We start from the raw sequence: 57,671 nt of genomic DNA on the forward strand, positions 1-57,671 counted from the left end.
TATTAACTCTTCTAAATCAAGAACAAACCTTCAAGAAAAGTAAAAACAAAAAACGACTCAAAGCATTGTTGAATACTAAATACAGAGAAAAAATCTTAGGGTTTTAAATGAAATTGCCCTGATAGTATTGTATGTCCATATTAATAAGTAAATATTTCTCTTAAAGTAAATTGAGTCAAATTTTTCGGGACATGAAAATTTCTGCAAATCTCCATTCCGTTCCACGTTACAAAAGCTCTATAAGTTCCTTTTTTTAAGTCAAAGTTTATCAATTCGTCATATTGATAATATTTCTGAAATATCGTATCTCCATTTAATTCATATAAGTTAACTTTAATCGGTTCTCCATTATTATTTTTTAAGCCATTTTGATAGAAGTCAATTACATCATAATTCTTCTCTCCATCCCCGAAGAAATCTATAGGTGTTAAATTGTCCAATAATATATTTAAGCCATGTTCAGGGTCATATCCAAAATCAAATTCTATAAGAAAATAATTGGACTGATAATTGTTGATTTCAGGAATTTCTATCCCCCGAATACCAAGAACACGTGACAACTCAGATTCGTTAGTTGCGACTTCTTCATCTTCAATGTCCGTTGCAACTTTATAAACAGGTAAAATTACTTTTTGGTAGTAGTCAAAAATTGAACTAATTATTTTAGGCTGATTTTCATTGATGAAGTCGAGAGTTTTAACTTGTTTAGATTCAGGAATAATATTATTTTTATTGGATTCCATTCGAATTTGAATCTCATCAATTTTAGACCAAGAGGAATAATCCAGTTTTAGAAAATGTGAAAATTCTAGTGAATTTACTGGCTTAAAACACCAATAATTTTCCCATACCTCATATTTAATATATTCATTCATTTTTATTAATTATACCTCTTTATGTTGCTAATGTTTAACATATGTGTCTTAGCAGAGCAAAATGTTACTTTACTTTTTGATTTTTCCGCACAGTGATTGATAACTTTCCTTTTCTGAAAGTATTGCGCCTTAACAAAATACCGCAATCATTTGATTCATCACTTTGCTGTTATGATCACTCAGATATTGTTGCAAATGGTTTTATTGAACTTTTGTTCTAACATTTAGTATATGATGCATTGTTATTTTAAATTAGGCTATGTAATCAAAATACTTTAATGAATCTTATACATCCTAATGGCGTCAGAAACGTATTTTTGAGGTCTAAAATTATCATCAAAAGCGTTATCTAACCTAGTCAATTTGGATTCCAAACCCGATATTTTGTTCCCAATGTTATCATCAGTTTTATACTTAGTTATTAAACCCTTGTATCGTTGAATATTACTATCTATGCTTGTGGTTGTTTGACCAAATCTAATTTTTAATGATTGGACAGTATTCATTTCCAAAAATATTTCGTCCTTCCAAATGTCTGCTTTTGTTTTTCGCCTCTTAGCAACTTTTTCTCCAGCAACATTTTTTATTTGATTTAGATAGTTTAATGATTGGATAGCATTGGTTTCGTTAATATAATAAGAAGTAAAATCTGATTTACTGATACCTAGAAAATTTAGAGTTTTATTTAAAGTCGTATCTTGAAGCTCTTTTAATTCTGTTAATTGTTTCTCAATCTCGTCCCATTCATTTTCTATTAAGTTTTTATCTGTTGAAAATTGACTTAATGTCATAATTAGCCTGAACATTTTTTCACTTTCTTCTCTTATTTTTTTCTTTTTCTTTCCACCTAAACTTTGTATGAACATACTAACGCTCGAAAAAAGGATATCAGATACAGTTCCTGTTATCCCAAATTCTTTAGAAAAATCACCTGCTTTGTCTAAAATATTTGTTGCAATATTCAAAAATGCATCTTGCTTCTTTGTATCATTTAAGTAAACTTTGAATTTCGAATACCACACGGAGAACCCACTATACTTAGTTGGATTTGCAGTTGAATTAAGCTCTGCATAAAAATCTTGACTGGCCGCAAATAATTCAAGTGGTTTAATTTCTTTTTCCATTGAAACTAGGTTTATCACTGCGGTTTGAAAATTGAACTTATAAATTTCTAGTTCTTTCTTTTTTTCAGCTTCTTCTTTTAGCTCGAGAAATTCTACCCTTTTTCTTAACTTTTTAATAGTTTGTTTTTGACTATTTTGCGGTACTTGTAGTAATGAATCAATTTCTACAATACTTCTGTTTAAATCAGATATTTGCTTCTCTAACTCTGAAGTCTTTTTCTCATTTTCAGTGGTTATTTCGTATAAAACTTTGTCTCGTATTGATTTTTCATCAGTTTGAGCAAAGGAATTTTGTAATAAAAAAAAACTAAGTGACAATACGAGAAGTGATTGGTAATGTGTGTTCATATCAATTTATTTTTAAGTTTATAATCGTAGCTAAGCTTATTGTTTAAACCATTGTTTTATTGTCCTTGGAATACTCTTTATGATTTTAAAATTTGGGGCTTATGATTATTTCAAAAATAGAAGCTAAAGAAGTTGTAAAAAATACCCACTAGTAAGTATTTTGAACAAGTCAATCTTGAAACACCTGTGCATATTCCAGAATATCTTTGAAAGAAGTAATCTGAAGCTTACGTTTAATATTTCTCCAATGTGTACGAACAGTGTATAAAGAAATATGTAATTTAAGTGATATTTCTTTGTGCTTTACTCCAGACGCATATAAAAATAAAATTTGTCGCTCTCTACAAGTAAGAGAAGAAAAAAACTTCTTTTTTTTGGTACTAAATGATTTTTCTCCTAATAACCCTTTAAAAGATCTAATTGTATTAGTTATGGTACCAGTTGGACTTTTAATATTAATAATGCAATTACCTCTTTCATCTACTTTGTCTAATTGAACCTTTGTATCATTTGATATTGACGGAATTATTGTGGATTGTTCAATATTTTCTTTATTTAACCATGTCCGAGCTTCCTTTTCAGTTGCAAAATGTTTAGGAATAATTACAGATTTAGTTTTATCGAATGTCTCTATAATATTAAGATGGACTAAAAGGTCAATACAAACTACAAAAGCTAATTTTTGATTACCATATTGTTTACATGGAATATTAACTCTATTTTCAATCCAGACTTTTGTATCATCATCAATGTGTAAACCAAAATTTTGGTGAAGCCATAGGGATTTAGTTGGTTGGTATTTTTTATAATATGCAACATAAGTCAATAATTCGCTTTTGAAAGAATCTATGGTCTTAGGAGTTGTGTTCCAAGATTGTACAAACAAATCATTGATTCTTTCAAACGCCACTCTTAAAAATATCCCATCATAAATTATTTGTGATTTCATAATCTTAATACATGGAGTTTAATACAAAGCATCCTTTGGTTTAACATTTTTGTAAACTATTTTTTGGTTGATTTAGAAGGTTTCAAGCTTGGTGTGTTTCCTGGAGTATTTTTATTATCTCTCTGCCTTCTATCTGGTTTTCCTGTTGATTTAGCTTTCCTTTTAGGTCCTGGTTTTAGTGCCATATTTATAATTTTTTAAATTAATATTTTTTTCATTATAAGATTGATTGGCTTTTTCAATAAACAAAAAGCCCCATACCCGAAGAAATCTTCAGGTATGGGGTAATTATTTGATTTTACGTTACTTCTAAATTAATAAAAAAAACTAAAAGGCTGTTTTTTCCCTCAATTTATTACGTGTTTTTAATACATATTTAACAAATAAAGCTTTGTAGATAAGACACTTATGCATGTGTATCCAAATAGCATATCAGTTTGTATAAGTGTTAATTGGTAAAATTATAAATGAACCACTTTATTGAACTGGGCAGCTTTTATTCCTCAATTTCTAACCAAAAGTTCAATAAAACCACCAGTTATTTAAACCGTTTTATTAGTAATGTTGTATTTAACGTCAGTAATTCCAGACCTATTCTTTGTAGTAGGCATATTTTAAACCTGTGTAATCCATACTTTCTATATCCACCATATTATCTTGACAAATGAATGTATCATTATCTATAGACCTAAAATAATCAATATAAAACTCTTTACTTCTTTGATTAGCTAATGGTTGCAAATCTTCATGAAATACTCTGTAGAATATATTCATATGTTCCATAGGTAGCTTGTTTTAGTTTATTTTTTCCTTTAGGTATTTATTTGGTCATAGGAGTTACGTTTTTGAGTGATTAGGTTATAAGTTTAATCTTTTTGTTCTACCTGCTACATTTTAAATGACAATTTTATTTTGAGAATGAGCTTGCAACCCCTTCATAATTAAAAAAGCTATAAAAGATTCATCTCTTAAATAGATTCCTAAGCGATTATTGGTCATATGGATTAAACTATCATATAGATTCCAAAGAACTTTATTCTTTTTCGATATGTTCTGAATATTGTCAAAATTCATCCATAGAGGTATCTCTATCGCCTCAGATTCATAAGATTCTATTAGACCTTTGGCAGTATGTTTAGAAAAATTGCTCCAGCCAACTAATTCTTCATGATTCTCTGCCCATAATACTTGACACAAACTATCAATTTTATCTTTTTGGTTCTGGTAAGATGTATTGAAAAATTGAAGTACTTTTTTTACCTCTTTGGGATCAATCGCATCATTTATTTTTTTTACCGAATGCGATAACCAGTTATTACAAACAGTTTCGAAAAAAGCTACCGTTTCGTTAATATTACCATGGGTTAATTCTTTAATAGCAATAATATGTAACTGTATAGCAGTTGCCATGGCAGTGCTATATCCCCAATTTTCTTGATGTTGTTTTAAGGTAGAAAGAACAATATCACTCGATTTTTTAAAATGCTTTTCTGCTAGTGTGATTGTTTTGACCCCACCATATCTTGATGTTTCAGGGAAATATTGATTAAATTCTAATCTATAGTTACTATTTTGGATTGCTATAAAATACGCTTCCGTTTTTTTACGTATATATTGTTCTATCGTTTTTGTAGGGGTTGAGTCAGAAACTTTTACCCTAAAACGAATATGAGAGCCTCCTTCCCAATACCTTATAAAAAAATAAGAAATGATCCATTTCTTTCTGGTTAACTCTTTTTGCATGGGATCTATTAACTCAACAAGTAGGGTGTCAAGATTTGTATCCAAAAAGATATAGCTTGAGACCCAGTTATTTTGCTGCTGCTCCATAATTTATTGGTTAACGTTTAGTATATATTCTTGTACCTTCCCTCCCATATCTTTTACAGAAGGAGTATTGGGGGACATTTCTGTAATTTCAATAATATCACTTCCTTTTTCAATCATATTGATAAAAAGTAATAACAGTGATGGAGTTTTAAAATTGATATATTGTGGCTTATAATTATCATCCTGAGAGTTATCAGGGTTTTTACCTTTGATTTTTATAAATACTTCCTGAGGAATACCATGCTCAGTACACCAATAATTTAGTTCCTGATAGATAAGATGTCGTTCATTCCTATTTTCAGAAAACATATTGGTAAATACCTCTTTTTTGACCAACCATTTTTTTCGTTGTACGATCACATGATCACCAAATACAAGTCTAGGGACTACTACGATATCCTGATTGTCTAGCATATCAGTATATAATTTCATAATAAGGTATAGTAAAGTACTATATCCTGTGATATCTGTGGTATCAAAAACATCAAGAAATTGCATAAACTTTGACCTACGGCTCATCCCCTCCATAGAGGTGTTTAATAATTTAACAGGTTGCTCATTTTTATCTACTACTATTAGATCATTTTCCTGCACTTTTACAGTTAAATCAGCAATCGATAATAGCTGATAGTTTTGCGCTAACGAAGTATCTTCTGTAATACTTATTACCTGATTTGCCAAAGGAGGGTAGTTATTTGTATTATGTATAGAAGCATCCTTAATTTCAGCCACTTGATGATTTGGGTATTGATGCTGGATATATATTTTACTGTTTTCTGAAACCTTTACATCTGCCAGGTTAAGAAATCTGGATATGGCAGCACCATTTCCTCTGGATAAGTCATTAATTACAATTTGGTCACTATCCTTGTTAAGGATCTGAAAGTAGGCGCCAAATGCCATTTCTTTTTCTTCTATAGGGGTTGAAAAATAAGATGCTAAATCTATACTATTATGTGCACCAAAAAGTACAATGTCCTTTTTTAGTTTAGAAAAAGCGGTATTAAATGTATTGGTTTGATCTTTGTGAAAGGTAAATTTTTCTTGTTGTGGTAAATATACCTCTTCATAAAAAGAGAGTAATGGCATAGTCTTTTTATGTTGTTCTTGTAGTATAGCAATCAGAAAAGATCGAAAGGACTCTTTTTGCGGAATACAATTAAGCGCTTTATATACTTGTGTTATGTTTTTGGCAATTATAGCTTGTTTTTTTACAGGAATGGTTTCTGAAAGCTGCTGATAGGTGTCTTCATAAAAAAGATCTTGAGGTTTCATTTTTTCGAATAACTCACAAGAAAATTGATGATCAATAAATAAGGAATGTATTTTATGATAGCATTGTTCTATGGCATCTTTTTTCTGATCGATCACAAAAGTTTCTTCAATACAAGTGATTGTTTTTAGAATAGTATCGAGTAGGAGCAATATATCTGTATATAACTGGTCTTGTGTATTCTTTATTTGTTGTTCTAAATAGTTCGATAGTTTTGGTATCCATACGCTATCAGTATGGTGTATAGGAAATTGTACTACCAAAAATCCTTCAACAATCAATTTTTCGACAAAAGGGATGACTTGTTGCTCAGTAGATTCGGTGGCTTCTATAAGAAGATTAACAACATCCCGATACGTCTTTGATTGGTCAGACAAAGAGTTTTGCAAATATTCTAATACAGGTAGTTTTCCTAGTGTTTTAAAGGATTCGTTATTATCCTGATTGGTAAAGTATCGATAGGTTGTTGTACTATTCTCAATAAGGTTCTCATTACATTTTACCTCTAATTGATGACGAAAAGAAGGGTATTGTAGCAATTCTTTTTTTAGGTAATAGAAAAACAGATTATTGACTTGTAGTTTAGAGCATACAATTCCTTCTACGTCTTTACTTACTGCTTTTCCATTAGACCAAAAGATGGTATTAAAAGAACTAAAAGGAGTTGTTTTGGTAGTACTGCGCGTAAGGTATCTTACTATGGATAAGACCAACCTTTTATTTTTTTTATTGAGGGTGGTAAAGTCAAGGTTGCTTTTTTCGAGTTGTTGTGCTACCAGGTGAGAAGAAAACAATAACCCATTTCTAAAAAAGAATTGATCTGTTCCGTCTTTCAATTCTTTTATTGTGGCGTAGAATGCCGTATCAAAAATTACTTTAAACTTTTGTGAAGCGACTTTGTAATTCTTTTGTTTAGAGATAAGTGCCTGTAATGATTCTAAGAGTTCGTTGTCTGTGACCAACTTAGAATAGTTTGTAATATCCCTATCATTATAAAGGTCTCTTTTTAGAGCAATTAGCTCTTTTTTTACCGTAACATCCTCACAACAGGCAATTTTCTCAAACAATAAAGAGATTAGGTTTTCTTTATCAAGATCAATTTCTTTTTTATTGTTTATCAGTCGATTACTGTGTTGTTCACATTCTTTGTCTTCTAACAATTGAAGCAAAGAAATCTCTGCCCCACCACTTCTACCGAAGAGGTAAGGAAATATTGTTGTTTCCATATATGTTGATTATGTTATTTTAGAATAGCTCTTTACAAGACTTTAGAGTTTCTTCCATTTTTGTGTTTATTTGATTAATCGCTTTGTATTATATTTTTACAATTTTACCTCTTAATAGAATACCATCTTTTTTATTAGTAATGACTTTTACCGGTCTTACATTCCGCAGACAATTTATATCCATGCTCACAAATTCCTTCTACATTACTACTGCCATTTGATGCTTTAAGAGTTCCTGCATAATATCCCGCAACAATTCCTATAAGTGCTATCATACAATATACTACCCAACGGTTAAGACCTCCTTTTACTTTGGTAGGTTTTTGCTCATTTATTTGTGATTGATCTATAGGTAATTTCATTTTTTTTATTTAATGAGGTGTGTGGTATGTTTTATCCATTCTATAGCTACATCTTTAGAGTCATCTTCTTCAGTATCCACATCAGGAATAACAGGGCCTTTTATTCTATTTTTATTAGGATCATACCAATATGCTGTACTAAATCCAAACATAGCGCCACTCGCAAAATTAAAAACCTCTATATCTGTGGTTAATCCATTAGTTTTAGTTCCAAAAACTCGAGTATTTTGTTGTCTTATTAAATGAATTGTTATTGACTCCGCCTGACTGGCTGTATTTTGGTTTACTAGTATAGCTATCGGTTTATTTTTATTAGACAAAGTATCTTTTGAGTTTATTAAAGGATTGACAAGTTTTGTGTTACCATACTGATAGGTGTTATTTTTTAGCTTATGCTGTATAAATTCTTTTTTGTTGTTCATAGAAAAACCGAGTATCGAGTCTTTATATAAGGGGGCAAGTCCTATAGAGAATCCTCCTAACTTTCCTCCAAAGTTATCACGTAGATCAATAATCCAACCCGATACCTCTTTCTGTCTATCTAGATCATAAAGCGCTTTTCTAATGCTTAGTACATATTCATCGTTAAGATTTTTATCGCCTCCAAATCCTTCAATTTTTAAATATGCGATGTTTTGATCGAATATATAATGGCATACCTCGGGGATATCAGTAGTATCTAGTTTTGAGAAAACCTGCTTATTCTTTGGGTATGCAAAAAAACTATGCCTATCCTCTAGTTGGTCTAAGGTATATGTTATAGCCCGATATTTGTCATCTATAGAATTAAAAACTCTAATAGAGTCCTTAGTTTTATTGTAAATAGATAACCAATCCACTTCTTGTATTGATTTTGTTTTTATAGTGTTAAAAACGCTATCAAAATCTGTTTCATGAGTATTCTTGTCTTTTTTGATACAGGAATAGTTCAAAGAAATAAAAAGTAATAATGCTATTTTCATAAAACTTACCTTCAAAATCAATCAAATTCTAGTTCTAGTATTTCTATCTCTTGTTTGGTTTCTATTAATCTTAAACCATAGGTGTCATCCAGGTACTTCTTTAAATTTTTTATACCGGTTTTAGGAATGGTTAGATCGTATCGAATAGCATCTTCAATATCTGTAACTATAGTTTTTTCGATATTTCCATCTTTATTTAGACTTTTTATGATACCAGTAATAGTAACATTTTGATATATAAAATGGGTATCAGTAATGTTGATGCTAGAATCATGAGAACTGTCTGTAGTGCTGTATTTTGAAAGTTTATAACCCTTATCTATAGTACTAAGTTTTAATACATCTATCTTCTGGTTCTCTTTTATTATTTTAAAATTATATGCCTTCTGTAGTTCATCTAATACATGTTTTTTAGTATTTCCTTTCCCTTTATTAGAAATAGTATAATAATATATATCTAAGGGTATTTTTGCCTTAAGTTCTGGCATCCCAAAAGAACTGAATGAATTGTCGAATTTGATATACTTTTCTTCTTTATCTAATAGTAGTGCTAAGCACTGTTTAAAACTACGGTTCTTTATAACAATAGAATCTGTAGACAAGGCTGTTTTTGTAGCATATATTTCTTTGGCAGTTGTTTTTTGCACCTGTAAGCTATATGCATCGTTTTTGATGTCCAGCGTTGTAAAAGCTTTAGATATTCCTAATGCGATTGGCACTAACAGTATTGCATTATTTAGTGCATGCAATAGGATGCCCCATATAAATCCAGATCTAAGTCTTATATACCCAATCAAAATACCTCCAATAAACTGAGGCAGAATTAATATAGGTACTACTAAAATTACAGTTAAGGATAGTTGATAATTTGTTAAATGTACCAGTGCAAAAAGAAGGGCAGTGCTATAAAAAACAAGTTTGAATTTTTGGTTCCAAATACGTGCAATACTTGCTGTTATTCTACGATTGTAAACCCCAAATACAATGAGACTGATAAGCATAAAACCCACAGCAGTGATACTATTTGTAGGAGAATTAAAATCAATAAAAAAGCACCCTATACAAATAATATATACGGGTATTAGAATATTGAATATCCATTGCCTATATTTTAATGGAAACCTAAAAACTAGTTCTTCTATAATTGGGACAATTATAATAGCCAAAAATAAAGTTACCCAAATCGGAAACTGAGTAAGCATTTTTACGATTTCATGATTTTCGAAAACTTCTTCTAATCCCATAGAAGATAACACACCAAAAAAAGGCGTGATGATATTTAAGAGGATAAAGTCAATACCGAGAACAATACCCAGTCGTTTTAAATTTACTTTAAAAGGATCTTGTTCCTTATATTGAATAGGTTTTTTAGCAAAACCTAGTATTTCTTTAGTTTCTTTTTTTACAAATTGTACAATATTCATATTCTTTAAGATCTCTCGAATAATCCGAGTTTAATTAGGTATGATTGTTTTATCAAAATAGTTCAAATGACAAAAAAATGCTTAGGACAAAAACAACAAAAACAAAATTATTATTATGGTTTTTTATTTTTTAAAAAGTAAAAAACCTCTGTAATAATAAGAGTTATTAATGAAACAATAAATATCTCCTTTTTATAAAGAAAGTCTATTTTTAAAATTACACTTATTGCTATTATTATAATTACACTATAAAAGCTATAGCTAAATACTTTTTTCATAAGAAGAGCTTTTTGCAAGACTAATATTCATTTAATATAGTGACTAGAATAAAACTTTATTCTAGTCACTAAGCTATTTAATTTAAATTTTCATTCCGCCACTATTGTGAACAAAATCAGATATACCGTCTATACCGGTATTGCCTGGTGCTTGGTCTCTAGGATCTGCATTTCTAGCTGCCTCATCTAAATATCCACTAATTGCTGCGGTAACGGCTAACCATTTTGCAGCAACTCTAAGGCAAGCTAGCGATGTGCCTCCCTTAACATCTGTCAATTCATTTTCACTTACTTGTGTAGCATAACTATCTACTTGTAGTTCATTTAATGATAATTTCATTTTTTAAAAATATTAATAAATTGTATTCCTACTCTGTTTTTAAGGGTTTTTCGGATTCCCCCCGGATCAAGCTTGATTTTATGTTTGGCTAGTAGCTGTTAGACTGTTGGCAATTAGCTGTTAGTCTTTGGCTTTTAGCGATATTTGTTTCTTTGTATGTTATCTTTATCTATTTATCTATGATTACCCTTTGGTATCACTTCGACAGGCTCAGTGTGACATCTAGGGTTTGATATGTTTTTTTACTTTATTTTATCCTTTATTGAATACATACATTATTTTTTCGAACACTCTTCCTAATAGGCTTCTGTCTTCGGTAATGATTTCTGCTATGCCGCTCATATTCTCTTTTAAGGTGATGGTTTTGTGATAACTAGACTGCATATTATCAGCAAGCCTAACCTTGGCATTATAAAATTCCTCGCCAGCTACCAGGGCAATTTCTTGTAGGCTACCAGATACCAGTCCGTATTCCCGATAGGGATAATCATTTAATTTTAGGATAACCTGTTGACCTGTTACTACTTTTCCTGCACCTCTAAAAGGTATTTTTAGATCTGCATAATAGGTCATATCGTTAGGAGTGATCACTACGATATTTCCTTGATAAAATTTGCCAACAGTTAGGTTTTGCAAATGGTTCACTTTACCATCAATAGGAGAACTAATCATATAGGCGTTTTTCCAGGAATAGATGGCTGATCGCAGTGCATGTAATGCTTTTCTGATCCCCAGTTGATATGTTAACAAATCCTCTTCTTCTGAATGATCATACTTGGCAATGGCATTTTCTAATTGGGTAATCTCGAGATCGATTCGTTGCAATGCTACATTGTTTTGTTGTAACTGTTTGCTGTTGGTATGATGGGAGCGTTGACTTTCATTATATTGCATTTTGCTCAATACCCCTTTCTTAAACAATGTGGCATCTGTTGCTAATCGAGCATCTATCAGTTGCTGCTCCTGCTGGTCAACTTGTATTAAAGTGCTATACTTTCTTCTGAGTTGTTGTTGTCGGGCAAGTTCCTTTTGCAGATAGTCAATTTGATTGCCATACATATCTAATTTTTCGATTTTATAATACGCTAATAACTCATTAGAAAAACGAATCCAACTATTTTCTATCTCAGTGCCTAATTGTAGTTCTTTTTCCGAAAAACGTTCAAAAAAAGTAAGAATGCTATCTCTTTTAAATGAAAAATCAGTGATCGATTTTTCTAGTTGTAAAATATGTGTATAGTTTCCGTTAGTATTCAATACTAATATAGGTTGTCCCTTTGCTACATGGCTCCCATTAGCAACATTGATGTGTTGTATTTGTACACTGGTTTTTAATGGTAACGTGATACTGGGGTGATTGGTAGTTAAGCGTGCCTCACTGCGAATTACATCTGGGTATTTTATAAAATATCCTAAAGTAAGTAACACCAATAGTATGATAAAAACCGATAAGATTCCCCAACGCATCCACCATGCAGGTTTCATATTGTGTATGTCCCCAAAATGTTCTTCTCGCAAGTTTATATTTTGTAGCTCCATAATTTTTAGTCCTGTAGTTCTAGTTGATTACTTACTAATCCAAAATAGGTTCCTCCTTTGGTGACCAATTCTTCATGAGTGCCTTGTTCTACAATGGTCCCTTTGTCTAGTACAATGATCTGATCGGCATTGCGTACGGTACTTAGACGATGGGCGATCACCACCGACGTTTTTCCTTGTATAAATTGATTTAGGCCACTACTAATTTCATTTTCATTTTTGGTGTCTAATGAGTTGGTGGCTTCATCAAAAAAGAGAAACTCCGGATTTTTATATAATGCCCTGGCAATCAATATGCGTTGTTTTTGCCCCCCGCTAATTCCATTGCCTCCTTGGCCGATCATCGTATATAGTTTTTGCGAGGTTTGCTCTATAAACTCTCCAAGATTGGTGAGTTCAATGACCTCTTGCAGTCGATCTGTATCAATGTCTTCTGTATCTAATACGATGTTTTGAAGGATGGTATCATTAAATATTTTTCCTTCCTGTAGTACTGCCCCACAGGTATCCCGCCAGCGATGAATGTTAATACTCTTAAAATCTGTAGTGCCTACTGCAATTTGTCCTTCATAATTAGGGTATAATCGTAATAATACTTTCATCAATGTGGTTTTGCCACTACCGCTTTGCCCTACAATAGCGGTCATTTTTCCTTCTGGTATGGTTAGATTTATATTTTTTAATACCTCTGGGCTACTGGGATGGTATGTAAAAGAAACATTTTTGAGCGTGATACTTTTATTTGTGGGTATTGACATTTCTATACCTTCATATACCGGCTCTTCATCTTCCTCATAAACCACTTCACTGACCCGTTCCAGACTAATTTTGCCGTCTTGATAAGATTGTATAAAGCTGATCATTTTACCCACAGGTCCATTCATCTGACCTATGATATATTGTGCAGAAAGCATCATTCCCAGAGTCATTTCACCATCGATAACAGCTTTGGCGGCAAAAAAGGTAATGAACACATTTTTTAGCCGGTCGATAATGGTGGTACCAATATTCTGTGTTTGAGTTAGATTGAGCATCTTGATATTAAGGTCATAAATTTCCAGGCGGCTTTTTTCCCAATCCCATTGCTTTTTCTGTTCCAGATTATTGATCTTAATTTCTGTACTGTTTTCTGCAATTTGTATGACCTCATTTTGATTATGAATATTGCTATCGAAGTATTTAAAATCCAGTTTTCTTCGTTTTTTAAGAAAGAGTAGAATCCATAACACATATAAAATGGTTCCTCCCAGAAAAAACAGGAAAAGGGAGGTGCTATAATACCCAAGTATTATTGCATAGACTATAAAGCTTAATCCTGCTATAATAATCCCCAGAAAAGAGTTAAGGATAAACTGCTGTATACGACTATGGTCACTAATCCTATTTAGGATATCACTGGTCATTTTACGCTCATAAAAGGTAACCGGTAACCGCAGGGTTTTTTGTATAAAATCGGATACCATACTAATATTAACACGATCTGCTATATAGAGCATCATTCGGTTTTGTATATATCCCGAGAATACAGAGCTGAGTGTAAGTATGATCGTTGCAACCAATAAGATGTGAATAAAATCAAAATCCCCAGTTTCAATCCCTTTGTCTACAATAGACTGAGTGATAAAAGGAAAAATTAAACTGATGACAATACCCATAACCATCCCAAAAAACACCTGTGTTAAAAAGTTTTTGTGAGGTTTTAAATAAGAAAAGTAATTCGTAAAAGCATTGGGAGTTTCGACTTCTTCTCTGACATAGAACTTGGGACTGGGCTCTATCACCAGTGCAATTCCTTTTTCGTTATTCTTTTTCCAGTTGTACTCAAACTCTTCTCTGTTATAGGTCACCAATCCCATTTGTGGATCAGAGATAAATACTTTCTTTGCAGTCATCTTATAGAGTACTACAAAGTGGGAGTGATTCCAATGAATAATACAAGGTAACGGGATTTTTTTAAGTAAATCCTCATACGTAACTTTTAGAGGGAGGTTGCGTAATCCTAGCGCTTCAGAAACACGGCAGATATCCTTTAATGAGACTCCTTCTTTGGTGATATTACATTGATCCCGTAAATATTTCATAGAAAAATTCTTTCCGTAATGTTTACAGATGATCTTTATAGAAGCCGGACCACAGTCCATAGCATCTAATTGTTTAAAAAAAGGAAATCTCTTGATTGTTGGCATTTTTTGTTTTTTGATATAGTATTTAGATGTTAGTAGTGAGTATAAAGTGGTAAGATGTTTTTTGTTTTTAGCAAGTAGCCTCTGGCTTCCAGCATTTAGTTTCCGGTATCCTATATTCAATCGTACTGCTCATTACTCAAACATCCATCCTTTTCCGACGCTCCGGCTCGCCCATTGCATACACTATGTCGTCTTCAAAAAGAAGGGAGCAGAGTTAATCACTATTCTTTTTCTAATTTCGTCCAGTTTCTCCTCTCCTGTTTCTTGATTTCTGCATTACATAAAAAGTCTCTCTATTCCATACTTAATACTAACTACCTAATAACATTTTACTTAAAAGGAGCTCCTGTAACCCATAATACCAATGATCTACGCTCACCAGCTGTTACGGGAGTTACGCGATGCATACAATAGGTAGGGAATAGAGTGATCGATCCTTTTTTCTTTGGAAATTCTAACACATCTTTATTTACAAACATTTCGAATAATCCGCCTTCATACTCTTCTGGATCAGAAAGTTGTATGACAATACTGATTTTTCGTCCGGCAGTCACTCCTCCACCCACATCCATGTGCCAATCATAATGTCCCCCATCACTATAGTATACCCCGTATTGTAGGTTCCCTAACTCTTCATCAACCTCAAATTGCCATAAGGAGTCATTTACCTTCATACAGAGTTCGGTTAATTTTTTGTACAACCAACCAATCCCTTTTATTTGGGGGGTAAGCCATTTTATCTCACTTTTTCTATAATCATCCTGATCATTGCCTCCTGCATTAAGTGTTGCTTTTTTAAACGGAATGGTGTCTGCCAGAGCATGTATCTTATCTATTTCCTCTACGGAAAAGGCATTGGGATCATAGTGCCATTTATTAAGGTTTACTTTAGGTGTTTTTATTGTTGAACTCATAAATAGTATGATTTGTATTTTTTGCTTTAGTGAATGTTATAACTCGATGAAGTGTTACTTCTTTTTTTGAAAAAAAATGAAACTATTTTTTAATGTATTGAACTACAGTTTTTTTTGCAGATATTTTTTTATTTTTTGCTCGAAGTTTTTTGTTTATAAATTTTTATTAATACACTTGATGTCGAACCCTGAGGTTCTCGAAGAGTTGGGCTTCCGGAGCCTCAGCCCACAATATGTTTTATTTGTTACTTTATACATCATACATAGTACTTCACTCTACCATCAACTAATTATCATTCATAATTCATAATTACCCCCTCTTACCATGGGGTCTACCCCTTACCGAACTACTTTGAAGGATTAAATAAGTATTTCGAGCAATCATTTTAATACGTGTCACCCCTAAGAGAAGTACTTCGAAGCATCGATCTAATACTTATAAGCGTTGCTTTAGAGCTTACAAGCCCTAAAAAATTGGTTAGAAGCATTATCTTATGGGGTAATAACTAGTATTTTGATCCTTCGAAGTACTAAAGTAGCTCTTCGAACTACTCTGAGTAGGGGTGGCGTCCATTACAATAACCCGTCCTTCTTTTGTGATGATACTTAGAGATGTTACTGTATTGGTCAGCACCACTTTTATTCCTCACTACTGGTATCATCTGTGGTATTACTGGCTTTGTTAAAGAGTACTTTCATATCCTCATACACTGGTTTGGCACCGGGTTCATTTTCGCCGGCCAGATAACGTACCATTCTATAAAAACTAAGTGAATTGGTATAATTATCATGATCTAATAAGGTTTTGGTATCGATCAATTGTTGTGAGAGGTTTTCTAGTAATTGCACCCTGTTTTCTACTTGCTTTCTTGCAGTATAATCTTTATCAAACTCTGTTTTATCCAAAAAACGAGGAATCCAGTTAGGGTGTTGTTCCATATAATTTTTGGCTTTGTCTACGATCAATTTGTTCTGATTGGCAATACGCCCGTATTGTCTACGCTGATCTGGAGTAAGGTTAACTGTTTTGCCTTTTAGTACTTTTTTGATTCCTGTAAGGTGTTGATCAAGCTCCATTAATTCTTCTTTGCTAAAGCTTACGCTAATTAAATTTTCTAATGCCATTGTTTTTGTTTAAGTCCGAAGTCCGGTGTCGGAAGTCGGAAGGTTTTTATTGTTTTAATTAGGAGTCCGAAGTCGGATGTCCGAAGTTTTTTCTAATTTCTTTTTAAGATGCGTGCTGCCGAACCCTGAGGTTCTCGAAGGGTTGGGCTTCGAGTGCCTCAGCCCACAATTGTGTACTTCCGACTTCGGTCGCCCGACTTCAGACTACATTCATAATTCTTAATCGATCATCCATCAACTATTTCTAACATACCACTCATATCTTGCTTTATAAATAAAATCCAATGTCTCTTCTTTAGTTTTTTCTTGCTCAAACATAGAATGTATCCATTCATATATCATCATTTCATAAGGACTTTCTTCTGCCAATTTTGTAAAGAAATCTTTTGCCTCAAAACGTAAAGGTTGTAGTATCTCTAAGAAGAATTGATAATGTAGTTCGTCCTGTTCTATTGGCATCATTGATTATAATCCTTTATTTTCCATAGTCATTCATTAGTTTAATGCTCTTGATTTGACTATTGTAGGATTTGCAAAAAAACCAAACTGAAACCCCACTGCTTTTTCGTAGACAAAACTTTGTAATGCATAATCATAAATCACAGGAGCATTTAAGGTTTTCATGGTTTTAATAATCCTGTACAAAGTAGTTTTAGAAATCCCTAGACGAGATGCCAAGTATTCTGGTGACCCTGTTGCTTGCATACGTATCAACCTGTCGATACGTTCTATCATTTCTATATTTTTGAGCATTGCATTTTCCATAATTTTTTGTTTTCTAAAATTACCTTCGTTATTATTTTCTGATTTAGACATTATTGTCACCCTGAGCTTGTCGAAGGGTTTCGGTTTAATGCGCTTATGAGGTTGGGTTACGTTTTTGATTTTTTGCTCGAAGTCCGAGGTCGGGTGTCCGAAGTGGGCTTCGAGAGCCTCAGCCCGCTGTTCGAGAACTTTAGCATACTTTACCTGAACCCTGAGGCTCTCGAAGGGTTGTCTTCCGTCTTCCGACATCAGGCTTCTGACTTCCTACTCAATTCATAATTCTTTTACTTCTTGTTCTATTTTTTTAAGGGTTTCATATACCATGATTACCTGGTTTTCTACAATTTTCACCTGTGGATTTATGGTTGTTAATATTTCTTTGATTATTAGTACCGGGGTTTTAAGTTTCTTTGCCATTTTATACTCGACCAATTGTTTTTCTATAGTTGTTAAATATTGGTAGGGTGTGGTCATTTTATTAGTTTTTTGAGTCCGGAGTCCGAGGTCGGATGTCCGAAGCTTTTTGTTTTTAGTCAGAAGTCCGAAGTCTGGTGTTCGAAGTAGTTTTTATCTTCTGGCCATATTCGTAATTCTGCATTTGTAAATCGTATATCATAAATCAACATCTTATCATCGGTCTTCTGACTTCCGACTTCCAACTATATTCATAATTCTTAATTAACTCCCCCACTCACTTGTATACAAGGTGCTTGTAGCATAAAAATATTTCTGGCCTTATAAATGATCTGCACCGCTTCTTCACTAGTTCTTCCTTTGGTAAATAATTTATCAATCCAGAGATAGATCACTATTTCATAATCATGATGATTTGCCAGGTTATCTAAAAAAATATCGGTTTTGATATGTAACATTTTTAATATATCAGACATAAACCTATGTTTGTGGTTATTTTCTAAATACTGCATTGTGATATGTTGGTTTTAAGGAAATAGAAAATTGAGCTTATCATTTCTTTTGATATTTCTAATTCATAATTCCGCATTTGTAATTTGTAAATGGTCGGGTCAAATATATGAGAGAGGATTACGTTTGTGCAAAGGAAGGTGTGTAGGATTTATAAATTGAAAGCGCTCATTTTATAAATTGAAACTTCTATTTTTTAAAGGTAAGTTGATAATAATAAGGTGTTTAATCATTTAAAATATTACTAAAACAGTAATGGAGCTAAAAGGTCTTAAACAAAAAATCAAAAATTACATAAAAGTGCTTTTTATGAAATGGAGTATTCTTTTTGTGGTTTTTAATATATGTGAGAATGTATTTTCCCAAAATAAAAGTATTACTCAAGATTATCTAGTCAAAAAGAATATGATTATAGATAAAGAACCTGATTTTTTACAAGATTTGTCATATAAAGAATTAGATAGTTTATTTAAAAAAAACAAGAAGGATACTTTACTTGCTAATAAATACGCTAATACCTATATATCTAAAGCCAAACTAGAAAATAACTATACAGAATTAGCTAATGGCTATGACCTTTTTTGGGATTATAAATCGCATGATTTAGGTTTAAAATATCTTGATAGTATTATTTTGATCACTAAAGATTCAAAAAACCATAAGTTTCCTGCAATTGCTTATCTAAAAAAAGGAGCTCTTTTTTGCAAAATAGAGAAAAATAAAAAAGCATTAGAAAATTTTTTAATAGCACAAGATTATGCTCAAAAAAACAATAATAAACGTCAACTAATAGCGATTAAACACAATATTGCGATGCTAAAAAAGGCAGTAGGAGGAAAAAAGGAAGCATTACCAATATTTAGAGAAAACCTTGAATTCATTAAAGACCAGGATACCATTGACAAATATTTAGGAAGTTATATACTTACATTATATGGCATAGCAGATTCTTATCACCGTCTTCAGATGCCTGATTCTGCTTTTAAATATGTAAATCTAGGACTTAAAAAAAGTTACTTTCATAAAGAGAAGTATTATTATAATACATTCTTAATGCTAAGTGGAATTAACAATAATTTACTGGGTAAACCAGAAAAAGCCTTGGATTCGTTAACAAAAATGGAGAATAGAATTAAAGATAAAAAAGGATCTACTCTTAATCTACATATATGTTATATACAAATAGCAAAGGCTTATTTTAAGATCAATAAAGTTAAAGAAGGAGTAAAATATCTAAATAAAATTGATTCTCTAATTGGACCACATAATTATGCTCCAGAGAACAGAGATGCTTTTGAATTATTAATAAGTCACTTTAAAAAACAAGGTGATTTAAAAAATCAGGTTCGAGTAATGAGTAAACTGATTACTATGGATAGTTTATTTAATGTGAAAAACAGAACAATATCGGCTGATATTGTTGAGAAATATGAAACAGTGCAATTAATCAGAGATAGAGATACAGTCATAGAAACATTAGAAAAAGATCAAAAATGGTTTCAGTTCGGGTTGTGGAGTTTGATTGGTTTCTCAGCAGCATTAATTATTCTTGTAATAAATTATTATAGAAAACAGCGTATTTACAGACATCGTTTTCATCAACTTATGAGAAATCGAGAACTTAATGTTCAAAAAAACCTTAATACGGAAGAAGTAAAATCAGATATTATAGATGAAAATGATAAATATTTATCAGAGGAATTAACTTTGCAAATTTTGAAAAAATTAAAAGATTTTGAAGCTGAAAAAGGGTTCTTAGATCCGACTATTAAAATGGCGGGGTTAGCAAAAAAAATAAATACAAACTCATCTTATTTATCCAAAATAATTAATCTGCATATGGATAAAAACTTCGTTAATTATATTAATGACCTTAGAATTGAATACAGTATTAGTCGTTTACAATCAGATGCAAAATTTAGAAAATACACCATCAAATCTATTAGTGCAGAATCAGGCTTTAATAGCTCTCAATCTTTTTCAAGAGCTTTTTATAAAAACACAGGAATTTATCCTTCTTATTTTATTAAAAAGATAGAAGTCAGTTTATAAATTGAAAGCACTGTACCTGTTTTAAACACTGATATTTTATTTGCGTTGGTTACTTTTACCCAGAAGATAAGTTTTAAATATCTTAGAACTGAGAATTCTGAATGCTGAAAGTAACTTTCTTACTTACTAGGATGAAACTTCTAAACTACATCCTAATAGTTTTATTTTCATAAAATAAAGAAATTCTCTCTAACAATCTGGTTAATTGAGGATTCCTTAACTAAAGTCTTTCTTTTCGCCACACTTTAGAATATGTAAAGTTCTCGAATTTTAAAAACAACCATTACTAAACTAGATTTAAAAAGCAGAGCCATATTTATGGCGGAAGTGGAGCTCCTGGAGAAGATGGTCCTAGTGATGGAGGTAATGAAGGAATAGATACTACCAATGGATAAATTAATTCCCATTCACTTTTTAAAGTGGATGGGATATATTTTTAACTGATGAAAAACATTATGCGAATAGTTTATTTTTCCTTATTATTGATTCTTATGGGTTGTGAAAAAAGGAATATTTATGAATACCCTGCTATCAAACAACAAGCAGTAGTAGACACAATTCATGGGAATATAGTATTAGACCCATATAGAAATTTAGAAAACCTTAAAGATTCGCTTGTTTTAAACTGGTTAATAGAGCAAAAAAAGTTATCCGATTCTTTTATTGATAAGATTCCTAATAAAGAACGATTAATAAAACATTATAAAGAGCTACAAGAAGTAAACAAGTATGATGTTAAACAAATTCATTTTACCAAATCTGGCCAATATTTTTATTTAAAAAGAGAAGAAAATGAAGATTTTTATAAATTATATTTTAAAGCTTCAGTTGAAGAAAATGAGCAATTACTGTATAATCCAAAAACATATAAAACCGATTATGAAATAAACTACTTCAAACCAAGTTGGGATGGATCTAAAGTTGTTCTGAGTTTAAGAAAAAAGGGAGATGAATTTTCGGAGTTAATTATTATAAATGTGGATGATAAGAAACAACTTCCTTTTACAATCAAGAATGCCTTACCAAGTTTTATAAATATCTTTTGGCTACCAGATAACAGTGGTATTTCCTATTTGTCAGCTCCTCAAATAGATAATACAAAGGAGGATTTTCTTAATTTGGAAGCAAGAATTCATAAGCTGGATGGAACTTCTAAAGTTATTTTTTCCAAATCTAATAATCCACAAATAAACATTCGTCCTGAGGACTTACCTATATTAATGATAAACGATCCGAAAGATAAATATTCAATTGGAGCAATAGCAGGTGTTTCATCCTATTATAATACATTTTATGTGCCTGTTGAACAAATAAATGATACCGAACAAAATTGGATTCCTTTATTTAATAAAGAAGATCAAATAAAACAATACCAACAGTTAAATGATGATTTAATATATACAACGTCAAAAAATACATCTAACTTTAAAATTTGTAAAACATCTATTCTACATCCCAATTTTGAAAATCCTCAGGTATTAGTTTCAGAAAAAAAAGAAGAGGTTATTAAATCTTTCAAGATTATTTCCAAAGGATTAGTATATACAACTACTAAAAATGGAGTAGAATCTAAACTGTATTTTGTAAATCACAAAGGACAAGAGCAAACAATTCCTCTTCCAATACCAGCTGGTAAATTGATATTGTACACAAAAGGAAAAGATCAAGATTTTTTAGAGGTTAAAATAGAGGGTTGGATTGATAAGGAACGAAGATTTCGATACGATTTTGTTGAACAAAAGTTTTATCCATCAGATATTTTTCCATTGAATGAAAGTAAAAGCCATAAGGATATTAAGGTTGAGGAACTTACAATACCTTCTCATGACTATGAAGAGGTTCCTTTATCACTTATTTATAAGAAAAATTTAATAAAAGATGGTAAAAATCCAGTTTTGATGATTGGTTATGGAGCCTATGGATACGTTTTCTCTCCGGTTTATAGTCAAAAATTTATGACTTGGGTAGAAGAAGGCGGAATTATCGCCATTGCACATGTACGTGGAGGAGGAGAAAAAGGAGATGCTTGGCATAAAGGTGGTTTTAAAAAAACTAAATCCAATAGCTGGAAAGATTTAATAGCTTGTGCAGAATATCTTATTAACGAAAAGTATACCTCTGCTAAAAACCTTGCAATTAATGGAGGTAGCGCGGGGGGAATAACTGTTGGTCGTGCTATGACGGAGCGCCCAGACTTATTTGCTGCAGCTATTCTGCAAGTAGGGAAATTAAATTCATTACGAGGAGAGTTTGGAACAAATGGTAAGAATAATACTAAAGAGTTTGGTTCCGTCGCTGATTCATTAGAATTTAAGGCGTTATACGAAATGGATGTATATCAAAGTATTGAAAAGGGGAAAAAATATCCAGGAACATTAATTAAAATGGGGGTGAAAGACTCTAGGGTTGCTCCTTGGCATTCTGCTAAATTCGCAGCTAGATTACAAGAATGTAATGTATCCGACAACCCAACACTTTTACATGTAGATTTTGATAAAGGTCATGGACATGTTGATTCCAAAACGAAACGGATGAATTCTAATATAGAGGTATTGATTTTTGCTTTATGGCAAACAGGACATCCAGATTACCAGCCAATGAGATAGTATGAAAAATTGTGTTTCAAAAAAAATTTCACAAGATTGGACTTCTTTTTGTCAATCCATTCCTTTAGAGTGCAGTCATACTAAAAGGTTTCAATTAGCGGCACTTGTAAAAGCTGAACTTTATAGTCCATATAGTAGATCTGGTTTATGGGTTAGAATAGATAATAAAAATGGAGATGTGGGTTTTTTTGATAATATGAAGAACTGTCCTATAGTCTCTAATGAATGGAGTAAATATACAATTGAAGGTATATTGGATGAGAATACATCAATACTTAACTTTGGAGGATTGTGTTGGCATGATGGGGTTTTCTGTTTTACGAATTTCTCTTTATCGATAGAAAACGAAAAAGGTATACTAGAAAAAACTACTATTAACAATCCTCTATGTGAAGAAGTTACAAGTCAGTTATTTATTCCTGGGTGGAAACAAGGAACAGCTAGAAAAGCCCCTAAAGAAATCAAAGAGTATAAATTTAGTTCTGACTATTCCAAAGAGTTGAATATTTATTATTTAAAAATTAGAGGTTCAAAAATATTTAAGATAGAGGATCATTATACACCACAGATTCAAATACTTTTAATTATGTTGCAGGACATAGGAAAAAGAATGATTCGTATTGTACAAGAGTTAACGATTCAAGAAATAGATTACTTGCCCAATGAGCGTTTGAATAGTATAGGAACTTTAATAATGCATATTGCTGCAACAGAAACTTATTATCAAATATGTACTTTTGAGTGTCGTAAATTTACGGAAGAAGAAAAGTTATTGTGGCAAACTGCTATAGATATGGGTGAAAAGGCCCATAAAAAATATGTAGGACATTCAATAGAACATTATCTTGAAATATATGATAGGGTCCGCGAAAAAACATTAAACTTGTTTAAAACCAAAAATGATGACTGGTTAAAAGAAATATCTCTACCTCATAATAACAATCATTATCGTTGGTTACACGTATTGGAACATCAATCCTTTCATTTAGGACAAATAGTATTGCTCAAAAAAATAATGTAATTAGAAAATAGTAAAGTATAGCATTAAATATACAAACAAAATTACTATTTAATTAACTCAACCCAAAATCTGATCTGCAGCATCATCTAAAACTTCTTGGTCAAAACCGCTTAGATATACCTCTGTAGTATAATAACTACGATGGCCAAGTATATGTTTAACATAAAATCTATTCATACACTACTTATTTTGTGTCATAAGTTTTATTTTTACTGAAACTAATAAAATTAAAACGCGTGAAAATTGCCTCCTATAACGTAAACGGAATCAGAGCTGCTCTTAATAAAGGTTTTATCGAATGGTTACAACAAACCGATCCCGATGTAATCTGTCTTCAAGAAATTAAAGCCAATAAAGAACAACTAGACCTTGATGTATTTGCAGAAGCAGGATACCCATACAATTATTGGTACAGTGCACAGAAAAAAGGATATAGTGGGGTGGCCATTTTATCCAAAACAGAACCCGATCATATCGAGTATGGTACCGGGATCGATTATATGGATTTTGAAGGACGTAACCTGCGTGCCGATTTTAACGGAGTGTCGGTCATGAGCCTTTACCTACCTAGCGGAACCAATACCGATCGTCTGGAACATAAGCTTAAGTACATGGCAGATTTTCAAGGATATATTAATGAACTAAAAAAAGATCATCCAAACCTTGTTATTCTAGGAGATTATAATATTTGTCATACGGCAATAGATATTCATGATCCGGTACGTAATAAAAATGTATCTGGGTTTTTACCAGTAGAACGAGAATGGATTGGTAACTTTATCGATAGCGGATTTATCGATTCGTTTCGACATTTTAATACAGAACCACACCAATACTCATGGTGGAGCTATAGAGCTAATGCCAGAAATAATAATAAAGGATGGCGTTTGGATTATGGTATGGTGGCACAACCTTTAGAAGATAAGTTAAAAAGAGCCGTGATCTTATCTGAAGCCAAGCATAGTGATCATTGCCCTATTGTAGTAGAATTAGCCTTGTAAATTAAGTATGAAGTCAGAAGTCAGATGACCGAAGCTACTTCCGTCTTCAAGCCTCAGACCTCTGACCAAAAAATAAAAAAACCTCGGACACCCGACCCCGGGCTTCTAACCAAAAACACACACAATGATAAAAAAAATCGTCTGTATATTAGTGCTGGGAGCAATAATGACCTCTTGCGTATCTTCTAAAGTATATAAAGAACTGGAAGGTAAATATGCACGCCTTAAACGAGAAAATAGAAAGACCAAAGACCAATTGTCGGCTCTTAAAAGTGCGAGCGAGGCTGATAAAAGAGCCATGGAGCAGCTAGATGCCGAGTATCAAAAAGTAAAAGCAGAGCGAGATGATCTGCAGGGGCATTACAATGCTGCACAAGCCAATTACGAAAACCTAAAAAGCTCGTACGATGCTTTAGAAGAAAATAGCTCTGCCAAGCTAGCTGCCAATAGCAAAAAGAACCGCGAGTTGCTAGGACAGCTAGAAGATAAAGAACGTGTTCTGGCAGCAGAGCGTAGTCGATTAGAGAAATTACAAAAAGACCTGGCAGCAAGGGCTAAGCGAGTAGATGAGTTAGAAGGACTCATCGCTGCCAAAGATGCCAAAATGCAATCCTTAAAAACTGCGATCTCTAAAGCCTTACGTAATTTTGAAGGTAAAGGACTTACTGTAGAAGAGCGCAATGGTAAAGTATATATCTCTATGGAAAACAAACTACTATTCGAATCGGGTAGTTGGGCTGTAGGAACACAGGGTAAAAAAGCGGTACAACAATTAGGAGAGGTGTTGGGTACCAATAAAGATATCGCAGTATTGATAGAAGGGCATACCGATAATGTACCTTATACCGGTACCGGGCAGTTATCTGGCAATTGGGATTTATCGACCAAGCGTGCCACTGCGATTGTAAATATTTTGTTAGAAAACCCAAAGATAGACCCGCAAAATCTTACTGCAGCCGGTAGAGGAGAGTTTGCACCGGTAACTTCTAACGAGACCAGTGCTGGTAAAGGAAAGAATCGTCGTATCGAGGTGATCCTTACCCCAAAGCTAGATGAGATTACTAAGTTATTAAACGATATATAGTCCTTAAACGAGGATCAAAAAAAACAGCGACCATTTGGTCGCTGTTTTTTAGTTTATACAAATTACTATAGACTGTCTAAAATATCTTCAACCTCTTGTTTTTGGTCAGATTGAGAGTTTTCTTTAACTCGTCTTAAAACATCAAAAAACTTGTTAACTACTTTGTTAGCTGTCAATTGATCTGTAAGTTTAATAGATTTCCCAGTAGAAGTAAGCAATCTAAAAGTATATACATCTACAGATACTGATTTGTCAATTTCAAGCTTTAAAGAAACAGTTCCAGTACTTTTTATAATAGAGATCATATTTCCATGTGCCATAACCTTATCTGTAATATCGGCAACATCCTTTGCCAATGGATATAATTCATCCTTATGTAGTTGTGCAAGTGAACCCCAATCATGAGTTTGAGCTTGCATTGATAATCCTGTACCTAGCACGAATAGAAGTAGAAATAATTTTTTCATAATGTTTGGGTGTTTAAATAATGTATTATAGTTAAAGGTTAATTCATCAGTTTTTTAAAAACGATCTAAGTTTCATTTTAGTATTAAAAAAACCTTAAAATCGACTCAAAATACTTAATTTATTTGATAAAAACCAAAAAGTGTGCCACGAATTTTTGAAGCTTTAAAGCTGGAGTATAGCTGATGGTATAGCCTAGATTCTGGATCAAGTCCAGAATGACATTAACTAAAAAGTAGTTATTAGTACATAACCGGAGGCGAATGTCACCCTGAGCTCTGTCGAAGGGGAGTAGGGAGATGTTTTTCAGCTCGGTGTCCGAAGTCTGATGCTAGATGTTTTTTCGAACCCTGAGGCTCTCGAAGGAGCCCGCCCTGAGTTTATAGGTAAGATTACTGGTAATGATGGACTTCGAGAACCTCAGCCCGCGTTGTGGGTTTGAAACGTTGTCGAAGTGTTCACAAAAAGTAAAAAGAAATCAATAAAATGGAAACGGCATTAAATTTATTAGATATCAAAAAGGTACATTTTTACGTTCTTTGTTACTAACACATAAACTTATACTCATAATCCGATGAAAACATTACCCTTATTTTCTACACAAACACTCCTTATTCCTCTTTTTGTGTTATTTGCTTTTTCTTTTGGTCACGCACAAATAGAAAAAGATACGCTACAGGCCGGACAATACTATCAAAAAGCAGATTCGTTGCGAACCAATAAAGAGTATGAGAGTTCTATCGAATATTTTAAAAAGGCATTACCCATCTATGAGAAATCAAAAGCATGGGAACGAGTAGCGAGTTGTTATAATAATATATCATTCAGCTTTTGGGGGGTGGATGAACTTGAGAGTTCTATCAAGTATGCTAAAAACGCTCTAAAAATTTGCAAAGAGTATTTGTCAGATGGTAATTTGGAAGAAGCTTTGGCATATGATAACTTAGGTTTATGTTATGAAGAAAAATTGGAATATGAAAGGGCCTTAAAGCTATACAAAAAATCATTATCTATTAAGCAAAAGATATTGCCTGCTAATGATCCTTCTATAGGGACAAGTTATCTAAATATCGGTGAAGTAGCTAAGGCTTATAATAACTTTGATATGGCATTGGAATTTTATAAGAAAGATTTAAAAATTAATCTAAATGCTAGGGGAGAGAATCATGAATACACAGCAAATTCTTATAATAATGTTGGTGCGATTTTGTTATTAAAAGGTGAATATGAAAAGGCTTTGTTGTATCATAAGAAAGCTTTAAAAGTTAAAAAAACACTTTTTGGAGAAAATAGTTATGAAGCTTCTATTTCTTATAATAACTTAGGATTAATCTACGATAATATAGGTAAAAATACTATAGCTTTAGAATATTTAAATAGAACTATTAGTATTAGAGAGAAATTATTAGGTAAGGAACATTCAAAACTTATAGGACCTTATCACAATGTTGGTTTGGTTTATGGCGAATTGAAAGATTTTAAAAGAGCATTAGAATTTAATAATAAGGGATTGTCAATAATTTTGAAGTTGGTTGGAGAAAACCATATTTATACAGCAAAATCTTATGAAAACTTAGCTGATCACTATCTAGCACAGACTAATTATGATTATGCGTTAGAATATTTTTTAAAATCCTTGAAAATTTATATAAGCTTTTTAGGTGAAAAGAATGCTATAGTTGCATCAGCTTATGATAATATCGGCTTAACATATTTTAAAATGAAACAATATGAAAACGCAATCAAATTTTATAATAAATCTATTAATGCTAATTTGAAAAATGATTTTAAGAATGATTTCGATTCTAATAATTTTTTAGATCTAAATGTATTGTTATCTAATTTTAATGGTAAGGCAAAAACATATAGTAGCATTTATAAAGAAGAAAAAGAAATTAATACTCTAAATAAAGCTATAGCTCTGTTTGACAAAGTTGATGGTGTTATTGATAAAATTAGAGGTAACTTTAAAAATCACCAAGATAAAATAGTATTTGCTGAAACGGCAAAAGAGACTTATAAAGGAGCAGTAGAGGCACAAATATTGTTGTATCAACATACATATGATCCTGTATCCTTAGAAAAAGCTTTTTATTATACAGAAAAAAGCAAGGCCAATACCTTAAAAGAGTTACTTACCACAGCCAAAAGCTTTACCGGTTTACCCAAAGAGGTGGTTGCCTTAGAAAAAACGTTTAAAACCGATCGCGCGTTTTATCAATCCAGAATACATAAAGAGGAGTCAGATAGCAATGGTGATAGCCTAAAAATTAAGGAGTATGAAAATCAACTTTTTAAGATTAATAGAAGACAAGACTCACTGACTGCGGTTTTAGAAAAAGACTATCCCAAATACTATCAACTTAAATATCAAAACAAAACGATATCGATAGGTGATATTCAGCAACAACTCGACAATCAAACCACAGTACTCGAGTTTTTTACGGCAGATAGTGTTACCTATGCATTTACGATTTCTAAAAATGATTTTGCATTACAACAATTAGCAACCAAAGGGCTCACAAGACAAATAGAAGCATATCGTAAAAGTATTGTTTCGCAAGATCTACAAACCTATAAAGAAAAAGGATACGAGCTATTTCAAAAATTAATAGACCCTATACAAGAAAAATTGATAGGGGATCAATTAATTATTATTCCAGATGGGCCGTTATGGCATCTTAATTTTGAGTCGCTACTCACCCAAAAAGAGAGTTCTAATAACCCAAAGAACTTGTCATATTTGCTTAACAACTATGCAATATCCTATGCCAATTCTGGGAGCCTGTTATTTGATCGTTTTAAAGAAAAGAATACTGCAAAGTCATTACAAGAGTGTCTTGCCTTTTCTTTTTCTGCTGGGGTCGACAGCAAAAGTGAAAAATCGATCAGTCTGGCTGCGCTTAGAGACCTTGGAGATGACCTACCGGGTACCCGTAAAGAAATAAAAGCCATTTCTAACATTATCGATGGGCAATATTATTATGGATCACAAGCTATCGAAGCTAATTTTAAGAAAAATGCAAGCAACTATAATATTTTACACCTGGCTTTACATGGCGAGGTAGACCATGAGCGACCAGAAAACTCGAAACTCTACTTTACCAAAACCAAAGACACCTTAGAAGATAATCTGCTCTATAGCCATGAGTTATTTGCCATGGATATTCCTGCAGAGCTTGCCGTATTAAGTGCTTGTAATACAGGTACTGGTAAAATTGCCAAAGGCGAGGGGATTATGAGTTTGGGCAACGCATTTCAGTATGCGGGTGCAAAAAGTTTATTATTAACCCGTTGGGAGGTTTCTGATCATACCACCCCAGAAATTATGAAGTACTTTTATATAAATCTAAAATCGGGTATGAATAAAGGTAAAGCCTTGCAGCAGGCAAAATTACAATATCTCGAAACCGCAGATATCAATAGATTACATCCGTTCTATTGGTCTAGTTTTTATCTGGTAGGTGATTCGACTCCGATGCATTTTGAAGATCATTCGCTGCTGTATTGGGTGTTGGGTACAGGTGGTATGATAGTGCTACTGTTGTTTGGGTGGTGGTATAGGAGAAAATTTTTTAGTTGATGGTGGATAGCGATTGGTTAATACTTGTTTGTTGACAGTTGATATGACCTAGATGCTGGATCAAGTCCAGAATGACATAAAATAATAAATGTCTACTCTACAATTAGGTTTCTGTCATTCCAGCGTAGGCTGGAATCTATCGTATTCGAATTATGGATGCTAACCTTTGATGCATCATTAAATTGGTTTTCAATACAAACAATCGTAAATTATAATACCACCCTGAGCCTTTTGGTAAGCTCAAGACAGGCTCTGTCTAAGTGCTGTCTAAGGTCTCAGGGTGACAATTCAGATATTTAGTTCGAATGATATAAGAAAATTACTTGTTTTCGATAGTTCTGCTGAGCTACGTCGAAGTACATTTTTGCTAACGCAAAAACACTCAAACTGACGTAATTTTCTTATATCAACTGTACTCTATTTAATAAAAATCTTTCTACTTACCTTGGTAGTAGGAGTTTCTAGTACCATAATATAGTTTCCGCTTTTTAGGAATTGCGTGTCTATCGTTAGGTTATAAATACCCAATGATAATTGTTCGTTTTGCAATGGTTGGATCAATTTTCCTTGTATGTCATATAAAGAAATAGAGACTTTGGTTTTTTGACTCACCAAATAATGAATATTTCCCTGGCTTTCCATGGGGTTTGGGTATATACCTATCACGGTTACATCTTCATTGGGTAGAGGTATAGCAGGCTTGGTGGTAGCCAACGTTTCTTCGATGGGTGTTCTGCCTTTTGCTTTTGCTGCATTCGATGCTTTATGTAGTTTACAGTCATTGCTATTTACATACCAACCTCTGGATCGTTGCTCTCCTACCACAGGTTTGGTTACATCTGGGATATCGTACCAATCTGATTGTACTCTATCTTCGGTAACATCCAAAACAAAATATCCATGATTATCCAAATCTACATCTTTAATATGCGGGTTAAGAAGTTTGGTATAAAACTCTGCTACCCCAGAAATAAAGTTTCCTAAAAAATCTAAGTTAAGCGAAGTTACGCTAGGTACTACAAATTCACACATTTCGCAGGATCTTTTGTAGTTAACTTCGCCTGTAAAAGTACTATGAATATCTCCTGTAAGTACCACCACATTGTTAATATCATTGGTTTTGATATGGTTTAGTAACCGATCTCTTTCTTCTGTATACCCATCCCAGGCATCATCAGACGGCACCCCGTTCCAGGGCATTACCATCACCTGGTTTCCTATGACGCGCCATTTGGCAGTTGATGATGATAATTCGTTGGTAAGCCAGTTAAATTGTTCGGCTCCCAAAATTGATTTGTACGTAACTTTGTTCTCCTTACGATTGTATTTTTCGGTATACACAGTCCCTTTCTTTAAAAGTGTTTCTAATACCGACTTTTGCTTTGGATCAATCTTATTACCTGTCCTTTTTTGTAGGATCAAATCAGTAAAATTGGTAACCACAGTGTTAAACTCTTCTTGTGATAGACCTTGCTGCCCTTTTCTTTTTTGATCAGATGTATTTAGAAGTAAAGGTAGTACGTGTGTAAGTATATCTTTTACGTCTTCTCTTTTGGTAAGGTCTTTTTGGGCAATTACATTTTTTGCATATTTTTTGAAAGCTACATTAGACGAGGCTGCACTAATTAGGTTTTTTGATGCGGTTACCTGGGTGTCCCTACCTTCTATTCGGGTATCCAGCATGATAAGATCCATAAGCTTACCATACGAAATTGTACGATACAATCGATACTGCTCTATGGTATTGGCACGAACCGGCATCCACTCGAAGTATGCTTTATGTGCGTTTGCTTTTCTTATTTCCCAACTCCCTTCGGTATCAAGACTGTGATTTTGTGCTCCAAACTTATTAGCATCGTTGGCAAATTCGTGATCATCCCAAATATGAATAAAAGGATGCTGTTGATGCACATTACGCAGCATAGGGTCTAAGCGATAATAAGAATAGCGTACACGATAATCGTCTAGGGTGATGATTTCGTTTTCGGGTAGATGCCCTCTACCTATTTCATCATCATAACCGTATCCTCCAGATTCATACTCATAGATATAATCCCCCAAATGAATTACAGCATCAATGTCCTGACGTTTTGCAATTTGGTTATAAGCGTTAAAATATCCATTTTGATAATTAGAACAGGATACAACGGCAAACCTCAAATTAGATACCAGCTCGTTTTTTGAAGGCGCTGTTCTGGTTTTACCAATAATCGAGGTGGCTCCCATTGTTTCGAATTGATAATAATAGGTGGTAAATGCATCGAGACCAGTTACGTCTATTTTAACTGTATAATCTCTACTTTGATTGGTAGTTGTTTGACCTTGTTGCACAATCTGAGTTATTGCAGGGTCTGTGGCAACTTTCCAGTTTACTACTGCAGAAGCAGCATTGGTGGTTACTCTGGTCCAGATAATAACGGCATCTTCGAGCGGATCTCCAGAAACCACACCATGGTAAAAAGGAGCAAGATTGGCATCAAAGAAATCAGAGATTTGATGGTTTGATGTCCGTTCTATCTTTGTTAATCTGGTTTCTATAGTTTGCGCATAAAAACATTGTGATGTGAGTAATAACCACATCATTTTTTGTAAAAATAATTTCATTGTTACTAAGTTTAGTGAGTTTTGATTTGCGACGAAACTAAGAGAATGACAAAAAAAGAGTTTGATCTTTTGGCTTTTTAATAGAACTTTAATCTGCATAACAATAAGCTCTAAATTTTAAAAAGAAACCATAACTTTTCGCTAATTAGATAGTCAACTTAAATTATTATGCGCACATAGCAAGTGGTGATTTTTGATTATTTAGTAAGGAAAGGGTTATGTGTTTCTTTAAAATGGGAAAACCGTAAAACGATGATTTATCATCATAAAAACAGATTCTTTTTGAATGACTGATTAAAATGATTTTGCTATAAGAAATTAATCTAATCAAGGAATTATTAAGAAACAGATTTGATGGCCAGAACTTTTTTTAATTTTTTTTTAAATCTAGGAAAACTTGTATTTACTTCATAAAGAGGATGTTTTGCTCATCGAAAATGCCCGTTCCCTCAATATTGATTTTTTGTACAAAAAAGTGGCCTTATTTTTGTATCAAAGAATTTCATAGTTGAGTTTTGCATCTCTCTTGTAAAAGTGGGTTTCGCAAGAGAGATGGTTTATACCGGTTCTTAAATGAAATTACTGTTGACTGAATTAAATTATTTTTGATTCAGATGAGAAAGAAAATTCAGTGATAGCATCGCTATCGATGTATTTTATTTTGAAATATGGAACAAAAAGAAATGATTTTAGTAAGTAATATCATTTGAGAAGAGGTATTAGATGCAATCTAAAATAGATATGATGGTTGCTGGAGGAATTTTAGTTTAGGTTGTATATCATATGACACATATTATTGGGAGAGTAACAGTTGTCATATGGTATTAGGTTAATTAATATGCCGTTGGAGGATGAAATAAAACGGATACAACATTTGGGGTTGTTGTATCCGTTTTTTTGGTTTAAAAGCATTTAGTTAGTGATGCTTCTTCTCGAGTAAAGGTTTAATCATTAATTCTTTGTATTTACATACATGTGTTTGGTTAGTCGATGAAGAAAAATAGGTTTAGGTATACCTGTTTTTCTAAATGATCAATCTTATATAACTCTAAGAACTACCATTATTTATAATCAGTGTTTAAGTTGAGTTGCTTCATCTATAGAAAAGATCGTTCCAAAAGAATAAAAATTGGCATTTTGATTGTATAGAATTGGTAGTAAGTGTGTTATGGTTTTTCTGTTTATAGACTACTGTTTAAATAGTGTTGATTTATGGGAATAAACCGTGGATATATTCCACAGTTTATTAAAAATATAGCGTATTTTCTTTGGCCTTGTACCTCATTTATTATGATAACTTTTACATTATCTACCCTAAGAGTTTCTACTTTTGAAGGTACTAACTTTACTTTTTATCTCATACGTAAAAACGAATAGTCGTCATAAACAAATGAAACAAGTCATAATAAAATTGTTACTACACAAGGAAATGATTTTTTGGTGAGTTTCATCTGACATCTAAAGTAATATTATAAACACATGAAATACACTACACTACCCAATACAGATATTCGAGTAAGTAAAATATGCCTTGGATCCATGACCTGGGGCCAACAAAATACAGAAGCAGAAGGACACGAACAATTAGAGTATGCAATTGATAAAGGAGTAAACTTTATTGATACAGCAGAATTGTATTCGGTTCCTGCCCGTAAAGAAACACAAGGAAGTACCGAAAAAATTATTGGTACATGGTTACAGAAAACCAAGAAAAGAGATGAGGTCGTGATTGCAACCAAAATTGTAGGACCTAGAGATTTTGTAAAACACATTCGTACCGATGGATTTACCAAAGAAGAGTTTGCAGATGCTATTCATAAAAGTTTAGAACGTTTGCAAACAGATTATATCGATTTATATCAATTGCACTGGCCAGAACGTACTACAAATTTCTTTGGAGTAAGAGGGTATGCACATGACGAAGCAGAAGAGTGGAGTGATAATTTTAATGAAATACTTGGATACCTTGGTGATTTTAAAAAGGAGGGTAAGATACGAGAAATTGGACTGTCTAATGAAACTCCCTATGGTGTGATGAGATATGTAGAAGAAGCACGTAAAGGAGCACCTAAAATGATTACGGTGCAAAACCCTTATAACCTCTTAAATCGTAAGGATGAAATCGGACTTACCGAAGTTTTACATCGTGAAAATGTAGGTCACCTACCATATTCTCCGCTTGGTTTTGGGCAATTAACAGGAAAATATCTGGATGAGACTCCCAAAAATGCACGAGTTACTTTGTTTCCGCAGTTTTCTAGATATCATAATGACAATTCATTTAAGGCAACCAGAGCTTACAATGAAATTGCTAAAAAACATGGAATTAGCTTAACACAAATGGCGTTGGCTTTTGTAAATGAGCGCCCTTTTGTAACAAGCAATATTATAGGAGCTACATCGCTTGCGCAGCTAGAAGAAAATATAGGAAGTATCGATATTACATTGTCAGATACTATCCTGAAAGAGATAGAAGCTGTTCATGAGCAGATACCCAATCCGGCTCCTTAATTGTGATAAAATTACTACAAGTTTGTTTAAAATTTGCACAAAAGAAACGTGTGTCTTTTTATTTTAATGAGTAAATTTATTTTCTGAAAATTATATGATTTATGGATGAGAATTTCGTAAAAATAATTGCAAATATTTTTCGCTAGATTGATGAATCAAATTAAAGAATAGCCTTAGCTATTGTTTCATTTTATGAAGAAAATATAGTAGAAAAAGAATGTGATTAGTTGCGAAATTTTTATTCGTAAATCGTATTTAAGTGTTAATTATTATAAAACACCTATTTTCTTCTTTAAGTAAGGAGAGAATGGGTGTTGTATTTTTATTGATTTACTATCAAAATTACCCAAATAGGTGCACTATTACATCTTCTATTTTGGTAACCATTAATACCTTAATTCCTTTATTTTGATGAGGGATTTTGTTGTATTTGGAAACAAAAATAGTAGAAAACCCTAGTTTTTCGGCTTCCTGGATACGTTGCTCTACTTTGTTAACCGGGCGTATTTCTCCTGCCAACCCTACCTCTGCTGCAAAGCAATAATCCTTGGGAACTGGGATGTCCTCGTTAGAAGATAATATCGCTGCAACTACCGCTAGATCGATAGCAGGATCATCTACAGAGATTCCTCCTGTAATATTTAAAAAAACATCTTTGGCTCCCAATCTAAATCCAGCTCGTTTTTCTAAAACGGCTAATAGCATATTAAGCCTTTTAAGATTATATCCGGTAGCACTGCGTTGCGGGGTACCATAAACCGCTGTGCTCACCAACGCTTGTATTTCGATCATAATAGGTCGCATTCCCTCTACAGTCGAAGCAATGGCAGTACCGCTTAATTCTTCTTCGTTTTTAGAAATTAAAATTTCACTGGGATTATGTACTTCTCTTAATCCGCTTCCCTGCATTTCATAAATACCTAGCTCTGATGTAGAACCGAACCTGTTTTTTAAGGCACGTAAAATACGATATACATGATTGCGGTCTCCTTCAAACTGTAATACGGTATCTACCATATGTTCAAGGATTTTTGGTCCAGCAATGGTACCATCTTTGGTAATATGACCAATTAGTATTACAGGGGTGGCTGTTTCTTTGGCAAACTTAATTAGTTCTGTTGTACACTCTTTGATTTGTGAAATACTTCCTGCACTACTCTCTATATAGTCGCTGTGCAGTGTTTGTATAGAGTCTATAATGACAATATCGGGTTCTATTTCTTCGATTTGCCTAAAGATATTTTGCGTTTTGGTTTCGGTAAGAATCAGGCAGGTATCTGTTTTGGCCTGTATGCGCTCTGCTCGCATTTTAATTTGTTGCTGACTTTCTTCTCCAGAAACATAGAGTGTTTTATAAGGTAGTTTAAGACTAATCTGCAATAACAAGGTGCTTTTTCCGATACCAGGTTCGCCACCCAGAAGTGTTAAGGACCCAGGAACCAGTCCTCCGCCAAGCACTCTGTTTAACTCAATATCGTCTGTGTTATAACGTGTTTCCTGACTAGTGCTAATTTCAGAAATTCGAAGAGGTTTGGCTGTCTTGCTTATTTTGGACGCAGTGGTTGCATTTTTCCAATCGTTGGTAGCCGCTTTTTGAACTACTTCTTCTGCAATAGTATTCCATTCTTTACAAGACGTACATTGTCCTTGCCATTTGGCGTATTGAGAACCACAGTTCTGACAGAAAAAAACAGTTTTGGTTTTGGCCATAGAAGATTAAATAAGGGAGTAAAAATACTATATTTTTAAGACACAAAAAAAGATCTCTAAGTAGAGATCTTTTTATATTGTATTGACTAAAAGTGGTAAAATTACCAGCCAAAATCTTCTTTGATTTTGTTTACTTTATCTAACATATAATCCTTTGTAAGGAAAGCAACTTCAGAAAGCTGAAAACCACTTTCATAGGCTCTCATGGCTTTTTTGGGCTCTCCCGTTTGTTCATAAAACATTCCAAGATAGTAGTATCCCAACATAAGATCAGAGTGTTGTTTAATGGCAAGCTTACCTAGAGGCTCTAACTCAGACCAATTTTCATTTTTTTCTATTGCAGTAGAAACTGCGATAAAGTCATTGATTCTTATTTTTCTTTTAATACCATATAATTGCTCGGTAGTTTTGTACATATCCACCAAATAATCATAAGGAGATGTCTCTAGTGTAAGTAGTACTTCTTTATATTTTTTCTTACTAATAGGGCGATACATTTCAAAAATACCTTCTAAAGCTTTAGGGATCGCTCTACCTACCAGTGTATAATGAGAAGATTCGTCAAAATTATCAAAAGCATAATCAAGTTCTGGATTTTCGATAGTCTGTAGTTTTTCATCTAAAGCAATCACCTCTTTTTTGATATTTTCTGCATCATTAGTAGCGGTGGCAAGGTAATACCACATTTCGGGAGAAGTAGTAAGTTTAGAAACAATTCGCTCTGCCATAGGAGGAGCTAATTCTGGACTCAAACAAATATAACCCTGAAAAATAGGATTGTCCTTAAACAAAAAGTAATTGATAAAGTTCGCTGTATAATCATGCCCAACTACAATTTTAAGTTGTGCTGTACGATATGTTTTATTAAGATAAGGTAAAAGCTCTTGCCCTATAAACTCAAAAAACTCTGAACCCTTAAGAGTAGGTAGATACTCTGCTTTGTCATATCTACAGTCATCTTCTCTGGTTTTTCTTTGATTTACTCCAACTACGATAGATTCTGGCATGTCCTCCCAATACGAAAAGTAGTCTACATTACCAGCGACTGGCTCAAATAAATAATCCCCATCCAATACAATAATCAGAGGGTATGTTTTGTCTACATTTTTTTTGTAGTTACGAGGTAATTGAATTTTCAATTCCCTGTTTTGATCCAGTTTTATAGATCTAAAAGATTCATAAATCGCTTGACTGTTTCCGAAAAAAACAAAAAAACAGGCAATTATAAGAGTTACACTTTTTTTCATAAGTATAGGATTAAGGTTAAGTAAGCACGGAGCAATATATAAATTATTTCCTTATTTCTTCCTGTTTACTATAGGTAGAAATAAAAAGGATAACGCTCCGATGATTATATTTATTGCGGTCTGAGAGCCCCATAGGATCCATCCAAAAGCTTCTCCTGCGGGTTTTTCGATGTCAAAAAGTAGCAAAATAGCCGCAATAGCTATAGGAAATGCTCCTATACCACCGTTGGTTGTAGACATCGCCAACGAACCTATCACAAAAGTAGCAAGGATTGGGCCAATCGTGAGCGAGGCAGTTTCTGGTACAGTAAATTTGATCACATAGAACATAGTAACGTACAAAAACCAAATAAGAAATGTGTGAAATATAAAAGCACCACGATGTTTTATTTTTGAAATACTTTTTACACCTTCTAGAAGACCTTCTCCAAAATCCTTAAGCTTTATGAGGAGTGGATTTTTCGATTTCTTAATAATTTTTAAGAATAATACTCCTGCAACTAGTAAAGTAATCAGGATGATAAGAGTAATAAACGGGTTTGTGATTTTTTGATTTAAGTAGGATAATAGATTCTCTGATTGAAAAAGTAAGGTTACAGAAATAATTAGTAATAGCATGATCAAATCAATGATCCTTTCTGTGATAATGGTACCAAACGTTTTTTTGAAAGGAATACCTTCATAGGTGGCGATAGTGCCTCCTCTAAGAACTTCGCCAGATCTTGGTATTCCCAGATTGGCAAGATATCCAATCATAACAGCCATAAAGCTATTGGATAATTTTATAGAATAACCTAGAGGTTCTAATAAAAATTTCCATCGATATGCTCTCGAAAGATGAGAGATGATCCCCATTAGTAATGATAATATAATCCATTTTGGATCTGCCTTGGTAATATATTGTATGGTTTTTTGTCTTTCTTCTGGGGTGGCAGAAGAGATAGAATACCATATTAAAAAAACTCCCAATGCTAGTGGGAGTGTTATTTTAAGAATCTTTATGAGTTTAGCATTCACTTATTTCAGTAAATTATTTTCTTCATTAGGAAAAAGTAATCTTGGTTTAAAATTTTTAGCCTCTTCAATATCCATCATAGCATAAGTAATCAGGATTAAGACATCTCCTTTTGCTACTTTTCTGGCAGCAGCACCATTTAAGGTGATTTCTCCACTATTTCTAGGACCTGGTATGGCATAGGTCTCAAGACGCTCACCGTTATTGTTGTTAACGATTTGTACCTTTTCTCCTTCAATAATATTAGCGGCATCCATGAGATCTTGATCAATAGTTATACTACCAATATAGTTGAGGTCGGCACCGGTTACTTTAACGCGATGAATTTTGGATTTTACGACGTGTACTAGCATGTTACAAAGTTAATTATTTTTAATTTAGGGCGATGTTATCAATTAGTCTTATTTCTCCTGCAAATACGGCTATAAAAGCTCGGTATTTTGTGTTTTCCTGTTTTTGTTGAATAGATTTTAAATCTAATACGTTGGCTATTTCAAAATACTCTAATGATAAGTGATTATTATCTTCAAATTGTTCTGATACCCAATCATTTAATGTAGTAACACTTTTTGTGCCAAAGTCTTTTTGTACCTGTTTTAAAATTTTATGAATTAGAGGAGATTCATCATATTGTTCTTTAGTAAGTCTTTTGTTTCTAGAACTTAACGCAAGGCCGCTTTCTTCTCTATAAATAGGGCAACCTACAATTTGTATAGGTAATTGCTCGATTTCTACCAGTTTTCTAACGATTTGAAGTTGCTGAAAATCTTTTTCACCAAAATAAGCTCTGTCAGGTGAAACCATGTCAAAAAGATGTTTTAGAACAGTCCCAACTCCGTCAAAATGTCCGGGTCGGTATTTGCCTTCCATTTCATGTTCTAGACCATCAAAATGATAGTTTGTAGATGAAATATCATCTTTATATACCTCTTTTGCAGAAGGAGCAAAGACAATTATTTCATTTGAAACCTCAGATAAAAGTGCAATATCATTATCTAAAGTTCTGGGATAATTGTCTAAATCTTCGGTATTATTAAATTGTGTAGGATTTACAAAAATGCTAACAATAACATGCTCATTTTCTTCGAGAGCTCTTTGTATTAGGGCAAGATGCCCTTTATGTAATGCTCCCATAGTAGGAACAAAACCAATAGATGCATGTTGCTTTTTTAAAACTGCAACATCGTCTAATATATCTAGTCTTTTTCTGTGGACCTGCATTTGATATAAACTTAAAGGCGTGCAAAAATAAGATATTACTGGCAGACTGCATAAATTTTCGTAATTTTGCAAAATTAATTCCAAAAGGAAGACGATAAAAGTATCGATTATATGAAAGATAAGAGGATATTGTACGTATCATCAGAAGTAATACCGTACCTGCCAGAGACTGAAATTTCATCCATGTCTTTTGAAGCGCCTAGAATGGTGAATAGCAAAGGTGGTCAAATAAGAATCTTTATGCCAAGATATGGCAATATTAATGAGAGGAGGCATCAGTTACACGAAGTTATTAGACTTTCTGGTATGAATTTGGTCATTAATGATTTAGATATGCCTCTTATTATTAAGGTGGCTTCTATACCAAAAGAACGAATGCAGGTGTATTTCATTGATAATGAAGATTATTTTAAGAGAAAAGCAACCTTGACAGATGAAGAAGGAAAATTGTTTCCCGATAATGATGAACGTGCTATCTTTTTTGCAAAAGGAGTTATTGAAACAGTTAAGAAATTAAATTGGTCACCCGATGTGATTCATGTACATGGATGGTTAGCATCGCTTTTACCATTGTATTTGAAACAATACTATGCAAATGAACCTCTTTTTGGACACAGTAAAATTGTAACCTCTGTGTATGGAAACGGTTTTGATGGTACCCTGGATAAGAATATGATGGAAAAGGTAAAATTTGATGGGATAGAAGAAGAAAAAGTAAGCGCTTTGGCGAGCCCAACATATAGTAATTTGATGAAAGTTGCTGTTGATAATTCTGATGCTATTATAGTAGGATCAGAAGAAATACCATCAGAACTAGTTGATCATTTAAAAACAATAGCCCAACCAGTATTAGAATATAAAAAACCAGACGAGTTTGCAGATGCCTATGAAGCCTTTTATCAGACAGAGGTATTGGTATAGCATAAAGAAAAACTATGAAATTTAAAAATGTATTGAGCAAAGCAATATCTATAGTAGCTGTTGTTTTTGTAATTGTATCTTGTGATAATGATTTTGATTCTGTTGGGAATGAAGTTTTAGGAGGTGTTAATTTTGAAAAAGATGTGTATACATGTTCACCTGTAGCTCATAGCCGAAAGTTTGAAAGAGTACAAACTAGCAATATGCCTGGTAACTTAATAGGGGTTTATAATGATCCTTTTTATGGGCAGTCAATATATAGTGTACTTTCTCAGGTTGCTTTAGAAAGATATAATCCAGACTTTGGAGAGAATGCTACCTTAACCAGTGTAGTGTTAAATTTGCCATATCATAGTACAGAAACCAGTACATCTAGCGATGAGGTTAAAACATATTCTTTGGATTCTGTATACGGGTCCACTCCGATAAAACTTTCAATATATAAATCAAACTACTTTCTTAGGGATTTTGATCCAGAATCAGGATCTGGAGAGCGTCAGTTGTATTATTCTAACTTGATTAGTCAAGTAGATGAAAATGAAATTATTACAGGAGATAGTCCATTGTATACAATTTCTGATTTTGTGCCTTCTAGTGTGAGTGTAGAACCAGTAGTCCCTAGAAATGACAGTAAAGTAGACGATAAAGAGGTTGATTCGCTTCAGTTAACTCCAAGATTAAGAATACCACTACCTATTGATGTTTTTAAAACGAATATATTGGATATGCAAGGGAAACCTGAGCTGGATAATGCAAACAGTTTTAGAAACTTTTTTAGAGGGATTTATTTTAAAACAGAATTGGCAGATGGTGCTAATGATGGTAATATGTTTTTCTTTGATATGAGTCAAGCCGATATTACCTTACGTTATACATACGATAAAGAGGTAATCGAAGATAATGTAACTACTACTGTGAACACGAATGGAGAATTTAAGATAAACTTCTCTAACAACATTATTAATACTATAGAGCAAGACCCAAGTACGGGTACTGTAGAAGCCGGAGAGTTAGATGCTAATAATGAAGGACTGATAGATGCCGATAAAAATTTATATATTAGAGGAGGAAATGGTTTTGTTGGTACGCTTGATTTTTTTAATAATTACGTAGAAGTAGATAGTAATGGAGATTATGTGCTAGATGAAAATGAAAACCCTGTTATTATTGAAAACCCTTCTGAAGAAGAAAAGAAAAAAACAGAATTAGATTTTCTGAAAGATGCTAATTGGTTAGTAAATGATGCAATTATTACCTTATTTATTGATGATAGTAAAGTGTTAGGAGGAGATACAGAACCAGAAAGAATATATATATATAATCTTGAAACAGGAAGTATACTGATTGATTACGCTTTAGATTCAACCCGAAATGAAAATGAAAAAGATGTGATAAACTCAATGATCATTCATTTAGGAAGAATTAGTAGAGACTCTAATAAAAAGGGAGAGTTCTATCAAATAAGAATAACAAAACATATTATTGATGTTTTGAATGGAGATCAAGACAATGTTAAATTAGGTATTTCGGTCTCATCAAATGTTAATAATTCGACAATAGCAAACGGAATTGTTCTCGAAAAAGACGAAAACGATGTCGTTTCTGAAAATGATGAAGTGATCCCCTTTTCATCAATTATATCGCATGAAGGAACTGTATTCTATGGCTATGGTAGTGAAGTTCCCGATTCGAAGCGATTAAAACTAGATATTTTTTATACAAAATCAAAAAACTAAACCAATTAACAAAAAGCTAAAACATGTGTGGAATTGTAGGATATATAGGTCATAGAGAGGCCTATCCAATAGTTTTAAAAGGGTTAAAAAGATTAGAATACAGGGGGTATGATTCTGCAGGGATTGCACTTTATGATGGTGAGGATATTAAACTATCCAAAACCAAAGGTAAAGTCGCAGATCTTGAAGAACGTTTAGAAAAAGAGATTCCTACAAAAGGAACTATCGGTATAGGACATACCAGATGGGCAACTCATGGAATTCCTAACGATATTAATTCACATCCTCATGTGTCTAATTCGGGTGATTTGGTTATTATCCATAACGGAATTATCGAAAATTATGATGCGCTTCGCAAAGAGTTGATAAATAGAGGATATACATTTACATCTGAGACGGATACCGAGGTATTGGTTAATTTGATAGAAGATGTAAAGACCAAAGAAAATGTAAAGCTAGGAAAAGCAGTGCAGATTGCATTAAACCAAACGATTGGTGCTTATGCAATAGCGGTTTTTGATAAGAAAAAGCCAAACGAAATAGTTGTGGCAAGATTAGGTAGTCCTCTAGCTATAGGAGTAGGAGAAGACGAGTACTTTATCGCTTCTGATGCCTCTCCGTTTATAGAATATACGAACAATGCTATTTATCTTGAAGATGGAGAAATGGCTATTGTAAGTAGAAAAAAAGGAGTAAAAGTTAGAAAAATACAAGATGATACTTCTGTAGAGCCTTATTTGCAAGAATTGCAAATTAACCTCGAACAAATAGAAAAAGGCGGGTATGAACATTTTATGCTGAAGGAAATTTATGAACAGCCCAACGCTATAAGTGATACCTATCGAGGTAGAATGTTGGTGGCAGATGGGATTATTAAAATGGCTGGCATAGATGATAATCTTGCAAAATTATTAAATGCTAAACGTATTATCATTATTGCTTGTGGTACCTCGTGGCATGCCGGTCTGGTAGCAGAATATATTTTTGAAGAATTAGTTCGTATTCCAGTAGAAGTAGAATATGCTTCAGAATTTAGATATAGAAACCCGGTTATTCATCAAGATGATGTGGTGATTGCAATATCCCAAAGTGGAGAAACAGCAGATACTATGGCTGCTATTAAGCTTGCAAAAGAGAATGGAGCTTTTGTGTTTGGTGTTTGTAACGTTGTTGGGTCTTCTATCTCCAGAGAAACACATGCAGGTGCTTATACACATGCAGGTCCAGAAATTGGAGTTGCTTCGACAAAAGCATTTACAACTCAAATAACAGTACTTTCTTTAATAGCATTAAAACTAGCCGAAAGAAAAGGAACTATCTCTAATAGCGATTTCCATTATTTCCTTCAAGAATTAGAAAGAATACCAGAGAAAGTAAAAGAAACCTTATTGTCTAACGACCATATCAAGCATATTGCAGATACTTATAAAGATGCTAAGAATTGTTTGTATTTGGGTAGAGGATATAATTTCCCGGTAGCGTTAGAAGGAGCCTTAAAGTTAAAAGAAATTTCATATATACATGCAGAAGGATATCCTGCTGCAGAAATGAAACACGGACCTATTGCTTTGATCGATGAGCAAATGCCAGTCGTAGTAATAGCTACCAAAAAAGGGCATTATGATAAGGTAGTTAGCAATATTCAGGAGATTAAATCAAGAAAAGGAAAGATTATAGCTATCGTTACCACAGGGGACGTAACTGTAAAAGAGTTGGCAGATCATGTTATAGAAATTCCTGAGACAGAAGAATTTTTGACACCACTTCTTACTACGATTCCATTGCAATTACTGTCGTACCATATAGCAGTGATGTTAGGTAAGAATGTAGATCAGCCTAGAAACCTAGCAAAATCAGTAACAGTAGAGTAAGTAAAATCTTTTTGATAAAAAAGATTAAAATGTAATATAAGAAGCCCTGTAGCTATTTAAAATAGCTACAGGGCTTTATGTTTTTTTGAGGCACTTCACTTTTAGTTGGCAAAGAACTTTCTGTCTGCAATGAAACTTGGGGCTTAAAACTAGTTAAATGCTCATTTGCAACTATTTTACATATAATTTTACTATTTTTGCCACAGAAACTTTAGGGGTGTCCTTAACTACGAGTTAGGTCTGAGAAATACCCTTTGAACCTGATGCGGTTAGTACCGTCGAAGGGAAAAGTAAATAGCACATTATAAATGTGTTTTTTCTTCTCAAGATTAGGTATTTGACCTAAAGTTTTTGGTATATAGTAAGTAAAAATGACCATAAACGTTAACAATCAACCTCATTCGGTTTCAGAGTCTATTACTTTGACAGAAGTAGTAGCGCAATTAAATATTATTTCGGCAGGAATAGCTATAGCTATTAATAATGAAATTATTTCTAAAGACCGTTGGAACGCAACAAATTTAAAAGAGCAAGATCAGGTAATTATTATCAAAGCCACACAAGGAGGATAATATGTGCCTTTTTTAGTATAAAATAATGGTTAAACCCAATAATTATGAAGAAAAAAGATACTGCACCACAGGATAAAGTAATTAGTACAACTCCTTTTCCAAGTTCAGAAAAGATTTATGTACCAGGCACCATTCACCCAAAGATCAAAGTCGCAATGCGCGAGATCAAATTAAGTGATACTACCGATAGTATGACGGGTAAAAAAACACCAAATCAGTCGGTAACGGTCTATGATACTAGTGGGCCGTATACAGATCCTTCAAAAGAGATTAATATACATAATGGGATAGAACCTATAAGAGAGCAGTGGATTAAGGACCGGGAAGATATAGAAGAATTAGATGGGTTTTCGTCAGAGTATTGTAATGAGCGATTAAATGATGCAAGTTTAGATCATCTTAGGTTTAACCATCTTCGTAAACCAAAACGCGCTAAGAAAGGAAAAAATGTTTCTCAGATGTATTATGCCAAACAAGGTATAATTACTCCAGAGATGGAATATGTAGCGATACGTGAGAATCAAAAAATACAAGAAGCAAAACGTTTATCAAAACAGCATCCTGGTCAGGATTTTGGAGCTAATATTCCTAATGAAATCACTCCAGAATTTGTTCGTGAAGAAGTAGCAAGAGGGCGAGCGGTCATACCATCAAACATCAACCACCCAGAAAGCGAACCTATGATTTTGGGACGTAACTTTTTGGTTAAAATTAATGCCAACATAGGTAATTCTGCAACAACATCTAGTATAGAAGAAGAAGTAGAAAAAGCAGTATGGGCATGTCGTTGGGGAGCCGATAATATTATGGATTTATCGACAGGGCAAAATATACATGAGACTCGTGAATGGATTATTCGTAATTCACCAGTTCCTATAGGAACTGTGCCTATATACCAGGCTTTAGAAAAAGTAAATGGAAAAGCCGAGGATTTAACCTGGGAGATTTTTAGAGATACTCTTATCGAGCAAGCAGAACAAGGAGTAGATTATTTTACGATTCATGCAGGAGTTAGATTGGCCTATGTGCCTATGACAGCCAAAAGAATTACCGGTATTGTATCCAGAGGTGGATCAATCATGGCAAAATGGTGTTTGGCACATCATAAAGAGAGTTTCTTATATACACATTTTGAAGAAATCTGTGAAATTATGAAGTCATACGATGTGGCTTTTTCATTGGGAGATGGATTACGTCCTGGTTGTGTTGCAGATGCCAATGATGAAGCTCAGTTTGCTGAGTTAGAAACTTTGGGAGAATTAACAAAAATTGCATGGAAACATGATGTGCAAACTTTTATCGAAGGTCCGGGACACGTACCAATGCACATGATCAAAGCAAATATGGATAAGCAACTAGAAGCTTGTGGCGAGGCTCCTTTTTATACTTTAGGACCTTTAACAACTGATATTGCTCCGGGATATGATCATATTACTTCGGGTATAGGAGCGGCTATGATAGGTTGGTACGGTACTGCAATGTTGTGTTATGTAACGCCAAAAGAACATTTAGGGTTACCTAATAAAGAAGATGTACGTGTAGGTGTGATTACCTATAAGCTTGCTGCACATGCAGCAGATTTGGCAAAGGGACATCCGGGAGCACAACATAGAGATGATGCATTAAGTAAAGCACGTTTTGAGTTTAGATGGGAGGATCAGTTTAATCTATCATTAGACCCAGAAAGAGCTAGAGAATATCATGATGAGACATTACCAGCAGAGGGAGCAAAAATTGCTCATTTCTGCAGTATGTGTGGTCCAAAATTCTGCTCAATGAAAATATCTCAAGAAGTTAGAGATTATGCAGCCAAAAAAGAACTGGATGATCAAAAAGTATTTGAAACAGGAATGCAGGAAAAGGCAGAGGAATTTAAAGAAAAAGGAAGTGAAGTCTATTTGTAAACGTTGTTTTTATAGGAGTAGTTTTTAGGAGCTTATTCCTGCTCTTCGCTATATCTTTTTTGTAGCCATTCGATCTGTAAAGAATGGCTACAAAAAAGGATGCCGCTGCGATCAGGGCTAAAAACTGATTTGCATATAGGTAGAAATCAATATGTGTAGCAATAAAAAGCATGTTAATAGTACTTACATCAGAGAAGCCATTGCCTAACGAAGCAAAACAGATTAACGATTTGTTTGATGCCGGTTTAGAAATACTGCACTTGCGTAAACCAACGTTTACAATAGATGGATATCGGGCGTTGCTAGATCAGATTGATTCAAAATATCATTATCGAATAATGGTCCATCAGTTTCCAGAGCTAACCATGCAGTATAAACTGCGAGGGATACATGTACAAGAGCAAGCACGTTTAGACTTGGAGGATGCTTTAGACGTCACTATTCAAGTGTATAAAAACAAGGGGTTTTTAGTAAGTAGCTCTTTTCATTCCAAAGAAGATATTAAGAACTGTACGGTTCCTTTTGAGTATGTGTTGTTAAGTCCTGTTTTTGGTTCAATTTCAAAAGCAGGTTATAAAGGAAAAGGCTTTGATGTAACTGATATAAAAAAGCATGTAGTTGGAATGGGAGGCATTAATGAAAGTACTTTGCAGGCGACATTCGATTTAGGATTTAAAGGAGTTGGTGTATTGGGTGGTGTATGGAATTCTGAAAATTCTTTAGAAAGCTTTAGCCAGATTTATAACGCCTATAAAAAAGTAGAAAAGTAGTTGCTTTAATGAGAATGAGACCTAACATACTTACTATAGCAGGATTTGATCCATCTGGAGGAGCAGGTTATACATCAGATATAAAAACCATTGAAGCTTTAAAAGGATATGGACTTGCGGTTTGTACGGCCAATACAATTCAAAATGATGTAACATTTAAAACATGTTATTGGGTGGATATAGAGGTTATTAAAGATCAGATAAGTCTACTGTTTGATCGTTTTGAAATAACATATGTAAAAATTGGGATTGTGCAAAACTGGAGTGTCCTTGATCAAATTATTGATTTTTTGCTTAAAAAGAATGCAACTATTAAAATTGTTTTGGATCCTGTTTTACGGTCTAGTTCTGATTTTGAGTTTCATACGTCATCATCCTTAATAGCAAATGAACTTTTGGATAGTATTTTGGATAAAATTTATCTTCTAACGCCTAATTTCATTGAAATAGAAAAATTATTTCCCAATAAAACTATTGAACAAACTATTGCGCATATCAGCAGAAAAACTAATTTATTTTTGAAAGGAGGGCATAGAGAAGAAGCAGTGGGAAAGGATGAATTATATACGGTACAGGGGATGCATTATGTTTTTAATCCAAAAGAAAAGAATTTGTCAGAAAAGCACGGAAGTGGTTGTATTTTATCATCGGCTATTACTACTTATTTGGCACTAGGCTTTCCTTTGTTAAAAGCATGTTATCGAGGAAAAAGATACACCGAGAAATTATTGAAATCTAATAAAAGTTTATTAGCCTACCATCGGTAAGAATTCTTAATTCTCAAAAAATGAATAAAAGATGAATAAGATACAATATATCTCTCAGGGAAAAGACCCTTTGGATCATTTACATCATATTGAAGAAGTCTGTAAAGCAGGAGGTAAATGGATACAATTACGTCTTAAAGATGTAGATATGGCTACTTATCTAAAAACAGCATTAAAATGCAGGCAGATTTGTGATCGATATGAGGCCATTATGATTATAAATGATAATGTGGGTATTGCAAAGGCTTCACAAGCAGACGGAGTGCATTTGGGATTAGACGATATGTCAATAGTCGAAGCACGCAGAATATTAGGAGATAATTATATCATTGGCAGAACTGCAAATACAATTAATGATTGTTTGCAGCATATAGAAGATAAGGCAGATTATATAGGGTTAGGGCCTTTTAGGCATACAACCACCAAGAAAAATTTGAGTCCGATACTAGGAATTGAAGGTTATAAACAAATAACCACAGAGCTAGCATTTAAAAACTCTAATGTGCCTGTTGTTGCCATAGGAGGTATTAAATTAGAAGATATAGGTGATATTTTAAATACCGGAATAGATGGGGTGGCAGTTTCTGGTATGTTAACAAATAGCACAGAATTAGAAGAAATAATTAAAAAAATAAATTCGCTAATAGCTTTTAAGGCTGGTAGCTAATAGTTTAGGTAAAATGGATACACTAAAAATTGCAGATAAAGAGTTTTCATCACGTTTGTTTACAGGAACAGGAAAATTTAGTTCTTCTATATTGATGAAAGAAGCGTTATTAGCTTCAGAAAGTGAATTAATTACTGTAGCATTAAAACGAGTAGATGTTACCGATGAGGCAGATGATATTTTAACTCATTTAGAGCATCCTAGAATAAACCTTTTGCCAAACACCTCTGGGGTTAGAGATGCTAAAGAAGCCATTTTTGCAGCGCAATTGGCTAGAGAGGCGTTAGAAACCAATTGGATTAAACTAGAAATTCATCCAGATCCTAAATACCTATTGCCAGATCCTATAGAAACTTTAAAAGCGGCAGAAGAATTAGTAAAACTAGGTTTTGTCGTCATGCCATATATTCATGCAGACCCTGTTTTGTGTAAGCGATTAGAAGAGGTAGGAACACAATGTGTAATGCCACTAGGTGCTCCAATAGGTAGTAATAAAGGGTTGAAAACATTAGAATTTCTAGAGATTATTATAGATCAAAGTAATGTTCCTGTTATCGTTGACGCCGGTATTGGTAGTCCATCACATGCTGCACAAGCAATAGAGCTGGGAGCAGACGCAGTTTTGGTGAATACGGCCATTGCAGTATCACAACAGCCGGTAGAAATGGCAAAGGCTTTTAAAATGGCAGTAGAGGCAGGTCGCATGGCATATAATGCAAAGTTAGCGCCCATCAAACAGCATGCAGAAGCAAGTAGTCCATTAACATCATTTTTAACTAAAAGCTAATTTGGGGATCAACCGACAGGTATCAGATACTAGGTTTCGGGTTGTCGGCTATATTGTGAATATTAATACTTAATTAGGGGTAGAATGAGGGATTTTAAAGAATTGAATGTTTGGAAGGATAGCCATGAGCTTTGTTTGTTAATATATAGTAAAACAAATCAATTTCCAGATACAGAAAAATTTGGGATAACATCGCAAATTAGAAGGGCTTCAGCATCAGTACCTACAAATATATCTGAAGGTTGTGGACGTGATTCAAATAAAGAGTTTGCAAGGTTCCTAAGAATTGCTTCTGGATCAATTTCTGAAGTAGAATACCTTGTTATTCTATCAAAGGATTTAAATTACTTAGAAGAAGGCGAAAAAGAAGAATTGTTAAGTCGAGTAATTATGGTAAGAAAAATGTTATATAAACTAATAAAAGCAGTTGTATAATGAAGAATATTCAACAAACACCCGACACCTGTCACCCGACACCCGACACCCGACACCCGACACCCGATACCTCATTCAAAAACATTTTCGATCAATATAATTGGGATGAAACGTTATCAAGCATTCTAACAAAAACAGAAGATGATGTTAAGCGGGCATTGCAATCGCAAAAGAGAGGTTTAGAAGATTTTAAAGCACTTATATCTCCAGCTGCAAGGCCATATATTGAAACCATGGCACAAATGAGCAGTGCTATTACAAAAAAGCGTTTCGGTAATACCATACAAATGTATGCCCCAATGTATTTGAGTAACGAATGTCAGAATATTTGTACCTACTGTGGTTTTAGTATGACCAATAAAATTCCTAGAAGGACATTAACCGATGCAGAAATAATAAAAGAGGTTGATTTTCTAAAATCAAAAGGATATAACCATATCCTTCTGGTAACCGGAGAAGCAAATAAAACAGTTGGAGTAGATTATATTAATAAGGCAATACAACTCATACAATCAAAATTTGCGAATATTACTATAGAAGTGCAGCCTTTGGATCAGCTAGAGTATGAGCAATTGATAGAAAGTGGTTTGTATGCTGTTTTGGTGTATCAAGAGACATACCATAAAGAAGAATATAAAAAACATCATCCTAAGGGTAAAAAATCGAATTTTGAATATCGATTGGCAACTCCAGATAGATTAGGTCGTGCAGGGATTCATAAAATAGGGTTAGGAGCTTTGTTTGGGTTAGAAGATTGGAGAGCAGATAGTTTTTTTACCGCATTACACTTGCAATATCTGCAAAGAACCTATTGGAAGACCAAGTATTCTATTTCCTTTCCTAGGTTGCGACCACATTCTGGTGGGTTAGATCCAAAGGTAGAAATGACAGATGCAGATTTGGTACAACTAATATGTGCTTTTCGATTATTGGATGAGGATGTAGAGCTATCTATGTCAACCAGAGAAAGCGAAATGTTTAGAGAGCATATTGTGAACCTTGGAATCACATCAATTAGTGCAGAATCGAAAACTAATCCAGGAGGATATGTAGTAGAGCCTCAATCCTTAGAACAGTTTGAAATATCAGACGAGCGCCCTACAGAAGAGGTAGTAGCTATGCTGAAATCAAAAGGATTAGAAGTAGTTTGGAAAGATTGGGCGTATAACTGGAAATAAAACATGTTTCCCTAAACATTTTGTCATATTACTGTTTGAAAAAGTTTAAACCAGTTCAATAACGTTTAATAAAGATAATCGTACTTATTTGTTTACTTTAGTAGCTTATACTTTTTAAAATGATATTAGTAACCGGAGCAACAGGATTGGTCGGAACACACCTTTTGGTTAAACTTATAAAGGAAGAGAATAAAGTACGCGCATTATACAGGACAGAAACCAAAAAGGAAGAAGCAAGAAAGGTATTTGAGTTTTATTTTTCAAATACCGAAAAACATTTGTTCGATACTATTTCTTGGGTAAAGACAGATATTAGTGATATACCCGCACTTACCGAAGCCTTTAACGGTATAACACATGTGTATCATTGTGCGGCCAAAATAAGTTTTAATCCGGCGAGATATAAAACACTTAGAAAGACAAACATTGAAGGTACTGCAAATGTTGTTAATCTATGTTTAACTCATAAAGTGCAAAAGCTTTGTTATGTAAGTTCTATAGCGACACTTGGCGAAAACCCTATTAGCTCCCAAATCAATGAAGATACAGAGTGGAATCCAGAAATACCTAATTCTGTCTATGCCATCACCAAGTATGGAGCAGAAATGGAGGTCTGGAGAGGAGTACATGAAGGACTGGATGCGGTTATTGTAAACCCAGGGATCATTATTGGTCCCGGATTTTTTAATAGCGGTAGTGGTGTTTTGTTTAAAAAAATACATAGGGGCATGAGTTTTTACACCACTGGCGTTTCTGGGTATGTGTCAATACATGATGTTACCAACATAATGTATCGTCTTATGACAAGTGTTTTTCGAAACCAAAGATATATTTTGGTAAGCGAGAACTTGAGTTTTAAAAATGCATTTGAGATGATGGCTCAAGCTCTAAATAAACCCGTACCCAAAAAGAAAGCCTCTCCTTTTCTAATGCTAATTGCGTATTATATACAAAGAGTTGGGTCTGTTATTTTAAATACAAAACAATCTATATTTAGATCCTCTATACGTACTGCATTTTTAAAGAGATATTATGAAAATGATAAAATTAAAAAAGAGCTTTCGTATAGTTTTGAGCCTATAGAAAAAAGCATCAACGAAACCGCTAACTTTTTTTTGGATCAGGTTTAATTTTATTTCTTTTTTTAGAAGATCCTGGTCTACCTGGTCTACCTGGTCTACCTGATCTACCCTTAAATTTTAAACTATCCTCCTTAATTTTCTGAATAGAATCTTTAATGGCTTGTATCGAATCCTCTTTTATCTTTAATTTTTCATACAAATCCTGCTTCTCACTCAAATTGGTTTGTACTTTGGTGATAATAGCTTTATATGAATCTATATGATTAGAGTACCATATATTGTTTTGAGTAAACATAGCACTGTCTATCCCATATTTTTTTAAAATTATGGATTCTGGATTAATATTTTTCTCTTCAAAAAATTTTCTTTCAGAATTTTTTGCCGCCATTATAAATGCCATATCCGTTAGAATCTCTACCATACGATCCTCGGGTATCAATTTTTGAGGAGGCACAGGTTTGTCCAGACTTTGACAACAAATGCATAATAAGAAAACCAAGGAGTATATTAAAACTCTGTTCATCGTTCAAAAGTTAATCGTTGTGCATTTCGCACATCATAGAATTTAAAATTTTTATATACCAAACTTCCGTTTACAAAAGTATGTGTTATTCTGGATCTGAAGGTAGTTCCTTCAAAAGGAGACCATCCGCATTTGTAAGCAATATTGTCTTTATTAACGGTCCAGGGAGCGTTAATATCAACCAATACAGCATCTGCAAAGTATCCTTCTTTAATGTATCCTCTTTTTTCTACCTGAAATAAAATAGCTGGGTTATGACACATTTTTTCGACAATCTTTTCTAGAGATATTTTGTCTCTATGAAAAAATTCTAACATTGCAGGAAGAGCATGTTGTACCAAAGGTCCTCCAGACGGGGCTTTGGTATATACATTATCTTTTTCTTCTCGTGTATGTGGTGCATGATCGGTAGCTATAACATCTAGTTTGTCATTTAACAATCCTTCGAAGAGAGCGTCTCTATCCTTAGCGCTTTTTACTGCTGGATTCCATTTAATAAAAGTGCCTTTTTCTTTATAATCTTCATCAGAAAACCAAAGGTGATGAATACAAACTTCGGCGGTTATTTTCTTCTTGCTTAAAGGTATTTTATTGGTAAATAACTCTAATTCTTTGGCGGTAGATAAATGAAATACGTGTAATCTTGCTCCGGTCTTTTTTGCAAGCTCAATAGCTTTTGAAGAGGATAAGTAACATGCTTTTTCGCTTCGAATAACAGGATGCAATTCGATAGGGATATCGTCTCCGTATTGTGCTTTATGTTTTTCGGTAGCTTCTCTTATAGTTTCTTCGTCTTCGCAATGAACTGCTATTAACAAATCGGTAGAAGAAAAAATCTTTTCAAGAACCTCTGGGTTGTCGACGAGCATATTTCCGGTAGAAGAACCAAGAAATAACTTAAGTGCTGCTACTTTTTTTGGATCTACTTTTAGAATTTCTTCTAAGTTGTCGTTAGTGCCTCCAAACATAAAAGAATAATTGGCATAACTGGTTTTGGCAGCGATATCAAACTTTTCTTCTAATTTTTCTATCGTTGTAGTTTGTGGTACTGTATTAGGCATTTCTATAAAAGAGGTGATTCCTCCCGCAACAGCAGCCCTAGACTCGGTTTCTATATTTGCTTTATGCGTTAAACCAGGTTCTCTAAAATGTACCTGATCATCTATGATACCGGGGAGTAAATATTTACCCTCTGCATCAAAAACATGAACATCTGGCGATTTTGCACTTATCTGTGGTGCAATTTCTTTGAAAATACCTTGTTCTATATATACATCGCCATTCATGATTTTTCCTTCATTAACGATGTTGGCATTTTTTATAAGCACACTCTCCATGATCATATTTTATAACGTTTAAATAAGCTGTTAAATTTCATTTTTAAAACCCCAAAAACAGCTTCAGATATAATTCCTTTGCTCATTTTTGAAGCTCCCCTGGTTCTATCTGTAAATATAACAGGGATTTCTTTAATTTTAAATTTCAATAAATAGGCCTTAAATTTCATTTCAATTTGAAAGGCATACCCAACAAAACGAATATTAGAAAGCGTAATCTTTTCTAATACCTCTCTTCTATAACAGATAAAACCGGCAGTTGTGTCATGAATATTCATACCAGTTATTAACCGAACATACTTTGATGCTAACCAAGAAAGTAATACTCTGCTCATTGGCCAGTTTACAACATTAACTCCTGTAACGTACCTGGACCCAATAGCGACATGAGAAGACCCTTTGGCACAGGCATTATATAACCTTATCAAGTCATTGGGGTTGTGAGAAAAATCTGCATCCATCTCAAAAATGTACTCGTAAGATCGATCCAGTGCCCATTCAAAACCAGCAATATATGCTGTTCCTAACCCTAATTTTCCTTTCCTTTCTAGTAAAAAAAGAGAAGTTGGGTATTCTTCTTGCAATTCGGTTACTTTATCTGCGGTTTTATCAGGTGAGCTGTCATCCACTATCAGGATATGAAAATCACGTTGAAGCGAAAATACATTCCGTATAATTCGTTCCACGTTTTCAATTTCATTGTAGGTAGGGATTATGACTAAAGCATCCACCATTTGGGCTATTTTTCACGCAAATATAACTGAACTCATTTGAACTTTTTGCTTGTAATAGATTTTTTAATAAAAAAACCAGCCTTATAATTATGTTCAAGAATATCTTTTTGAAATAGAATACTTGTGTTATTGGTATTTACAGAGAATGAAAGTACTTTTATGAATTGAAGAAACAATTACTGGGTGTTTTTTTTGTTTATGTATGGCAATACATTGTAATTTTATATCCAAATATGGAAATTTTAACCCGAGAAATAGTATCTACCAATTGGCTTACCATTGTAATTGTTACATGCTTGGTATTATTGGCTGTTGCAAGAGAAGTTAACACTTTACGGTTTTCTGACTTTATGATGTTATTAACTAACAGCAAGTATATCATAGCATATCATAAGTTTAATAAACTCTCGTCTTTGTTTAATGTGATTTTGATCATATTTCAGGTGATTTCTGTTTCTTTATTTATATACCTATGTTTTGAGGTGTTTCAGTGGCAAGAAATAGATCGTATAATTTTATATTTCAAAATTTTAACGATATATACAGTAATTGTTGTTTGCAAATTGCTAATAGAAAAAATCATTGCTGCTGTTTTTTCAATTGATTCGATAATTGATACCTATTTATTTTATAAAGTATCATACCGTAATTTTATTGGTGTACTGTTATTACCAATTAATATTATTTATATTTATTCGACACAGTTGTCTGAAATTATGTGCATTATAATTGTAGTGTTACTGGTTATTTTGAATGGAATTATGCTTTTTTCGTACTACAGAAAAAATGAAAATGTTATTTTGAACAACTTGTTTTATTTTATTTTGTATCTTTGCGCTCTTGAAATTGCCCCTTATTTTATATTGTATAAGCTTATTTAATAACAAGAGGACTTTTACAAAAAAAGAAAGAATATTTATGAAAGTGAAAACAATTTTGGTCTCACAGCCGGAGCCTAAAGTAGAAAATTCACCTTATTTTGATTTGGAAGAGAAGGAAAAAGTAAAAATAGACTTTATTCCTTTCATCCATGTAGAGGGGGTTGATGCGAAAGAAGTAAGGTTGCAAAAAGTGGATTTGTCGCAATACACGGCTATTATTCTTACAAGTCGTAACTCTGTTGATCATTTTTTTAGAATAGCAGAAGAAATGAGATATAAAGTGCCTGATTCTTTAAAGTATTTTTGTCAGAGTGAAGCAGTAGCTTATTATTTACAAAAGTATGTGGTGTATCGTAAAAGAAAAATCTATGTAGGTAAGCGTACCTTTCAGGAATTATCTCCTTTAATCAAAAAGTATAAGAACGAGAAGTTTTTATTACCGTCATCAGATAAATTGAAGCCGCTAATACCAGATACTTTAAATGATCTAAAAGTAGATTGGAAACAAGGAGTTTTTTATAAAACGGTAGTAAGCGACCTTTCTGAGTTAAGAGATGTTTTTTATGATATTTTAGTGTTTTTTAGTCCTTCTGGGATAGAATCCTTATTCGAGAATTTTCCTGATTTTAAACAAAACAATACACGTATTGCGGTTTTTGGAAACTCGACAGTAAGAGCTGCTAAAAAACATAATCTCGAGATTAATATACAGGCGCCTACGCCAGAAACGCCATCAATGACTATGGCATTGCAAAAATATATCAAAGAAGCAAATAAGAAATAACTATTTACTTTTTAAGTATAGTTTAAAAGAGGCCTTAAAAAAGGCCTCTTTTTGTTTGAGGTACAAAGAGCTTTATTCTTTTCTTTAGAATGATTGTTATACGAATTTCTTATGCGTAAATCGTATTAGAATCTCGGACCGCCACGACCTTCTACCTG

At 33.3% G+C, this 57,671-nt stretch carries 51 protein-coding genes and 1 riboswitch (1 of these 52 running past the window's edge); of the genes, 21 read left to right on the forward strand and 30 right to left on the reverse strand.

Going from position 1 to position 57,671, the window contains the following annotated elements; translation table 11 throughout:
- Window positions 1–140: 140 nt before the first annotated feature.
- From ABW636_RS19000 to ABW636_RS19090, 19 genes are all read right to left on the reverse strand, one after another.
- A complete protein-coding gene (locus tag ABW636_RS19000) occupies window positions 141–875 on the reverse strand; it encodes a DUF6985 domain-containing protein (RefSeq protein ID WP_367591660.1) in 735 nt (244 codons plus the stop codon).
- Window positions 876–1,150: 275 nt separating this feature from the next.
- Window positions 1,151–2,347 (reverse strand): hypothetical protein, encoded by a 1,197-nt coding sequence (locus ABW636_RS19005; RefSeq protein ID WP_367591661.1) that lies wholly within the window; start codon window positions 2,345–2,347, stop codon window positions 1,151–1,153.
- A gap of 169 nt (window positions 2,348–2,516) precedes the next feature.
- On the reverse strand, window positions 2,517–3,296 hold the full coding sequence (locus ABW636_RS19010; RefSeq protein WP_367591662.1) for a response regulator transcription factor: 780 nt from the start codon (window positions 3,294–3,296) through the stop codon (window positions 2,517–2,519).
- Between the two features lie 56 nt (window positions 3,297–3,352).
- Window positions 3,353–3,481, reverse strand: coding sequence for a hypothetical protein (locus ABW636_RS19015; protein ID WP_262711247.1), 129 nt, complete (start codon window positions 3,479–3,481; stop codon window positions 3,353–3,355).
- Between the two features lie 406 nt (window positions 3,482–3,887).
- Window positions 3,888–4,079: a hypothetical protein gene (locus ABW636_RS19020; protein WP_367591663.1), complete on the reverse strand. Its 192-nt coding sequence runs from the start codon at window positions 4,077–4,079 to the stop codon at window positions 3,888–3,890.
- Between the two features lie 111 nt (window positions 4,080–4,190).
- A complete protein-coding gene (locus tag ABW636_RS19025) occupies window positions 4,191–5,126 on the reverse strand; it encodes a thiopeptide-type bacteriocin biosynthesis protein (protein ID WP_367591664.1) in 936 nt (311 codons plus the stop codon).
- A 3-nt stretch (window positions 5,127–5,129) separates the two neighbouring features.
- Window positions 5,130–7,625, reverse strand: coding sequence for a lantibiotic dehydratase (locus ABW636_RS19030; RefSeq protein WP_367591665.1), 2,496 nt, complete (start codon window positions 7,623–7,625; stop codon window positions 5,130–5,132).
- 134 nt (window positions 7,626–7,759) lie between these two features.
- Window positions 7,760–7,987, reverse strand: coding sequence for a hypothetical protein (locus tag ABW636_RS19035; RefSeq protein ID WP_367591666.1), 228 nt, complete (start codon window positions 7,985–7,987; stop codon window positions 7,760–7,762).
- A 5-nt stretch (window positions 7,988–7,992) separates the two neighbouring features.
- The gene (locus ABW636_RS19040; RefSeq protein ID WP_367591667.1) at window positions 7,993–8,949 is read right to left on the reverse strand and encodes a S41 family peptidase; all 957 of its coding nucleotides are present in this window, start codon (window positions 8,947–8,949) and stop codon (window positions 7,993–7,995) included.
- A gap of 17 nt (window positions 8,950–8,966) precedes the next feature.
- Window positions 8,967–10,373, reverse strand: coding sequence for a CPBP family intramembrane glutamic endopeptidase (locus ABW636_RS19045; RefSeq protein WP_367591668.1), 1,407 nt, complete (start codon window positions 10,371–10,373; stop codon window positions 8,967–8,969).
- 360 nt (window positions 10,374–10,733) lie between these two features.
- Window positions 10,734–10,991, reverse strand: coding sequence for a hypothetical protein (locus ABW636_RS19050; protein WP_367591669.1), 258 nt, complete (start codon window positions 10,989–10,991; stop codon window positions 10,734–10,736).
- A gap of 252 nt (window positions 10,992–11,243) precedes the next feature.
- Window positions 11,244–12,530 (reverse strand): HlyD family secretion protein, encoded by a 1,287-nt coding sequence (locus tag ABW636_RS19055; protein WP_367591670.1) that lies wholly within the window; start codon window positions 12,528–12,530, stop codon window positions 11,244–11,246.
- Window positions 12,531–12,535: 5 nt separating this feature from the next.
- The gene (locus ABW636_RS19060; RefSeq protein WP_367591671.1) at window positions 12,536–14,716 is read right to left on the reverse strand and encodes a peptidase domain-containing ABC transporter; all 2,181 of its coding nucleotides are present in this window, start codon (window positions 14,714–14,716) and stop codon (window positions 12,536–12,538) included.
- Between the two features lie 329 nt (window positions 14,717–15,045).
- Window positions 15,046–15,630 (reverse strand): 2OG-Fe(II) oxygenase family protein, encoded by a 585-nt coding sequence (locus tag ABW636_RS19065; protein WP_367591672.1) that lies wholly within the window; start codon window positions 15,628–15,630, stop codon window positions 15,046–15,048.
- 639 nt (window positions 15,631–16,269) lie between these two features.
- Complete coding sequence (locus tag ABW636_RS19070; protein WP_367591673.1) at window positions 16,270–16,755, reverse strand: hypothetical protein; 486 nt, start codon at window positions 16,753–16,755, stop codon at window positions 16,270–16,272.
- A 234-nt stretch (window positions 16,756–16,989) separates the two neighbouring features.
- A complete protein-coding gene (locus tag ABW636_RS19075; RefSeq protein WP_367591674.1) occupies window positions 16,990–17,217 on the reverse strand; it encodes a hypothetical protein in 228 nt (75 codons plus the stop codon).
- A 33-nt stretch (window positions 17,218–17,250) separates the two neighbouring features.
- Window positions 17,251–17,571, reverse strand: coding sequence for an HTH domain-containing protein (locus ABW636_RS19080; RefSeq protein ID WP_367591675.1), 321 nt, complete (start codon window positions 17,569–17,571; stop codon window positions 17,251–17,253).
- Window positions 17,572–17,793: 222 nt separating this feature from the next.
- On the reverse strand, window positions 17,794–17,994 hold the full coding sequence (locus tag ABW636_RS19085; protein WP_367591676.1) for a hypothetical protein: 201 nt from the start codon (window positions 17,992–17,994) through the stop codon (window positions 17,794–17,796).
- 200 nt (window positions 17,995–18,194) lie between these two features.
- On the reverse strand, window positions 18,195–18,410 hold the full coding sequence (locus ABW636_RS19090) for a DUF4485 domain-containing protein (RefSeq protein WP_367591677.1): 216 nt from the start codon (window positions 18,408–18,410) through the stop codon (window positions 18,195–18,197).
- 343 nt (window positions 18,411–18,753) lie between these two features.
- Between ABW636_RS19090 and ABW636_RS19095 the strand changes: the two genes are divergently transcribed.
- From ABW636_RS19095 to ABW636_RS19115, 5 genes are all read left to right on the forward strand, one after another.
- The gene (locus ABW636_RS19095) at window positions 18,754–20,496 is read left to right on the forward strand and encodes a helix-turn-helix domain-containing protein (protein ID WP_367591678.1); all 1,743 of its coding nucleotides are present in this window, start codon (window positions 18,754–18,756) and stop codon (window positions 20,494–20,496) included.
- A 443-nt stretch (window positions 20,497–20,939) separates the two neighbouring features.
- Window positions 20,940–23,102 carry a prolyl oligopeptidase family serine peptidase gene (locus ABW636_RS19100; protein ID WP_367591679.1) on the forward strand — a complete coding sequence of 721 codons (2,163 nt, stop codon included), beginning with the start codon at window positions 20,940–20,942 and terminating at the stop codon, window positions 23,100–23,102.
- A gap of 1 nt (window position 23,103) precedes the next feature.
- Window positions 23,104–24,123 carry a DinB family protein gene (locus ABW636_RS19105; RefSeq protein WP_367591680.1) on the forward strand — a complete coding sequence of 340 codons (1,020 nt, stop codon included), beginning with the start codon at window positions 23,104–23,106 and terminating at the stop codon, window positions 24,121–24,123.
- A 236-nt stretch (window positions 24,124–24,359) separates the two neighbouring features.
- On the forward strand, window positions 24,360–25,124 hold the full coding sequence (locus ABW636_RS19110) for an exodeoxyribonuclease III (RefSeq protein ID WP_367591681.1): 765 nt from the start codon (window positions 24,360–24,362) through the stop codon (window positions 25,122–25,124).
- Between the two features lie 124 nt (window positions 25,125–25,248).
- The gene (locus tag ABW636_RS19115) at window positions 25,249–26,208 is read left to right on the forward strand and encodes an OmpA/MotB family protein (RefSeq protein WP_367591682.1); all 960 of its coding nucleotides are present in this window, start codon (window positions 25,249–25,251) and stop codon (window positions 26,206–26,208) included.
- A 65-nt stretch (window positions 26,209–26,273) separates the two neighbouring features.
- Here the strand turns inward: ABW636_RS19115 and ABW636_RS19120 are convergent, their stop codons facing one another.
- The gene (locus ABW636_RS19120; protein ID WP_367591683.1) at window positions 26,274–26,675 is read right to left on the reverse strand and encodes a hypothetical protein; all 402 of its coding nucleotides are present in this window, start codon (window positions 26,673–26,675) and stop codon (window positions 26,274–26,276) included.
- A 572-nt stretch (window positions 26,676–27,247) separates the two neighbouring features.
- Here ABW636_RS19120 and ABW636_RS19125 point away from each other — a divergent pair.
- Window positions 27,248–30,256 carry a CHAT domain-containing protein gene (locus ABW636_RS19125; protein WP_367591684.1) on the forward strand — a complete coding sequence of 1,003 codons (3,009 nt, stop codon included), beginning with the start codon at window positions 27,248–27,250 and terminating at the stop codon, window positions 30,254–30,256.
- A gap of 417 nt (window positions 30,257–30,673) precedes the next feature.
- Here ABW636_RS19125 and ABW636_RS19130 read toward each other — a convergent pair whose 3' ends face one another.
- A complete protein-coding gene (locus ABW636_RS19130) occupies window positions 30,674–32,860 on the reverse strand; it encodes a T9SS type A sorting domain-containing protein (protein WP_367591685.1) in 2,187 nt (728 codons plus the stop codon).
- Between the two features lie 1,479 nt (window positions 32,861–34,339).
- Between ABW636_RS19130 and ABW636_RS19135 the strand changes: the two genes are divergently transcribed.
- The gene (locus tag ABW636_RS19135) at window positions 34,340–35,371 is read left to right on the forward strand and encodes an aldo/keto reductase (RefSeq protein WP_367591686.1); all 1,032 of its coding nucleotides are present in this window, start codon (window positions 34,340–34,342) and stop codon (window positions 35,369–35,371) included.
- A gap of 342 nt (window positions 35,372–35,713) precedes the next feature.
- Here ABW636_RS19135 and radA read toward each other — a convergent pair whose 3' ends face one another.
- The 5 genes from radA to panC form a co-directional block, all read right to left on the reverse strand.
- Window positions 35,714–37,081, reverse strand: a complete 1,368-nt coding sequence (radA, locus tag ABW636_RS19140) for a DNA repair protein RadA (RefSeq protein ID WP_367591687.1) — start codon at window positions 37,079–37,081, stop codon at window positions 35,714–35,716.
- Between the two features lie 101 nt (window positions 37,082–37,182).
- Window positions 37,183–38,328: an alpha/beta hydrolase gene (locus ABW636_RS19145; RefSeq protein ID WP_367591688.1), complete on the reverse strand. Its 1,146-nt coding sequence runs from the start codon at window positions 38,326–38,328 to the stop codon at window positions 37,183–37,185.
- A 51-nt stretch (window positions 38,329–38,379) separates the two neighbouring features.
- Window positions 38,380–39,345, reverse strand: coding sequence for a lysylphosphatidylglycerol synthase transmembrane domain-containing protein (locus ABW636_RS19150; RefSeq protein ID WP_367591689.1), 966 nt, complete (start codon window positions 39,343–39,345; stop codon window positions 38,380–38,382).
- Window positions 39,346–39,696, reverse strand: coding sequence for an aspartate 1-decarboxylase (panD, locus tag ABW636_RS19155; RefSeq protein WP_367591690.1), 351 nt, complete (start codon window positions 39,694–39,696; stop codon window positions 39,346–39,348).
- 19 nt (window positions 39,697–39,715) lie between these two features.
- Complete coding sequence (gene panC / locus ABW636_RS19160) at window positions 39,716–40,564, reverse strand: pantoate--beta-alanine ligase (RefSeq protein WP_367591691.1); 849 nt, start codon at window positions 40,562–40,564, stop codon at window positions 39,716–39,718.
- Window positions 40,565–40,675: 111 nt separating this feature from the next.
- On the opposite strand from panC, the gene ABW636_RS19165 reads away from it, so the two are divergent.
- The 12 genes from ABW636_RS19165 to ABW636_RS19220 all read left to right on the forward strand — a co-directional run bounded on the left by ABW636_RS19165 (window position 40,676) and on the right by ABW636_RS19220 (window position 53,302).
- Window positions 40,676–41,485 carry a glycogen/starch synthase gene (locus ABW636_RS19165; RefSeq protein ID WP_367591692.1) on the forward strand — a complete coding sequence of 270 codons (810 nt, stop codon included), beginning with the start codon at window positions 40,676–40,678 and terminating at the stop codon, window positions 41,483–41,485.
- Between the two features lie 14 nt (window positions 41,486–41,499).
- Window positions 41,500–43,221 (forward strand): BamH family beta-barrel-assembly machinery protein, encoded by a 1,722-nt coding sequence (gene bamH / locus ABW636_RS19170; RefSeq protein ID WP_367591693.1) that lies wholly within the window; start codon window positions 41,500–41,502, stop codon window positions 43,219–43,221.
- A gap of 23 nt (window positions 43,222–43,244) precedes the next feature.
- The gene (gene glmS, locus ABW636_RS19175; RefSeq protein ID WP_367591694.1) at window positions 43,245–45,092 is read left to right on the forward strand and encodes a glutamine--fructose-6-phosphate transaminase (isomerizing); all 1,848 of its coding nucleotides are present in this window, start codon (window positions 43,245–43,247) and stop codon (window positions 45,090–45,092) included.
- A 203-nt stretch (window positions 45,093–45,295) separates the two neighbouring features.
- Window positions 45,296–45,396, forward strand: a riboswitch (TPP riboswitch).
- Window positions 45,397–45,463: 67 nt separating this feature from the next.
- A complete protein-coding gene (gene thiS / locus ABW636_RS19180; protein ID WP_367591695.1) occupies window positions 45,464–45,664 on the forward strand; it encodes a sulfur carrier protein ThiS in 201 nt (66 codons plus the stop codon).
- Window positions 45,665–45,708: 44 nt separating this feature from the next.
- Window positions 45,709–47,568, forward strand: a complete 1,860-nt coding sequence (thiC, locus tag ABW636_RS19185; RefSeq protein ID WP_367591696.1) for a phosphomethylpyrimidine synthase ThiC — start codon at window positions 45,709–45,711, stop codon at window positions 47,566–47,568.
- 170 nt (window positions 47,569–47,738) lie between these two features.
- Window positions 47,739–48,338, forward strand: a complete 600-nt coding sequence (locus ABW636_RS19190; protein ID WP_367591697.1) for a thiamine phosphate synthase — start codon at window positions 47,739–47,741, stop codon at window positions 48,336–48,338.
- A 14-nt stretch (window positions 48,339–48,352) separates the two neighbouring features.
- Entirely contained in the window at window positions 48,353–49,105 is a 753-nt protein-coding gene (locus tag ABW636_RS19195) for a hydroxymethylpyrimidine/phosphomethylpyrimidine kinase (protein WP_367591698.1), read from the forward strand.
- A 31-nt stretch (window positions 49,106–49,136) separates the two neighbouring features.
- On the forward strand, window positions 49,137–49,772 hold the full coding sequence (locus ABW636_RS19200) for a thiamine phosphate synthase (protein ID WP_367591699.1): 636 nt from the start codon (window positions 49,137–49,139) through the stop codon (window positions 49,770–49,772).
- Window positions 49,773–49,785: 13 nt separating this feature from the next.
- Window positions 49,786–50,559, forward strand: a complete 774-nt coding sequence (locus ABW636_RS19205) for a thiazole synthase (RefSeq protein ID WP_367591700.1) — start codon at window positions 49,786–49,788, stop codon at window positions 50,557–50,559.
- 84 nt (window positions 50,560–50,643) lie between these two features.
- On the forward strand, window positions 50,644–50,994 hold the full coding sequence (locus ABW636_RS19210) for a four helix bundle protein (protein ID WP_367591701.1): 351 nt from the start codon (window positions 50,644–50,646) through the stop codon (window positions 50,992–50,994).
- Window positions 50,994–52,172, forward strand: coding sequence for a 2-iminoacetate synthase ThiH (gene thiH / locus ABW636_RS19215; RefSeq protein ID WP_367591702.1), 1,179 nt, complete (start codon window positions 50,994–50,996; stop codon window positions 52,170–52,172). The genes ABW636_RS19210 and thiH overlap by 1 nt, the downstream gene beginning before the upstream one ends.
- Before the next feature lie 119 nt (window positions 52,173–52,291).
- Window positions 52,292–53,302 (forward strand): NAD-dependent epimerase/dehydratase family protein, encoded by a 1,011-nt coding sequence (locus tag ABW636_RS19220; protein ID WP_367591703.1) that lies wholly within the window; start codon window positions 52,292–52,294, stop codon window positions 53,300–53,302.
- Here the strand turns inward: ABW636_RS19220 and ABW636_RS19225 are convergent.
- The 3 genes from ABW636_RS19225 to ABW636_RS19235 are packed head-to-tail and all read right to left on the reverse strand — an operon-like array spanning window position 53,277 to window position 55,848.
- Complete coding sequence (locus ABW636_RS19225) at window positions 53,277–53,777, reverse strand: DUF4296 domain-containing protein (RefSeq protein ID WP_367591704.1); 501 nt, start codon at window positions 53,775–53,777, stop codon at window positions 53,277–53,279. The genes ABW636_RS19220 and ABW636_RS19225 overlap by 26 nt on opposite strands.
- A complete protein-coding gene (locus tag ABW636_RS19230) occupies window positions 53,774–55,114 on the reverse strand; it encodes a dihydroorotase (protein ID WP_367591709.1) in 1,341 nt (446 codons plus the stop codon). Before ABW636_RS19230 ends, ABW636_RS19225 begins: the two co-directional genes overlap by 4 nt.
- Before the next feature lie 2 nt (window positions 55,115–55,116).
- Complete coding sequence (locus ABW636_RS19235; RefSeq protein ID WP_367591705.1) at window positions 55,117–55,848, reverse strand: polyprenol monophosphomannose synthase; 732 nt, start codon at window positions 55,846–55,848, stop codon at window positions 55,117–55,119.
- A 233-nt stretch (window positions 55,849–56,081) separates the two neighbouring features.
- On the opposite strand from ABW636_RS19235, the gene ABW636_RS19240 reads away from it, so the two are divergent.
- Together ABW636_RS19240 and ABW636_RS19245 are read left to right on the forward strand one after the other, a co-directional pair.
- The gene (locus tag ABW636_RS19240; protein WP_367591706.1) at window positions 56,082–56,729 is read left to right on the forward strand and encodes a DUF4271 domain-containing protein; all 648 of its coding nucleotides are present in this window, start codon (window positions 56,082–56,084) and stop codon (window positions 56,727–56,729) included.
- 37 nt (window positions 56,730–56,766) lie between these two features.
- A complete protein-coding gene (locus ABW636_RS19245) occupies window positions 56,767–57,513 on the forward strand; it encodes a uroporphyrinogen-III synthase (RefSeq protein ID WP_367591707.1) in 747 nt (248 codons plus the stop codon).
- A gap of 125 nt (window positions 57,514–57,638) precedes the next feature.
- Here the strand turns inward: ABW636_RS19245 and ABW636_RS19250 are convergent, their stop codons facing one another.
- On the reverse strand, window positions 57,639–57,671 hold the final stretch of the coding sequence (locus tag ABW636_RS19250; protein WP_367591708.1) for a zinc metalloprotease. 1,107 nt of this gene lie beyond the right edge of the window; the window shows 33 of its 1,140 coding nt (coding positions 1,108–1,140); the start codon falls outside the window, past its right edge — the gene reads right to left on this strand; its stop codon occupies window positions 57,639–57,641.

Source organism: Aquimarina discodermiae (assembly GCF_040786235.1).
Lineage (GTDB): Bacteria > Bacteroidota > Bacteroidia > Flavobacteriales > Flavobacteriaceae > Aquimarina.

What these genes read in the sequence shown, in the direction of transcription:
- ABW636_RS19000 (WP_367591660.1), bottom strand. Translation starts at nt 875, where the DNA reads ATGAATGAATATATTAAATATGAGGTATGGGAAAATTATTGGTGTTTT.
- ABW636_RS19005 (WP_367591661.1), bottom strand. Translation starts at nt 2,347, where the DNA reads ATGAACACACATTACCAATCACTTCTCGTATTGTCACTTAGTTTTTTT.
- ABW636_RS19010 (WP_367591662.1), bottom strand. Translation starts at nt 3,296, where the DNA reads ATGAAATCACAAATAATTTATGATGGGATATTTTTAAGAGTGGCGTTT.
- ABW636_RS19015 (WP_262711247.1), bottom strand. Translation starts at nt 3,481, where the DNA reads ATGGCACTAAAACCAGGACCTAAAAGGAAAGCTAAATCAACAGGAAAA.
- ABW636_RS19020 (WP_367591663.1), bottom strand. Translation starts at nt 4,079, where the DNA reads ATGGAACATATGAATATATTCTACAGAGTATTTCATGAAGATTTGCAA.
- ABW636_RS19025 (WP_367591664.1), bottom strand. Translation starts at nt 5,126, where the DNA reads ATGGAGCAGCAGCAAAATAACTGGGTCTCAAGCTATATCTTTTTGGAT.
- ABW636_RS19030 (WP_367591665.1), bottom strand. Translation starts at nt 7,625, where the DNA reads ATGGAAACAACAATATTTCCTTACCTCTTCGGTAGAAGTGGTGGGGCA.
- ABW636_RS19035 (WP_367591666.1), bottom strand. Translation starts at nt 7,987, where the DNA reads ATGAAATTACCTATAGATCAATCACAAATAAATGAGCAAAAACCTACC.
- ABW636_RS19040 (WP_367591667.1), bottom strand. Translation starts at nt 8,949, where the DNA reads ATGAAAATAGCATTATTACTTTTTATTTCTTTGAACTATTCCTGTATC.
- ABW636_RS19045 (WP_367591668.1), bottom strand. Translation starts at nt 10,373, where the DNA reads ATGAATATTGTACAATTTGTAAAAAAAGAAACTAAAGAAATACTAGGT.
- ABW636_RS19050 (WP_367591669.1), bottom strand. Translation starts at nt 10,991, where the DNA reads ATGAAATTATCATTAAATGAACTACAAGTAGATAGTTATGCTACACAA.
- ABW636_RS19055 (WP_367591670.1), bottom strand. Translation starts at nt 12,530, where the DNA reads ATGGAGCTACAAAATATAAACTTGCGAGAAGAACATTTTGGGGACATA.
- ABW636_RS19060 (WP_367591671.1), bottom strand. Translation starts at nt 14,716, where the DNA reads ATGCCAACAATCAAGAGATTTCCTTTTTTTAAACAATTAGATGCTATG.
- ABW636_RS19065 (WP_367591672.1), bottom strand. Translation starts at nt 15,630, where the DNA reads ATGAGTTCAACAATAAAAACACCTAAAGTAAACCTTAATAAATGGCAC.
- ABW636_RS19070 (WP_367591673.1), bottom strand. Translation starts at nt 16,755, where the DNA reads ATGGCATTAGAAAATTTAATTAGCGTAAGCTTTAGCAAAGAAGAATTA.
- ABW636_RS19075 (WP_367591674.1), bottom strand. Translation starts at nt 17,217, where the DNA reads ATGATGCCAATAGAACAGGACGAACTACATTATCAATTCTTCTTAGAG.
- ABW636_RS19080 (WP_367591675.1), bottom strand. Translation starts at nt 17,571, where the DNA reads ATGTCTAAATCAGAAAATAATAACGAAGGTAATTTTAGAAAACAAAAA.
- ABW636_RS19085 (WP_367591676.1), bottom strand. Translation starts at nt 17,994, where the DNA reads ATGACCACACCCTACCAATATTTAACAACTATAGAAAAACAATTGGTC.
- ABW636_RS19090 (WP_367591677.1), bottom strand. Translation starts at nt 18,410, where the DNA reads ATGTCTGATATATTAAAAATGTTACATATCAAAACCGATATTTTTTTA.
- ABW636_RS19095 (WP_367591678.1), top strand. Translation starts at nt 18,754, where the DNA reads ATGAAATGGAGTATTCTTTTTGTGGTTTTTAATATATGTGAGAATGTA.
- ABW636_RS19100 (WP_367591679.1), top strand. Translation starts at nt 20,940, where the DNA reads ATGAAAAACATTATGCGAATAGTTTATTTTTCCTTATTATTGATTCTT.
- ABW636_RS19105 (WP_367591680.1), top strand. Translation starts at nt 23,104, where the DNA reads ATGAAAAATTGTGTTTCAAAAAAAATTTCACAAGATTGGACTTCTTTT.
- ABW636_RS19115 (WP_367591682.1), top strand. Translation starts at nt 25,249, where the DNA reads ATGATAAAAAAAATCGTCTGTATATTAGTGCTGGGAGCAATAATGACC.
- ABW636_RS19120 (WP_367591683.1), bottom strand. Translation starts at nt 26,675, where the DNA reads ATGAAAAAATTATTTCTACTTCTATTCGTGCTAGGTACAGGATTATCA.
- ABW636_RS19125 (WP_367591684.1), top strand. Translation starts at nt 27,248, where the DNA reads ATGAAAACATTACCCTTATTTTCTACACAAACACTCCTTATTCCTCTT.
- ABW636_RS19130 (WP_367591685.1), bottom strand. Translation starts at nt 32,860, where the DNA reads ATGAAATTATTTTTACAAAAAATGATGTGGTTATTACTCACATCACAA.
- ABW636_RS19135 (WP_367591686.1), top strand. Translation starts at nt 34,340, where the DNA reads ATGAAATACACTACACTACCCAATACAGATATTCGAGTAAGTAAAATA.
- radA (WP_367591687.1), bottom strand. Translation starts at nt 37,081, where the DNA reads ATGGCCAAAACCAAAACTGTTTTTTTCTGTCAGAACTGTGGTTCTCAA.
- ABW636_RS19145 (WP_367591688.1), bottom strand. Translation starts at nt 38,328, where the DNA reads ATGAAAAAAAGTGTAACTCTTATAATTGCCTGTTTTTTTGTTTTTTTC.
- panD (WP_367591690.1), bottom strand. Translation starts at nt 39,696, where the DNA reads ATGCTAGTACACGTCGTAAAATCCAAAATTCATCGCGTTAAAGTAACC.
- panC (WP_367591691.1), bottom strand. Translation starts at nt 40,564, where the DNA reads ATGCAGGTCCACAGAAAAAGACTAGATATATTAGACGATGTTGCAGTT.
- ABW636_RS19165 (WP_367591692.1), top strand. Translation starts at nt 40,676, where the DNA reads ATGAAAGATAAGAGGATATTGTACGTATCATCAGAAGTAATACCGTAC.
- bamH (WP_367591693.1), top strand. Translation starts at nt 41,500, where the DNA reads ATGAAATTTAAAAATGTATTGAGCAAAGCAATATCTATAGTAGCTGTT.
- glmS (WP_367591694.1), top strand. Translation starts at nt 43,245, where the DNA reads ATGTGTGGAATTGTAGGATATATAGGTCATAGAGAGGCCTATCCAATA.
- thiS (WP_367591695.1), top strand. Translation starts at nt 45,464, where the DNA reads ATGACCATAAACGTTAACAATCAACCTCATTCGGTTTCAGAGTCTATT.
- thiC (WP_367591696.1), top strand. Translation starts at nt 45,709, where the DNA reads ATGAAGAAAAAAGATACTGCACCACAGGATAAAGTAATTAGTACAACT.
- ABW636_RS19190 (WP_367591697.1), top strand. Translation starts at nt 47,739, where the DNA reads ATGTTAATAGTACTTACATCAGAGAAGCCATTGCCTAACGAAGCAAAA.
- ABW636_RS19195 (WP_367591698.1), top strand. Translation starts at nt 48,353, where the DNA reads ATGAGACCTAACATACTTACTATAGCAGGATTTGATCCATCTGGAGGA.
- ABW636_RS19200 (WP_367591699.1), top strand. Translation starts at nt 49,137, where the DNA reads ATGAATAAGATACAATATATCTCTCAGGGAAAAGACCCTTTGGATCAT.
- ABW636_RS19205 (WP_367591700.1), top strand. Translation starts at nt 49,786, where the DNA reads ATGGATACACTAAAAATTGCAGATAAAGAGTTTTCATCACGTTTGTTT.
- ABW636_RS19210 (WP_367591701.1), top strand. Translation starts at nt 50,644, where the DNA reads ATGAGGGATTTTAAAGAATTGAATGTTTGGAAGGATAGCCATGAGCTT.
- thiH (WP_367591702.1), top strand. Translation starts at nt 50,994, where the DNA reads ATGAAGAATATTCAACAAACACCCGACACCTGTCACCCGACACCCGAC.
- ABW636_RS19220 (WP_367591703.1), top strand. Translation starts at nt 52,292, where the DNA reads ATGATATTAGTAACCGGAGCAACAGGATTGGTCGGAACACACCTTTTG.
- ABW636_RS19225 (WP_367591704.1), bottom strand. Translation starts at nt 53,777, where the DNA reads ATGAACAGAGTTTTAATATACTCCTTGGTTTTCTTATTATGCATTTGT.
- ABW636_RS19230 (WP_367591709.1), bottom strand. Translation starts at nt 55,114, where the DNA reads ATGGAGAGTGTGCTTATAAAAAATGCCAACATCGTTAATGAAGGAAAA.
- ABW636_RS19235 (WP_367591705.1), bottom strand. Translation starts at nt 55,848, where the DNA reads ATGGTGGATGCTTTAGTCATAATCCCTACCTACAATGAAATTGAAAAC.
- ABW636_RS19240 (WP_367591706.1), top strand. Translation starts at nt 56,082, where the DNA reads ATGGAAATTTTAACCCGAGAAATAGTATCTACCAATTGGCTTACCATT.
- ABW636_RS19245 (WP_367591707.1), top strand. Translation starts at nt 56,767, where the DNA reads ATGAAAGTGAAAACAATTTTGGTCTCACAGCCGGAGCCTAAAGTAGAA.